At 75.3% G+C, this 56,680-nt stretch carries 51 protein-coding genes and 2 tRNA genes (1 of these 53 running past the window's edge); 26 read left to right on the top strand and 27 right to left on the bottom strand.

Annotation, left to right across the window (positions count from 1 at the left end; translation table 11 throughout):
• A protein-coding gene (locus ACRYRX_RS08120; protein ID WP_432511335.1) for a solute symporter family protein crosses the window boundary here: on the top strand, nucleotides 1-523 show its 3' portion. The gene continues 1,097 nt to the left of window position 1, outside the view; the window shows 523 of its 1,620 coding nt (coding positions 1,098-1,620); its start codon lies off the left edge, out of view; the stop codon is at nucleotides 521-523.
• Between the two features lie 19 nt (nucleotides 524-542).
• On the opposite strand, the gene rsmI is transcribed toward ACRYRX_RS08120, so the two are convergent.
• Nucleotides 543-1,403, bottom strand: a complete 861-nt coding sequence (gene rsmI, locus ACRYRX_RS08125; RefSeq protein WP_432511336.1) for a 16S rRNA (cytidine(1402)-2'-O)-methyltransferase — start codon at nucleotides 1,401-1,403, stop codon at nucleotides 543-545.
• 94 nt (nucleotides 1,404-1,497) lie between these two features.
• On the opposite strand from rsmI, the gene ACRYRX_RS08130 reads away from it, so the two are divergent.
• Genes ACRYRX_RS08130 through ACRYRX_RS08145 form a run of 4 tightly spaced genes read left to right on the top strand, consistent with a single transcriptional unit; the run spans nucleotide 1,498 to nucleotide 5,277 of the window.
• On the top strand, nucleotides 1,498-3,426 hold the full coding sequence (locus ACRYRX_RS08130) for an ABC transporter ATP-binding protein (RefSeq protein WP_432511337.1): 1,929 nt from the start codon (nucleotides 1,498-1,500) through the stop codon (nucleotides 3,424-3,426).
• Between the two features lie 2 nt (nucleotides 3,427-3,428).
• Nucleotides 3,429-3,692, top strand: a complete 264-nt coding sequence (locus tag ACRYRX_RS08135) for a PqqD family protein (RefSeq protein ID WP_432511338.1) — start codon at nucleotides 3,429-3,431, stop codon at nucleotides 3,690-3,692.
• On the top strand, nucleotides 3,689-4,114 hold the full coding sequence (locus ACRYRX_RS08140) for a lasso peptide biosynthesis protein (RefSeq protein ID WP_432511339.1): 426 nt from the start codon (nucleotides 3,689-3,691) through the stop codon (nucleotides 4,112-4,114). The genes ACRYRX_RS08135 and ACRYRX_RS08140 overlap by 4 nt, the downstream gene beginning before the upstream one ends.
• Complete coding sequence (locus tag ACRYRX_RS08145; RefSeq protein ID WP_432511340.1) at nucleotides 4,111-5,277, top strand: asparagine synthase-related protein; 1,167 nt, start codon at nucleotides 4,111-4,113, stop codon at nucleotides 5,275-5,277. Before ACRYRX_RS08140 ends, ACRYRX_RS08145 begins: the two co-directional genes overlap by 4 nt.
• Here ACRYRX_RS08145 and ACRYRX_RS08150 read toward each other — a convergent pair.
• On the bottom strand, nucleotides 5,260-6,114 hold the full coding sequence (locus ACRYRX_RS08150) for a hypothetical protein (protein ID WP_432511341.1): 855 nt from the start codon (nucleotides 6,112-6,114) through the stop codon (nucleotides 5,260-5,262). The genes ACRYRX_RS08145 and ACRYRX_RS08150 overlap by 18 nt on opposite strands.
• A gap of 111 nt (nucleotides 6,115-6,225) precedes the next feature.
• On the opposite strand from ACRYRX_RS08150, the gene ACRYRX_RS08155 reads away from it, so the two are divergent.
• From ACRYRX_RS08155 to ACRYRX_RS08165, 3 genes are all read left to right on the top strand, one after another.
• Entirely contained in the window at nucleotides 6,226-6,363 is a 138-nt protein-coding gene (locus ACRYRX_RS08155; RefSeq protein ID WP_432511342.1) for a lasso RiPP family leader peptide-containing protein, read from the top strand.
• Between the two features lie 80 nt (nucleotides 6,364-6,443).
• Complete coding sequence (locus tag ACRYRX_RS08160) at nucleotides 6,444-7,598, top strand: nucleotidyltransferase family protein (protein WP_432511343.1); 1,155 nt, start codon at nucleotides 6,444-6,446, stop codon at nucleotides 7,596-7,598.
• Between the two features lie 192 nt (nucleotides 7,599-7,790).
• Nucleotides 7,791-8,834: a DUF4124 domain-containing protein gene (locus ACRYRX_RS08165; RefSeq protein WP_432511344.1), complete on the top strand. Its 1,044-nt coding sequence runs from the start codon at nucleotides 7,791-7,793 to the stop codon at nucleotides 8,832-8,834.
• On the opposite strand, the gene ACRYRX_RS08170 is transcribed toward ACRYRX_RS08165, so the two are convergent.
• Nucleotides 8,819-9,964 carry an acyltransferase family protein gene (locus ACRYRX_RS08170; protein WP_432511345.1) on the bottom strand — a complete coding sequence of 382 codons (1,146 nt, stop codon included), beginning with the start codon at nucleotides 9,962-9,964 and terminating at the stop codon, nucleotides 8,819-8,821. The two genes, ACRYRX_RS08165 and ACRYRX_RS08170, sit on opposite strands and share 16 nt — an antisense overlap.
• 198 nt (nucleotides 9,965-10,162) lie before the next feature.
• On the opposite strand from ACRYRX_RS08170, the gene ACRYRX_RS08175 reads away from it, so the two are divergent.
• The gene (locus tag ACRYRX_RS08175; protein WP_432511346.1) at nucleotides 10,163-11,506 is read left to right on the top strand and encodes a glycosyltransferase; all 1,344 of its coding nucleotides are present in this window, start codon (nucleotides 10,163-10,165) and stop codon (nucleotides 11,504-11,506) included.
• 10 nt (nucleotides 11,507-11,516) lie between these two features.
• Here ACRYRX_RS08175 and ACRYRX_RS08180 read toward each other — a convergent pair whose 3' ends face one another.
• Nucleotides 11,517-12,536 (bottom strand): nucleotide-diphospho-sugar transferase, encoded by a 1,020-nt coding sequence (locus ACRYRX_RS08180; RefSeq protein ID WP_432511347.1) that lies wholly within the window; start codon nucleotides 12,534-12,536, stop codon nucleotides 11,517-11,519.
• A 235-nt stretch (nucleotides 12,537-12,771) separates the two neighbouring features.
• Here ACRYRX_RS08180 and ACRYRX_RS08185 point away from each other — a divergent pair, with 235 nt between their 5' ends.
• The 5 genes from ACRYRX_RS08185 (at nucleotide 12,772) to ACRYRX_RS08205 (ending at nucleotide 18,088) form a co-directional block, all read left to right on the top strand.
• On the top strand, nucleotides 12,772-14,397 hold the full coding sequence (locus ACRYRX_RS08185; RefSeq protein ID WP_432511348.1) for a dolichyl-phosphate-mannose--protein mannosyltransferase: 1,626 nt from the start codon (nucleotides 12,772-12,774) through the stop codon (nucleotides 14,395-14,397).
• Nucleotides 14,398-14,466: 69 nt separating this feature from the next.
• Nucleotides 14,467-15,048 (top strand): acyltransferase, encoded by a 582-nt coding sequence (locus ACRYRX_RS08190; protein ID WP_432511349.1) that lies wholly within the window; start codon nucleotides 14,467-14,469, stop codon nucleotides 15,046-15,048.
• Between the two features lie 175 nt (nucleotides 15,049-15,223).
• Nucleotides 15,224-16,162 carry a hypothetical protein gene (locus ACRYRX_RS08195; RefSeq protein WP_432511350.1) on the top strand — a complete coding sequence of 313 codons (939 nt, stop codon included), beginning with the start codon at nucleotides 15,224-15,226 and terminating at the stop codon, nucleotides 16,160-16,162.
• Nucleotides 16,159-17,490, top strand: coding sequence for an O-antigen ligase family protein (locus tag ACRYRX_RS08200; RefSeq protein ID WP_432511351.1), 1,332 nt, complete (start codon nucleotides 16,159-16,161; stop codon nucleotides 17,488-17,490). The genes ACRYRX_RS08195 and ACRYRX_RS08200 overlap by 4 nt, the downstream gene beginning before the upstream one ends.
• Nucleotides 17,456-18,088: an acyltransferase gene (locus tag ACRYRX_RS08205; RefSeq protein ID WP_432511352.1), complete on the top strand. Its 633-nt coding sequence runs from the start codon at nucleotides 17,456-17,458 to the stop codon at nucleotides 18,086-18,088. The genes ACRYRX_RS08200 and ACRYRX_RS08205 overlap by 35 nt, the downstream gene beginning before the upstream one ends.
• A 27-nt stretch (nucleotides 18,089-18,115) precedes the next feature.
• Here ACRYRX_RS08205 and ACRYRX_RS08210 read toward each other — a convergent pair whose 3' ends face one another.
• On the bottom strand, nucleotides 18,116-19,297 hold the full coding sequence (locus tag ACRYRX_RS08210) for a hypothetical protein (RefSeq protein WP_432511353.1): 1,182 nt from the start codon (nucleotides 19,295-19,297) through the stop codon (nucleotides 18,116-18,118).
• Nucleotides 19,298-19,741: 444 nt separating this feature from the next.
• Here ACRYRX_RS08210 and ACRYRX_RS08215 point away from each other — a divergent pair, with 444 nt between their 5' ends.
• Entirely contained in the window at nucleotides 19,742-20,824 is a 1,083-nt protein-coding gene (locus ACRYRX_RS08215; protein ID WP_432511354.1) for a DUF4124 domain-containing protein, read from the top strand.
• Nucleotides 20,825-21,071: 247 nt separating this feature from the next.
• A complete protein-coding gene (locus tag ACRYRX_RS08220; protein ID WP_432511355.1) occupies nucleotides 21,072-22,139 on the top strand; it encodes a DUF4124 domain-containing protein in 1,068 nt (355 codons plus the stop codon).
• Nucleotides 22,140-22,151: 12 nt separating this feature from the next.
• Here the strand turns inward: ACRYRX_RS08220 and ACRYRX_RS08225 are convergent, their stop codons facing one another.
• Nucleotides 22,152-23,057 (bottom strand): glycosyltransferase family 2 protein, encoded by a 906-nt coding sequence (locus ACRYRX_RS08225; protein ID WP_432511356.1) that lies wholly within the window; start codon nucleotides 23,055-23,057, stop codon nucleotides 22,152-22,154.
• Between the two features lie 152 nt (nucleotides 23,058-23,209).
• Here ACRYRX_RS08225 and ACRYRX_RS08230 point away from each other — a divergent pair, with 152 nt between their 5' ends.
• Nucleotides 23,210-23,776 carry a serine acetyltransferase gene (locus tag ACRYRX_RS08230; RefSeq protein WP_432511357.1) on the top strand — a complete coding sequence of 189 codons (567 nt, stop codon included), beginning with the start codon at nucleotides 23,210-23,212 and terminating at the stop codon, nucleotides 23,774-23,776.
• Between the two features lie 246 nt (nucleotides 23,777-24,022).
• Entirely contained in the window at nucleotides 24,023-25,345 is a 1,323-nt protein-coding gene (locus ACRYRX_RS08235; protein WP_432511358.1) for a glycosyltransferase family 4 protein, read from the top strand.
• 75 nt (nucleotides 25,346-25,420) lie between these two features.
• On the opposite strand, the gene ACRYRX_RS08240 is transcribed toward ACRYRX_RS08235, so the two are convergent.
• From ACRYRX_RS08240 to galU, 14 genes are all read right to left on the bottom strand, one after another.
• Nucleotides 25,421-26,515: a polysaccharide pyruvyl transferase family protein gene (locus tag ACRYRX_RS08240; protein ID WP_432511359.1), complete on the bottom strand. Its 1,095-nt coding sequence runs from the start codon at nucleotides 26,513-26,515 to the stop codon at nucleotides 25,421-25,423.
• Entirely contained in the window at nucleotides 26,512-27,555 is a 1,044-nt protein-coding gene (locus ACRYRX_RS08245) for a nitroreductase family protein (RefSeq protein WP_432511360.1), read from the bottom strand. Before ACRYRX_RS08245 ends, ACRYRX_RS08240 begins: the two co-directional genes overlap by 4 nt.
• Nucleotides 27,552-28,922, bottom strand: coding sequence for a flippase (locus tag ACRYRX_RS08250; protein ID WP_432511361.1), 1,371 nt, complete (start codon nucleotides 28,920-28,922; stop codon nucleotides 27,552-27,554). Before ACRYRX_RS08250 ends, ACRYRX_RS08245 begins: the two co-directional genes overlap by 4 nt.
• 64 nt (nucleotides 28,923-28,986) lie before the next feature.
• A complete protein-coding gene (locus ACRYRX_RS08255) occupies nucleotides 28,987-29,955 on the bottom strand; it encodes a glycosyltransferase family 2 protein (RefSeq protein WP_432511362.1) in 969 nt (322 codons plus the stop codon).
• Entirely contained in the window at nucleotides 29,952-30,824 is an 873-nt protein-coding gene (locus tag ACRYRX_RS08260; protein ID WP_432511363.1) for a WecB/TagA/CpsF family glycosyltransferase, read from the bottom strand. Before ACRYRX_RS08260 ends, ACRYRX_RS08255 begins: the two co-directional genes overlap by 4 nt.
• A 20-nt stretch (nucleotides 30,825-30,844) precedes the next feature.
• Complete coding sequence (locus ACRYRX_RS08265) at nucleotides 30,845-31,792, bottom strand: glycosyltransferase family 2 protein (RefSeq protein WP_432511364.1); 948 nt, start codon at nucleotides 31,790-31,792, stop codon at nucleotides 30,845-30,847.
• A 193-nt stretch (nucleotides 31,793-31,985) separates the two neighbouring features.
• On the bottom strand, nucleotides 31,986-33,536 hold the full coding sequence (locus tag ACRYRX_RS08270) for a sugar transferase (RefSeq protein WP_432511365.1): 1,551 nt from the start codon (nucleotides 33,534-33,536) through the stop codon (nucleotides 31,986-31,988).
• A 261-nt stretch (nucleotides 33,537-33,797) separates the two neighbouring features.
• Nucleotides 33,798-33,870: transfer RNA gene (locus ACRYRX_RS08275), tRNA-Ala, on the bottom strand.
• 80 nt (nucleotides 33,871-33,950) lie between these two features.
• A complete protein-coding gene (locus ACRYRX_RS08280; RefSeq protein ID WP_432511366.1) occupies nucleotides 33,951-34,715 on the bottom strand; it encodes a hypothetical protein in 765 nt (254 codons plus the stop codon).
• Between the two features lie 81 nt (nucleotides 34,716-34,796).
• Nucleotides 34,797-35,396 carry a GNAT family N-acetyltransferase gene (locus tag ACRYRX_RS08285; protein WP_432511367.1) on the bottom strand — a complete coding sequence of 200 codons (600 nt, stop codon included), beginning with the start codon at nucleotides 35,394-35,396 and terminating at the stop codon, nucleotides 34,797-34,799.
• Complete coding sequence (locus ACRYRX_RS08290) at nucleotides 35,393-35,908, bottom strand: MogA/MoaB family molybdenum cofactor biosynthesis protein (protein WP_432511368.1); 516 nt, start codon at nucleotides 35,906-35,908, stop codon at nucleotides 35,393-35,395. The genes ACRYRX_RS08285 and ACRYRX_RS08290 overlap by 4 nt, the downstream gene beginning before the upstream one ends.
• On the bottom strand, nucleotides 35,898-36,386 hold the full coding sequence (gene moaC / locus ACRYRX_RS08295; protein ID WP_432511369.1) for a cyclic pyranopterin monophosphate synthase MoaC: 489 nt from the start codon (nucleotides 36,384-36,386) through the stop codon (nucleotides 35,898-35,900). The genes ACRYRX_RS08290 and moaC overlap by 11 nt, the downstream gene beginning before the upstream one ends.
• The gene (gene glp, locus ACRYRX_RS08300) at nucleotides 36,374-37,642 is read right to left on the bottom strand and encodes a molybdotransferase-like divisome protein Glp (RefSeq protein ID WP_432511370.1); all 1,269 of its coding nucleotides are present in this window, start codon (nucleotides 37,640-37,642) and stop codon (nucleotides 36,374-36,376) included. The genes moaC and glp overlap by 13 nt, the downstream gene beginning before the upstream one ends.
• 39 nt (nucleotides 37,643-37,681) lie before the next feature.
• Nucleotides 37,682-38,614, bottom strand: coding sequence for a UTP--glucose-1-phosphate uridylyltransferase GalU (gene galU / locus ACRYRX_RS08305; protein WP_432511371.1), 933 nt, complete (start codon nucleotides 38,612-38,614; stop codon nucleotides 37,682-37,684).
• Nucleotides 38,615-38,785: 171 nt separating this feature from the next.
• Here galU and ACRYRX_RS08310 point away from each other — a divergent pair, with 171 nt between their 5' ends.
• A complete protein-coding gene (locus ACRYRX_RS08310) occupies nucleotides 38,786-39,397 on the top strand; it encodes a 5-formyltetrahydrofolate cyclo-ligase (RefSeq protein ID WP_432511372.1) in 612 nt (203 codons plus the stop codon).
• A 22-nt stretch (nucleotides 39,398-39,419) separates the two neighbouring features.
• On the opposite strand, the gene ACRYRX_RS08315 is transcribed toward ACRYRX_RS08310, so the two are convergent.
• Nucleotides 39,420-40,865: a phytoene desaturase family protein gene (locus ACRYRX_RS08315; RefSeq protein WP_432511373.1), complete on the bottom strand. Its 1,446-nt coding sequence runs from the start codon at nucleotides 40,863-40,865 to the stop codon at nucleotides 39,420-39,422.
• Nucleotides 40,866-40,898: 33 nt separating this feature from the next.
• Between ACRYRX_RS08315 and ACRYRX_RS08320 the strand changes: the two genes are divergently transcribed.
• The 4 genes from ACRYRX_RS08320 (at nucleotide 40,899) to ACRYRX_RS08335 (ending at nucleotide 45,758) form a co-directional block, all read left to right on the top strand.
• Entirely contained in the window at nucleotides 40,899-42,389 is a 1,491-nt protein-coding gene (locus tag ACRYRX_RS08320; protein WP_432511374.1) for a potassium/proton antiporter, read from the top strand.
• Nucleotides 42,390-42,418: 29 nt separating this feature from the next.
• Complete coding sequence (locus ACRYRX_RS08325) at nucleotides 42,419-44,575, top strand: phosphodiester glycosidase family protein (protein ID WP_432511375.1); 2,157 nt, start codon at nucleotides 42,419-42,421, stop codon at nucleotides 44,573-44,575.
• Nucleotides 44,576-44,662: 87 nt separating this feature from the next.
• Nucleotides 44,663-45,004, top strand: coding sequence for an FmdB family zinc ribbon protein (locus ACRYRX_RS08330; protein ID WP_432511376.1), 342 nt, complete (start codon nucleotides 44,663-44,665; stop codon nucleotides 45,002-45,004).
• A 106-nt stretch (nucleotides 45,005-45,110) separates the two neighbouring features.
• The gene (locus tag ACRYRX_RS08335; RefSeq protein WP_432511377.1) at nucleotides 45,111-45,758 is read left to right on the top strand and encodes an SAF domain-containing protein; all 648 of its coding nucleotides are present in this window, start codon (nucleotides 45,111-45,113) and stop codon (nucleotides 45,756-45,758) included.
• A gap of 17 nt (nucleotides 45,759-45,775) precedes the next feature.
• Here ACRYRX_RS08335 and ACRYRX_RS08340 read toward each other — a convergent pair whose 3' ends face one another.
• The 4 genes from ACRYRX_RS08340 to ACRYRX_RS08355 all read right to left on the bottom strand — a co-directional run bounded on the left by ACRYRX_RS08340 (nucleotide 45,776) and on the right by ACRYRX_RS08355 (nucleotide 53,712).
• Nucleotides 45,776-47,848: a putative bifunctional diguanylate cyclase/phosphodiesterase gene (locus ACRYRX_RS08340; RefSeq protein ID WP_432511378.1), complete on the bottom strand. Its 2,073-nt coding sequence runs from the start codon at nucleotides 47,846-47,848 to the stop codon at nucleotides 45,776-45,778.
• Nucleotides 47,849-48,113: 265 nt separating this feature from the next.
• Complete coding sequence (locus ACRYRX_RS08345; RefSeq protein ID WP_432511380.1) at nucleotides 48,114-48,263, bottom strand: hypothetical protein; 150 nt, start codon at nucleotides 48,261-48,263, stop codon at nucleotides 48,114-48,116.
• Nucleotides 48,260-52,051, bottom strand: coding sequence for a hypothetical protein (locus tag ACRYRX_RS08350; protein ID WP_432511381.1), 3,792 nt, complete (start codon nucleotides 52,049-52,051; stop codon nucleotides 48,260-48,262). The genes ACRYRX_RS08345 and ACRYRX_RS08350 overlap by 4 nt, the downstream gene beginning before the upstream one ends.
• 35 nt (nucleotides 52,052-52,086) lie before the next feature.
• Nucleotides 52,087-53,712 carry a PP2C family protein-serine/threonine phosphatase gene (locus ACRYRX_RS08355; RefSeq protein WP_432511382.1) on the bottom strand — a complete coding sequence of 542 codons (1,626 nt, stop codon included), beginning with the start codon at nucleotides 53,710-53,712 and terminating at the stop codon, nucleotides 52,087-52,089.
• A gap of 194 nt (nucleotides 53,713-53,906) precedes the next feature.
• Here ACRYRX_RS08355 and ACRYRX_RS08360 point away from each other — a divergent pair, with 194 nt between their 5' ends.
• Nucleotides 53,907-54,680: a histidine phosphatase family protein gene (locus tag ACRYRX_RS08360; protein ID WP_432511383.1), complete on the top strand. Its 774-nt coding sequence runs from the start codon at nucleotides 53,907-53,909 to the stop codon at nucleotides 54,678-54,680.
• Nucleotides 54,677-55,567 carry an NAD(P)H-hydrate dehydratase gene (locus tag ACRYRX_RS08365; RefSeq protein ID WP_432511384.1) on the top strand — a complete coding sequence of 297 codons (891 nt, stop codon included), beginning with the start codon at nucleotides 54,677-54,679 and terminating at the stop codon, nucleotides 55,565-55,567. Before ACRYRX_RS08360 ends, ACRYRX_RS08365 begins: the two co-directional genes overlap by 4 nt.
• Here the strand turns inward: ACRYRX_RS08365 and ACRYRX_RS08370 are convergent, their stop codons facing one another.
• Nucleotides 55,568-55,978, bottom strand: coding sequence for a hypothetical protein (locus ACRYRX_RS08370; protein WP_432511385.1), 411 nt, complete (start codon nucleotides 55,976-55,978; stop codon nucleotides 55,568-55,570).
• 262 nt (nucleotides 55,979-56,240) lie between these two features.
• Here ACRYRX_RS08370 and ACRYRX_RS08375 point away from each other — a divergent pair.
• A tRNA-Arg gene (locus tag ACRYRX_RS08375) sits at nucleotides 56,241-56,316 on the top strand.
• 63 nt (nucleotides 56,317-56,379) lie between these two features.
• Here the strand turns inward: ACRYRX_RS08375 and ACRYRX_RS08380 are convergent.
• Nucleotides 56,380-56,676, bottom strand: coding sequence for a hypothetical protein (locus ACRYRX_RS08380; RefSeq protein ID WP_432511386.1), 297 nt, complete (start codon nucleotides 56,674-56,676; stop codon nucleotides 56,380-56,382).
• Nucleotides 56,677-56,680: the final 4 nt, after the last annotated feature.

A 56,680-nucleotide genomic window follows, 5' to 3' on the forward strand; every position in this document is an offset into this window, starting at 1 on the left:
GTACGCCTCGGTCCTCAAGCGCGGGAACCCCGCGCCGGGGGCGGAGGTGCGGGTCGCGCGGTGGACGGTCGTGGTCATCGGCGCCGTCGCCATCGTCGGGGGCATCTTCGCCAACGGGCAGAACGTGGCGTTCCTGGTGGCGCTGGCGTTCGCCGTCGCGGCCAGCGCGAACCTGCCGACGATCCTGTACTCGCTGTTCTGGCCCCGGTTCACGACCCGCGGTGCGCTGTGGAGCATGTACGGCGGGCTGATCTCCTGCGTCGTCCTCATCGCCTCCTCCCCCGTGGTGTCGGGCAAGACGGACCCGGTGACGGGGGCGTCGCTGTCGATGATCCGCGACACCTCGGTCGACTTCTCGTGGTTCCCGCTGGAGAACCCGGGGCTGGTCACGATCCCGCTGGCCTTCTTCCTCGGCTGGCTGGGGTCGGTGACCGGGAAGGAGCGCGGGAACGAGAAGCGGGCCGCGCAGATGGAGGTGCGCAGCCTCACCGGTGCCGGGGCGGAGGGGGCCACCCAGCACTGAGCGGGGTTCGAGCGAGGGGTCAGTTCGCCCGGCGCTGGGCCAGGACGGCCTCGTAGAGCTCGCGGTTCGGGACGTCGTGCTTCCCCGCGACGACCCGGACCGCGTCCTTCAGGCGTTCCCCGCCGGCGGTCAGCTCCAGGACCCGCGCGACGAGGTCGGCGGTCGCGGGGGGTTCGGGCGGACGGGTGGACCCCTCGACGACGAGGCAGACCTCGCCGCGGACCTCGGCGGCGGCCGCCCACGCGGCGAGCTCGTCGAGGGTCCCCCGCACGACCTCCTCGTACGTCTTGGTGAGCTCGCGGCACACCGCGGCGCGGCGGTCGCCGCCGAAGGCCCCGGCCATCGCCGCGAGCGTCGCGGCCGTGCGGTGCGGGGACTCGAAGAACACCAGCGTCCGGGCGTCGCCGGCCAGGGCGGTGAAGGTGCGGGTCCGCTCCCCCGGCCGGCGCGGGGCGAACCCCTCGAACGCGAACCGGTCGCAGGGCAGGCCGGAGACGGCCAGGGCCGTGAGCACCGCGGAGGGGCCGGGGACGACCGTCACGGGCAGGCCGGCGTCGACGCAGCCGCGCACGAGCCGGTACCCGGGGTCGGACACCGACGGCATCCCGGCGTCGGTGACGAGCGCGACGGTCGCCCCGGCGCGCACGGCGTCGAGGAGCTCGGGGGTGCGGGCGACCTCGTTGTGCTCGTGGTAGCTGAGGACCTTCCCGGCCACGGTGACCTCCAGCGCCGAGGCGAGCCGGTGCAGGCGGCGGGTGTCCTCGGCGGCGACGACGTCGGCGGTCTCGAGCAGGCCCACGAGGCGGCGCGTGGCGTCCCCGACGTTGCCGATGGGGGTTCCGGCGAGCACCAGCCGCCCGGTCGTGTCTCGCTCGTCCACGGGGCCATCGTGCCGCACCCGCCCCGCACCCCCCGCCGGTGACGTACTGTCCACCGATCGGGACGCACCGGAGCGGACCGCGGGGTGGCCGGAGGTGGGTGTGGTCGCGCAGCAGCGGGTCGACCCGGTGGCGCTGCGGGTGGAGAGCCGGCGCGGCCGGCGGCGCCCGGCCGCGCTGCCGCGCTGGGTCCGCCAGGCGTGGGGCACCTGCTGGGCCGCCGGGCCCCGGGACCTGCTGGCGACGCTGGTCCCGCAGTTCGTGGCCGCCGTCGTGCTGGCCGCGCTGCTGCCCCTGGTGCGCGCCCTCCTGCACGTCCTGGTCAGCGGCGACGGGGGCGGTGCCGGGGGTGGGGGCGACCGGCTGACCCGGGCGGCCGTCCCGCTGGTCCTGCTGGCCGTCGTGGGCCTGCTCGTGGGGGTGGGGACCGCGGTGCAGGGCCAGCGGCAGAAGGTCCTCGGCGAGGTCGTGCAGCGGCACGTGTGGGGCCGCTTCCTCGACGTCAGTGCCCGCGTGGACCTGGCGCACTACGACTCCCCGGAGTTCTTCGAGCGGCTGGAACGGGTGCGGCTGCACGCCCTGACCCGCCCGCTGGCCGTGGTGCAGGGACTGGTCGGCGTCGCCGGCGGCGCGGTGGGCCTGGTCGCGGTCGTGGTCGCGGTGTGGGCGGTGGCACCGGTCGCCCTCGTCCTGCTCGCCCCCGTCCCGGTGCTGCTGCTGATCGCCCGCCGCGGCGGGCGGCAGGAGTTCGAGTTCGCGGTCCGGCACGCCCCGGCGCTGCGGCTGCGCGCCTACCTGCAGAGCACCCTCACCGACCGCGCGACGGCCTCGGAGGTGCGCTCCTACGGCCTGCAGGCGCACCTGCGCGGCCGCTGGGACGCGGCGTCGGAGGACTGGCTCGGCGCGGTCCGGCAGCACTCGCGGCGCCGGACCCGGACCATCCTGGCCGGGGAACTGCTGAGCACCCTCGTCGCGGTCGGCCTGCTCGTCGCCGTCGTGGCCGCCATCGACGCCGGCCGCCTGTCGGTGGCCCAGGCCGGCGCCGTCGCGGTCGCGGTGCCGCTGCTGGCCGCCCGGTCGCGGCAGTTCGTCCGCGGCGTCGGCGCCGTCCTGGAGTCGGGGTTGTTCCTCGACGACCTGGCCGACTTCCACACCACGCCGGTGGAACCGGACGGGCGGGACGGTCCCGCGGTGGGCCCCCTGGAGGTGCTGCGCGCCCGGGACCTGTCGTTCCGGTTCGCCTCCGGGACGCAGGCGCTGCGCGGGATCGACCTGGACCTGCGCGCCGGGGAGGTCGTCGCCCTCGTCGGGGAGAACGGCTCGGGCAAGTCGACGCTGGCGAAGGTGCTCGCCGGCCTGCACCGCCCCACCGGCGGGGTCGTCACCTGGAACGGCGTCGACGTCGCGGACCTGCCCGCCGCGGCGGTGCGCCGGCAGGTGGCCGTGATGTTCCAGGACTTCGCGCACTGGCAGCTGCCCGCGGTCGACAACATCGCCTTCGGCGACGTCGACCGCGCGTACGGCGACGGCCGCCGGCCCGACGTGGAGGCCGCCGCCCGCGAGGCCGGCGCGTGGGAGTTCCTGCGGGAACTGCCCGCCGGGCTCGACACCCCGCTGTCGGCCGAACGCCCCGGCGGGACGGAACTGTCCGGCGGCCAGTGGCAACGGGTCGCCCTGGCCCGCGCGCTGTTCCGCGGCAGCGGGCTGCTGATCCTCGACGAGCCCAGCGCGGCCCTCGACGCCCGCGCCGAGGCGGAACTGTTCGCCACCGTGCGCGCCGCGACGCGGGGCCGGGCGGTGCTGCTCATCACGCACCGGCTGGCGAACGTCCGCGACGCCGACCGCATCCACGTGCTGCGCGACGGCGTGGTCGACGACGTCGGCACGCACGACGAACTCCTGCGCCGCGGCGGGCACTACGCTGCCCTGTACGAACTGCAGGCGCGCGCGTTCCGGGACGACGACGCCCCCGTCACCGACGACGGTGGGCCCCGGGCGGACGCGCCCGGCACGAAGGGGTGGTGACGGTGACGTCCACGACGATCCGGACGCGCGCGGAACTCGTCTGGCAGGAGGTCGACGACCAGGTCGTCGTGCTCGACCCGGGGTCCTCCACGTACCACGGGGTGACCGGGGCCGGGACGACGTTGTGGCCGCTGCTCGTCCGCGGCACCACCCGCGACGAACTCGTCGCCGAACTCCGCGCGGTGTTCTCGATCGACGGGTCCCGCGCCGAGGAGGACGTCGAGGTGTTCCTGGCCGAACTGGCCCCGTTCCTGCAGGAGCCGTGAGGCGCCCGGCCCGGCCGCCGGTCCTGCGGGACGTGCGGGGCCGGCTGCGCCGCTGGCGGCGGGTGCTGCGGCACCGCGGCCCGCAGGGGGTCCGCGCGCGGCGCTGGACGCTGCGTTCCCTCGCCGCGGTGCGCGCCGACCTGGCCCGGGCGGGGATGTCGGCCCGCTGCGCGGCCCCGGTGCCGGCCCTGCCGGGCTGGTCGCGGGTCGTCGTGGAACGCACGCTGCGCGAGCAGGACGCCACCTGCCTGCAACGCTGCCTGGTGCTGCAGGCCTGGTTCGCCGCGCACGGGCGCACCGCCGAGATCGTCGTCGCCGTCCCGCACGCCGCGCAGCCGGAGTTCAGCGCCCACGCCTGGATCCGCGGGTACGACCGCGACGAGCACGACCGGTACCGCGAGCTGACGGTGCTGCGGCCGTGACCCACCGGTTCACCGACCTGGAACTGCTGTGGACCGTGCCCTACGGGCGCGCCGCCGGGGTCGGCGACCTCACCGCCCGCCCGCCCGGGACGCTGCGGTCGGCGGTCGAGGACGCCGTCCTGCCCGCCCTGCACCGGCCCCCGTGCGTCGTGAGCTTCTCCGGCGGGCGCGACTCCTCCACCGTCCTGGCCGTGGCCACCGCCCTCGCCCGGCGCGAGGGGCTGGCCCTGCCGGTCCCGGTGACGAACACGTTCCCCGCCGTCCCGGCCAGCCACGAGGGCCGCTGGCAGGAACTCGTCGTCCGGCACCTGGACCTTCCGGAGTGGACCCGGCTGGAGTTCACCGACGAACTCGACGTGGCCGGCCCGGTCGCCCGCGACACCCTGCGCCGCCTCGGCGTGCGCGCGCCGTTCAACCTGCACTTCCACGCCCCGATCGCGGCGCTGGCCGCGGGCGGTTCCCTGCTGACCGGGGTCGGCGGGGACGAGCTGTTCTCCCCCGTCGCCCGGCTCACCCCGTACCGGTTGCTGTCGCGCAGGTGGGACGTGAACCGGCGCACGGTGCGGGACGCCGCCCTCGACCTGGCCCCCCGGCCGCTGCGGGTGCGGCGCTCGTCGCGGCGGATCGACCTGCCGTACGGGTGGGTCCGCCCGGCGGCGCTGCGGCGGTTGCGCACCGACCTCGCGCGGCTGGACGCGACCGAGCCGCTGTCGTGGGAACGCGCCGTCCGCCGCCGGGTGTGGCCCGGGCGCCGGTTGCAGATGCACCGGGAGGGGCTGGACCGCCTCGGGGCCCTGCACGGCGTGGCCGTCGAGAACCCGTTCTGCGCGCCGGGGGTGCTGGCGACGACGGCGACGGCGTGGGGCCGTCCGGGCCCGCGCGGGCGCACCCGGGAACTGCGGGCGCAGTTCGGGGACCTGCTGCCCGCGGACCTGTTGGAGCGCAGCACGAAGTCGTCGTTCAACGCCGCGTTCTGGGCCGGGCCCGCGCGCGAGTGGGCCCGCGGGTGGTCCGGGGACGGGCTCGGCGGGGACCTCGCGGACCTCGTGGACGTCGAGGGGCTGCACCAGGAGTGGTCGGGGGCCGAACCCGACCCGCACTCGTTCAGCCTGCTGCACACCGCCCTGCTGGCCTCCCTGACCCGCTCAGCCCCGCAGCGCTGAGGCGAGTTCGGCGGCGCTCTCGTGCACCCGGTCCAGGTCGCGCGGCCGCGCCCACCGCACCGCGGGCACGGCCGCCAGCCGCAGGAGACCGGCGGGGTCGTGCTGCGGGACCCGCGCGGCCAGCGCCGCCGCGACGCCCTGCAACCGTTGCGGGAACGGGAGGTTCCCGATCGTGGACCGTTGCGCGCCGGTCCAGTCCAGGTGGACGAAACCCGCCAGGCGCAGGGTCGCCGGCAGTTCCCCGGGCACGGCCGCGCGCCAGCGCTCCCGGCGCCCGACGACCCCCAGGTCCTCGCCGACGCCGAGGCGCCGCGCCGCCGGGGCGCGCAGGTCGACGCAGCGCGGGCCGGGCAGGACCTCGTCCCCGGCGACGACCACGACGTCGTCGCTGACGTGGGAGAAACCCTGCTGCAGCAGCGACCAGACGGCCGTGCTCTTGCCCGCGCCCCGGTCCCCCAGGAGCGCGAACACGTTCTCCCCCAACGCGACCGCTCCGGCGTGCAGCGCGGGCAGACCGCGCCACAGGGCCGTGACGACGGCGGTGGAGGCCAGGTGGGGGTGGACGACCTCGCGGTCGGCCACCGGGTGCGGCGTGGTGAGGCGGGTCGTGCGGGTGGCCCGGTCGATGCGGGCCACCCCGCCGTCGCCGAGGGGGTGCACGGCGTGGCGGTCGGTCAGCTCGTCACCCGGCTCCCCGGCGGTGGGGAGGGCGGCCGGGCCGGTGACCTCCCGGGTGATCCGCCACGGCGTCTCGTCCCCGCGCGCGGGCCGCAGGAACTCCCGACCCCCGACGAGGTCGGGGAACGTCAGGCCGTAGGCCGCCGTGGACTCGCGCACGGGCACATCACACCACCCGCCTCATGATTCTTCGACGTTCAGTACGCACGAGGTGACTGAACGCGATTACAGTGGCCCCTTCTCGTCACCTTCCCGAATGGAGGCCCCACCATGGCGGTGCGGTACGAAGCACCTCACGTCCAGGAACTGGGTTCGTTCGCCGAACTCACCCTGCTGACCGCGAAGGACATCGGCACCCCGAGCGACGGCTTCAGCTACCAGGGGCAGTCGCTCGTCGTCGCGTCCTGATCCGACCGGCCGGTGTCCGCAGGCCCCACCCGCCCGGGCACCGGCCGGCGCCCCGCCCCTCCCACCCGACCCTGGAGATCGTGCGCGACGTCGCTCTCGATCGTCTGTCCCGCCCTCCCGCGGAGCGCCGCCGGACCGGGCTCGCCGTGCTGCACCTCGTGCGCTGCGCCCGGGAGAACCGGCAGGCCACCGACCTGGAGGCGCGGTGGGTCCTGGCGCAGGACCCCGCCCTGCTGGGGCGGCTCCTGGCCGCCCACCGCGTGGGCCCGCTCGTCCACGGCGTCCTGGCCGCCACGCCGTCCCTGGCCGCGCTCACCGGGCTGACCGGGCCGCTGCACGCGGCCCAGCTGCGCCGGACGCTGGCGGCCCGGCCCGACCTGGACCTGCTCGGCCGCCGCCTCGCGGGCCTGCGCTGGACCGTCGTCAAGGGCGTCGCCGCGGCCGCCTCCCTCTACGCCCACCCGACCGCCCGCGAGTGGCACGACGTCGACGTGCTCGTGCACGGCGACGACCTGCCCCGCGCGCTGGAGGCCCTGGAGGCCGGCGGCGCCACCGTGATCGCCCCGGACTGGCGCCGCACCGCGGACCTGGCGCTGGGGGAGATCGGCCTCGGCCTGCCGCACGGCACCGTCCTGGACCTGCACTGGCACCTGCTGAACCTCGCCGAGCGGCGGCACGCGTTCAGCTACGACGTCCGCACCGTCCTGGACCGCCGCCGCACCCGCCGGGTCCTCGGCCTCGACGTCCCCGTGCCGCACCCCGTCGACCAGGCCCACCACCTGGCCGTGCACGCCACGCTCAGCGGCGGGTGGCGCCTGGCGTGGACCTACGACGTGGCGCAGGCCGCCGACCGGCTGGAGGACTGGGACGAGCTGCTCGCGCTCACCCGCGCGTGCGGGACGGGCCTGGTCGTGGGGCTGGCCCTGCAACGGGCCCGGGACCTGCTCGGGGCGCGGGTGCCCGCCCGGGTGCTGCGCGACCTGCGCCGGCGCAGTCGCGGCTGGTCGGCGGTGGGCCGGGCCGTGACGGGGTGGGTCCCGCCGCAGTCGCTCGAGGGCCCCGACTGGCTGAGCGCGCGCTGCTGCGCGAGCGCCCGCGGGACGTCCCTGCGCAGCCTGCGCCGGTTCCTCGCCCGGGCCCGGGTGGCCGGGGCGACCACCCCGCCGGGGGTCCCGGACCTGAGGGCGCGGCGGGACTGGTTCGCGCTCGCGACGGCGGAGACGCAGGCGCCTTAAGCCGCTGAAACGACTCAGGGCAACATGGTAATCATCACGTATAGAAAATTGTGACTACGCAGCGTCAACAAGGCACGCTGACGCTCGCCCGTTCGGGTGAACGAGGCGTGCCAGGTCTCCAGATCCGCGCAGCTCGATCCCGATGGGCTCAGTACCGCACCGAACCTGTCGAAACCTGCGAGGACTCTCCTGATGCTGCGCCGACTCTCCGCCGTTCTCCTGCCCGCCGCCCTGGCCCTCACCCTGGGGACCGCCACACCTGCCATCGCGGCGGACAGCGCGAGCGTTACAGAGGCCGCGACGACGACCAGCTCGGTCACCATGCCCGCCGGCGGCCCGTTCAGCACCGCCTCCGAGTGGCGCCGCGACATCCGCACGGCCCCGCTGCACCCGAACTCCGCGGCCATGGTCAAGAACGTCGCCACCCAGACCGCGAACCTCTACGGCGGCACCGCCGCGTTCAACGTCACGAAGTACAACACCAGCTTCTACACCGTCCCCGCCGGCCAGAAGCGCGTCGACGTGAAGTGGACCGACTGCCAGGGCAAGGGCTGGACCCCCGCCGGGCTGCTCGGCCCCGGCGGGCAGTTCGTGCAGGTCCCGATCCCGGCCGACGCCGTGCCCGCGACCGGCACCGACGGCCAGCTGACGATCTTCTCCCCCAGCACCGACCAGCTCTGGGAGTTCTGGAAGGCCAAGAAGGTCGGCTCGACCTGGAGCGCCTGCTGGGGCGGGCGGATCGACGGGGTGTCCACCTCCCGCGGCGGGTTCAGCGGCACCTTCGGCGCCAGCGCCAGCGGCCTGGCCCTGTCCGGCGGCACCATCGGCATCAAGGACGTCCAGTCCGGCTCCATCCAGCACGCCGTCGCCCTGCACCTGCCCAAGCCCGGCAAGGGCTACACCTACCCCGCCACCCGCGGCGACGGCTGGGACACCTCCTCCGCCGCCGTCCCCGAGGGCACGCGGCTGCGCCTGAACCCGTCGGTGGACGTCGACGCGCTGAACCTGCACCCCATCGCGAAGATGGTCGCCAAGGCCGCGCAGAAGTACGGGTTCATCGTCACCGACACCTCCGGCTGCACCTCGGTCGTCGCCGAGAGCCCGGCCGCCTCGATCGCCCGCACCGGGACGAACCCGTGGACCTCCATGATGGCCGGCACCCCGCAGTTCTCGATCATGGCGAACTTCCCGTGGGGGAAGCTGCAGGCGCTGCCGAAGGACTACGGCAAGCGCTGACGCCGCTGCTCGGGGACCCCGGCCGCCGGGGTCCCCGGGCGAGCCGCCGGTGCGATCCGGCGCACCAGCCACCGCGGCGGGGCGAACAACCCCGGCACCCGGTCCAGCGGGACCCGGACGACGGCGACGGCGCCGATCGTGGCGACCACCAGCAGCACGGGGACGACGAGCTGCCCCAGGGCCGAGGACGCCGCCGCCCCGGGCAGCACCGCCAGGGCGGCGAGCAGGAGGAGACGGGCGACCAGCGTGTGCGTCACGTAGAACGACAGCGTGAGCCGCCCGACGGCCGTCAGCGGGACCCCCACCGCGACGCCGACCACCCACACCGAGAACAGGTAGCCCGCGGCCAGCGCGGCGAAGCTCAGGACGAGTTTCACCCCCGGGACCGACAGCGCCTGCGACCCCAGGACCAGGTACGCCGCCCCGGCGATCGCGGCGAAACCCACCGCGCCCGCGGCGGCGCCCCACCACCGGACCCCCGACCGCGGCAGCGCCAGCACCCGCCCGCGGAACCGGGTCCCGGCGAAGAAGAACAGGGCGTACATCGCCATGCTGTGCAGCGCGTAGCTGTCGGGGACGACCAGGTCGCTGCCGAAGACTACGGCCGAGGCCGTCAGCACGCCGAGGACCACCCACGTCGGCACCCGGGCGGTGAGTTTCGCCACGACCGCGAAGACGACCAGCGCGTAGAGGTACCACGCGTCGCTGTCCCCCAGCAGGACCCGCGAGGCGATCTGCACGACGCCGGGGACCGGCCCCCCACCGGGCGGCAACGCCGGTTCGAGGAGTTCCACGGCGACGGTCCACACGACGTACACCCACACCAGGGGGACGACCCGGCGACCGAGCACCGCGCGCCAGGGGCGGGTGAGCACCGCCGCGGTCAGCACCCCGGACACCGCGAAGAACATCGGCATGCGGAACGCGTTGAACACGGCGTCGACCAGCATCCAGCGCGGGTCGGCCAGGTCCGTGAGGTAGGCGAACCACACGGTGTGGTGGAAGATCACCAGGAGGATCGCCAGTCCCCGGGCCGCGTTCAGCCACTCGACCTGCTCACCGCGGCCCGCGACGGCGGGGGCCGCCGCTCCGGCCGGTCGGGAACCCAGCGCGTTCTTCCAGACAGGCATGATCGCTCGATCCTCGTCGGCGGGGTGGCGCGGCGAGGACCAGCTCACCGGCGCGCGAAAGCTATCAGCTCTCACCCTGCGTCATCAACGGAACCGCACAGCCCGCTCCCGGCCCTTCTGCGCCCGGACACCGTCGGGCATGATCGGGGCGACGCCGCACTCACCGAACCCGCCCGACGCCGACCCCGGAGGTGCCGCATGCCGGACCACGACCCGTCGACCCCCCGCGTGATCCTGGCCGCCGTCAACGCCAACACCCGCTTCGGCGGTGAGGCCATGCTGCCGGTGCACTACTTCCGCATCCTGCGCGAACGGGGTTTCGACGCCCACCTCGTCTGCCACGAACGCAACCGCGAGGACCTGTCCCGGACGTTCCCCGAGGACGGCGACCGCCTCCACTTCACGGTGGACCGCGCCGCGAGCCGGCGCATCGAACGCGCCGGCCGCCGCCTGCCCACGAGCGTGAAGTCCATGTCCACCTGGCTGCTCATGAGCGCCATCGCCGCCGGCGACCTGCGCCGCACCGTGCGCGCGCTCGTCGACTCCGCCCCCGCCGAGGTCGTCGTCCACGAACCGGTGCCCGTCTCGCCCCGGCAGCCCTCGTTCCTGCGGGACGTCGACGCCCCCCTGCTGGTGGGCCCGCTCAACGGCGGCATGACCTACCCGGAGGGTTTCTCGCACGAGGTGCGCCGTTCCGAGCGCGCCGTGCGCTGGGTGGTCCGGACCTGCTCGGACGTCGCGAACCGGCTGATCGACGGCAAGGGCCAGGCCGCCGTGCTGTTCGTCGCCAACCCCCGCACGCGCGCCGCCCTGCCGCGCGCCGCCCGCGGCCGGCGCGTCGTCGAACTCGTCGAGAACGGCGTCGACCTGTCGAGGTTCGCCCCCCGGACGCGGACGCCCGCGGGGAACCCGCGGTTCGCGTTCGTCGGGCGGCTGGTCGACTGGAAACGGGTGGACCTGCTGCTGGACGCCCTGGCCCGGACCCCGCAGGACCACACCCTCGACGTCGTCGGCGACGGCCCCCTGCGCGAGGAGCTGCGGGCCCAGGCCCAGCGGCTCGGCCTGGGTGGGCGGGTCACGTTCCACGGGCTCGTGTCCCAGGACCGGACCGCGCAGCTGCTGCGGGAGTGCGACGCGCTCGTGCTCCCCTCCGTCTACGAGTGCGGGGGCGCCGTCGTGCTGGAGGCGATGGCCGTGGGGCTGCCCGTCGTCGCCACCGACTGGGGCGGCCCGGCCGACTACGTCGTGCCGGAGGTCACCGGCGTCCTGGTCCCCCCGACGAACGCGCAGGAGCTGACGGCCGCGCTGGCCGCGGCGATGGCCCGCCTCGGCTCCGACCGCGCCCTCGGCGAGCGGATGGGACGCGCCGGCCGGGAACGGGTTCTGGCGGAGTTCGACTGGGAGCGGAAGGTCGACGCGGTGACGGCGGTCTACCGCGAGGTGCTGCGCGAACGCCGCGGCGGCGCCGGCGTCCCGGCACCCGCGCCGCCGGCGGACGTGGACCTGGACGCGCACGACGACGCCGTGGCGCGGCGCGCGTGAAGGGTTCCGGTCAGCGCGGCTGATCGGCCCCCTCGACGTGGTACCGGCCCACGCCCAGCCGCCGGCGTCCACGGCGGACCACGTCGTCGACGACCGCCAGGGGCAGGCCGGTGAGGCTGGCGCGGCGGGCGCCGGACCTCCTCGGCAGCCAGCCCGCGCCCGTCATGAGGTCCTCGCGGTGCCGGGCGGCCAGGACCGTGTAGGGGGAACTGGCGGCGTGCGCGCGGTCGTACCCCGCCCGCAGGGCACCGACGACCCCCGGCGCGCGGTGCGGCCGCTGCCACGGTTTCGGTCCCATCGCGTGCACCAGGGGCGGGACCCCGGCGGGTGAGAGCGCGGCCCGGACCCGGTCCCCGGGGGTGAACCCCGCCGGACCGAAGCACTGGGCGATGTCGGTCCCCTGTTCCAGCAGGTGGACCGGCACCGCGGCGTGGGCGGTGCTGCCGAGCAGGGCCGTCAGCACCTCCTGGTCCCCCAGCAGGTGCAGCGGCCGCGACTGCCACGGCTGGCGCTGCGCCTGGAGGTAGCGGGGGTCGGACAGCAGCTGCGCCCACGACGTGAGCAGCCCGACGTGGGCCCGCGTCACCCGGACCAGCCCGGTGTTCACCGTCCACGGCATCGACCGGCCGACCTCCAGGCCCCACGCCCGCGTCCGGTGCGTGCCGCCCTGCGCCTGCCCCCAGAACGTCTCCTCCGTGGCGACGAGGACGTCCGGCCCGTGGCCGGCCAGCAGCGGCCGCCAGTCCCGCTGGGTGAGGACGTCGGCGTCCACCCACACGACCTCCTCCCGCCCCGCGGCCAGGTGCTCGAGCAGGAGGTGCGGTTTGACGTTCCACCCGGAGGCGCGGTCCGCGCGCGAGGTGTGGACCTCGGCCACCCCCAGCCGCGCGGCCCAGGCGGTGAAGCGGTCGTCGGCCCACGGGCAGTGCAGGTGCACCTCCGCGTCCGGGCAGTGCCTCAGCAGGCTCACCACCGCGATCTCCACGCCCACCCGGTGGCTGGGCCGGTCCTCGGCGAGCACGATCACCACGACGTCCCCCTTCGTCAACGATCATCGACGAGCTGCCGCGGGGCCACGCTGATCCGCGCGGCGAAACTAACAGCCCGCGCCGCCGCGGCACACCCTCCGGGGGACTCCGGTGCCCCCGGCGGCGTGTCCGCCCCGACGCGCCGAGGATGTCCGCGTGCGGTGGCGGCGCCTACGATGCCGACGTGATCGCGAACGCACTGGTCGAGCCCCCCGTCCCGGCGCCGGGCGACCAGGCGTGAAGGCGGACGCCCCCGCCCCGTTCGACGCCGGCGTCGCCACCGACGCCCGGCGACGGTTGCTGGGAGGCAGTTCCGAGATCGACGGCGAGTCCTGGCGCCGCAGCTGGCTGCCGCTGCTGCTGGTCGTCGCCGTGGGCGGTTTCCTGCGGTTCTTCCAGCTCGGGCGGCCGCACCAGCTCGTGTTCGACGAGACGTACTACGTCAAGCAGGGGTACTCGCTGCTGCGGTACGGGGTCGAGCTGCGCAACGACCCGGACATCGCGAAACCGGACGAGCTGTTCACCGCCGGGACCCCGGACGTCTTCGGGACGGCGGGCGACTTCGTCGTCCACCCACCGGTGGGCAAGTGGATGATCGCCCTGGGCGAGTGGGTGTTCGGGATCGACTCCTCCTTCGGCTGGCGGTTCTCCGCGGCCCTGGTCGGGACGTTGTCGATCCTGCTGATCGGCCGCGTGGCCCGGCGGATGTTCCGGTCCACGCTGCTGGGCGTCACCGCGGCGGTCCTGCTGGCCGTCGAGGGCACCCACTTCGTGGAGAGCCGCACGAGCCTGCTGGACGTCTTCCTCATGTGGTGGGTGCTGGTCGCGTTCGCCCTGCTGCTGATCGACCGCGACCACGCCCGCGAGCGCCTGGCGCGCGCCGTCGCCGTGCACGGGGCCGACGGCTCCGGGCCGCGGATCGGGTTCCGCGGGTGGCGGCTGGCGGCGGGGGTCAGCCTGGGGCTGGCCTGCGGGGTGAAGTGGTCGGGCCTGTACGTGCTGGCGGTGTTCGGGCTGCTGACCGTGCTGTGGGACGCGGGGGCGCGCCGGGCCGTGGGGGTGCGCCCGTGGCTGGCGGCCGCGGTGTGGCGCGACGGGATCGGGGCCTTCGCCGCGCTCGTCCCGGTCGCGGTCGTGACGTACGTCGCGACGTGGGCCGGGTGGTTCCGCAGCGACCTCGGCTGGGACCGGGACTGGGGCGCGACGCACCCCTCGCGCGGGGCCGGGGCCGTCGTGCCGGACGCCCTGCGCAGCCTGTGGCACTACCACCAGCAGGCGTACTCCTTCCACGTGGGGCTGGACAGCCCGCACCCGTACGCGGCGAACCCGTGGTCGTGGCTGGTGCAGGGCCGGCCCACGTCGTTCTTCTACGAGTCCAAGGCGAACGGCGTCGAGGGCTGCACCGTGGAGAACTGCTCGAAGGCGATCACCTCGCTGGGGACGCCGGTCCTGTGGTGGGTGGGTCTGGTCGCGCTGGCGGTGCTGCTGTTCCGGTGGGCGTTCGCGCGGGACTGGCGGGCCGGGGCGATCCTCGCCGGGTACGCCGGGGCGTACCTGCCATGGTTCCAGTACCAGCACCGGACGATCTTCACGTTCTACGCCGTCGTGTTCGTGCCGTTCGTCGTGCTGGCGGTCGTCTACCTGCTGGGGCTGGTGCTGGGGCCGGACCCGAGCGCGTCGGTGCTCAGGAGCGGGGTGAGCGTCGAGACGGCCCTGTGGCGGCGGCGGATCGGGGCGGCCGTGGCGGGCGCGGTCGTGGTCCTGACCGTGGCGTGCTTCGCGTTCTTCTGGCCGGTCTACACCGGGCAGGTGATCCCGTACGAGTCGTGGAGCCGCCGGATGTGGTTGCCGAGCTGGATCTGAGCGGCGCCCACCCCTCCTTGCCGACCACGGGGCGCGTGCGATGGGATGCGCCGTGTGACGAGCCACCTGATGAACGCACCGACCACCGCGCCCGGCCCGGGCGGTCCACGGCAGCGGGCCCGTCACCAGGTCGAGCGCGCCCTGCGCCGGGGGCGGTTCCTGGTGCGGTCGGCGGTCGAGCCGGCGCTGCGCGGGGAACCGCTGGCCGTGGGACCGCGCACGCGGCTGACCATCGGCCCGGCGGGGTCGTTCCGGCGCGGGCCGCGCTGCACGATCGCGGGTGACTTCACCGGGGACTTCCAGGGCGAGGTCGTGTGGGGCGAGGACGTGTTCGTCAACGTGGGCGCCTACGTCTCGATCCGGGAGTCGCTGGTCGTCGGGGACCGCTGCCGGTTCGGTGAGCGGGTCTCCATCCACGACGAGGACCACGTCTTCGAGCCCCTGGGCGCCGACCGCTCGCAGTACGTGACGAGCCCGGTGGTCATCGAGGACGACGTGTGGATCGGCGCGGGGGCGATCGTGCTGCGGGGTGCGCACGTGGGGGCGGGGTCGGTGATCGCCGCGGGGGCGGTGGTGCGGGGCGAGGTCCCGCCGGGGTCGCTGGTCGCCGGGGTGCCCGGCCGGGTCGTGCGGCCGTTGCGGAGCGCGTGACCCCCCGGGTGACGCAGTGTTGCTGCCGTCGGCGAGGAATCTCCTCGATGTGACTGTCCGTGCTTGAACGTGCTCCTCGTGTGGAGGAATGCACGCCTCCGGACCGGCATTGAGTACTGTCTGCCTCGATCCGACTACTGGATGCTTCACCCGCCCTCCAGATGGAGCAAATCTCGTGCCTGATGACCCCCGCCTCCCGAAGAGCCCGCTGAAGGCCCTCGCCGACCGCTGGTGGATCGCCGCGGCGCTCGTGGTCCTCGGCGGCGCCGGGGGCGCCGGACTGGCCACGCTGACTCCGACCACGTACACGGGTGAGGCCCGGGTGGCCGTCGGCAGCGAGAGCCTGGACGCGCGCCTCGTGGCCGGCTACTCCCAGGCGTCGACGCAGCTGGCCGCCGACGTGGCCCGCTACGTCAACGACGCCCAGGCGCGGGCCGCGCTCGAACCGGTGATGGGTGCGGCGGCCGACGACGTGTCCCAGATCGCCGCCTCCCCGATCCCCACCTCCAGCGTCGTGCGCATCGAGGTGCGGGCCGGCACGCCGCAGGCCGCCGCCGACGCCGCGCAGGCCGTCGCGCAGCAGCTCAGCGACCAGGTCAACGCCGTCTCGGGGGAGACCTCGGAGTCCCTGCTGACCCAGTACACCGACCTGTCCAACCGGGTCGCCGCGGCGCAGGAGGCCGAGGAGGTCGCCCGCGGCAACCTCGCCTCCCTCATCGGGGCCGAGGCGGACCAGGCCGAGATCGACGCCGCCCGCGGTGCCGTCGAGCAGGCCACCGCGAACGTCGCCGTCCTGGAGGTCCAGCAGCAGGCCCTGGGCACGCGCTACCGGAACTCGGTGACGAACACCCCGGCCGCGGCGGGCCTGCGCGTCGTGCGCGAGGGCGAGCTCGTCGGGTCCGACGCCAGCAGCACGATGCAGAAGTTCGGGCTCGCCGGTGCCGTCCTCGGTCTGCTCCTCGCCCTCGTCCTGGCCGTCGGCCTGGACCGGCGCCGCGCCGCCCGCGCCCGCCGGGACGAGCCGGTCCCGCTGCCCGGCGGCGGCGAGCGCACCGGGGGCCTGGACGACGTCGGCGCGCCCCGCGCGCAGGAGTCGCAGGCCAGCCGCTCATGACGGCCGGCCTCGAGGCGACCAGGGCGCCGGAGGTGCGCGGCTCCGGGCCCGCCCGGCCGGCGTACCTGTGGTGCTTCCTGGGCGTGGTCGTCCTCAACGTGTTCTCCGGGCACTGGGACGCGTTCCGGCTGCCGATCGGCCCCGACCGCCTGCTGTTCGGGATGGCGGTGATCCTGCTCGTCCTGGACCCGTGGGCCTGGCGGCGCTCGGTCCTGCGGGTCCGCCCCGTCCACGTCGCCATGGTCGTGCTGCTCCTGATCGCGGTCGTCTCGGCCGCCGGGCACGGGACGCTGCTGTCGTCCACCGGCGTCTTCGCGCTGCTGGACCGGCTGCTGGTGCCCTTCCTGCTGTTCGCGACGGCCCCGGTGGTGTTCTGCACCCCGGCCCGGCGCGACCTGCTCCTCAAGGCGCTCGTGCTGCTGGGCCTCTACCTCGGGTACACCGCGCTCGTGGAGACGCTGCGCCTGTGGCAGTTCGTCTTCCCCTCCTACATCGCCGACCCGTCGGTCGGCCAGCAGTTCGGCCGGGCGCGCGGGCCGTTCGCCTACTCCGAGGGCATGGGGATGGCCTGCGCCGCGTGCACCTTCGTAGGAGCCGCGGCGTTCTCCCGGTTCCGGGGGTGGTGGCGCGTCGCCGCCGGGGTCTCGACCCTGCTGGCCGCCGCGGGCGCGCTGGAGGCGCTGACCCGCTCGGTGTGGGTGGGCACGGTGCTCGGCATCATCGCCGCGATGGTCGTCACCAAGCGCACCCGCCGCCTGCTGCCGGCCGTCCTGGCGCTGGCCGCGGTCGCCGTCGTGGCGCTGCTGGTCCTGGTGCCCGGGCTGCGGGCCTCCGCGGACGAGCGCGCCGGGACGACCCGGTCGGTGCTGGACCGGCAGAACACCAACGCCGCGGCGCTGCGGATCGTCGACGCCGAACCGCTGACCGGGGTGGGGTGGCTGAAGTTCTACGACGTGTCCACCGACTGGGTGCGGCAGGCCGACGACTACCCCGTGACCACCGTGCGGATCGAGGTCCACAACGTCGTCCTGGGGCGGGCCGCCGAACTGGGCCTGCCCGGGGCCGCGGCCTTCGTCCTGTGCATCCTGTTCGGTCCGGTGCGGGCCGTCTTCGCGCGCTACGGCCCCGACGACGACCCCGACCTGGTCACCTGGCGCTCGGTGTCGATCGCGATGACGGCGGTGTGGAGCGTCGTCATCATGCTGAGCCCCACCCCCTACCCGCTGCCGAACTACCTGGTCTGGATGTTCGCCGGCATCGCCCTGACGCCCTACCTGACGAGAGGACCGAGCCGTGCCGCCCACGGGAAACGCGCCGTCGCACCCTGAACTGACCGTCGTCACCTCGACCCCGGAGCAGGACGCACCGCGGGGACGGGCCTCGCGCGCGAGCCGGCTGGCGCGCGGGGCGGGTGCCGTCGCCTACCTCGGTCTCGCCCGCCACCTGCCGTGGTCGCCCCGGCCCGGCGGGAAGGTCGCCAAGCGGCTGCGGGCGCTGACCGCGAAGGCCATGCTCGACCGCTGCGGGCAGGACGTGAACGTCGAGCACGGCGCGTGGTTCGGTTCGGGCAAGGGCATCGAGCTCGGGGACCGGTCGGCGATCGGGATGGACGCCCTGGTGATCGGCCCCGTGCGCATCGGGAACGACGTGATGATGGGTCCGCGCTGCGTGCTGCTGGCCTCCGCGCACGAGACCGCATCGGTCGACGAGCCGATGACCGCGCAGGGTTTCCGCGACGACCGGCCCATCGTCATCGAGGACGACGTGTGGATCGGGGCGGGCTGCACGATCCTGCCGGGCCGGCGCATCGGGACCGGCAGCATCGTCGGCGCCGGGTCCATCGTCACCGCCGACGTCCCCCCGTGGACCGTCGTGGCCGGGAACCCCGCGCGCGTGGTCAAGCACCGGCGTCCCGAGACCTCCTGAACCCCGCCCCGGACCGCCCGGCGGGGTTCAGGGACCGCTGGGCGCCGGGGTCGCCGGGGAGGTCCCCGGGGAGGTCCCCTTCGTGGGGGACTTCGTGGGGGACTTCGTGGGGGACTTCTTCGCGGGTTTTCCGTAGTCCACCGGCAGCGCCTCCAGCTCCCCCCAGGGGAACCCGGCCATCACCGACCAGGCGCGGTCCCCGCCCAGGAGCCCGGGCCACGGGTTCTCCTCCCCCACGGTCTCCGCGCCGCTCTCGGCGCTGATCGCCACCGTCCCGGACCGGTCGGTGACGATGAACCCGTACTCCTGGGCCGCGCGCGCGATCATCTTCGCGATCGGGGAGATGTCCAGCGCGTCCACGTCCAGGGCCGGGTCCAGCCGCAGCCGCGTCCCCTCGGCGACCGCGTCCTCGTCGCGGTCGAACCCGTCGCTGCGCTGCGCGGGCCAGCTGACCGACTTCCAGTGCTTGGCCTCGACGAGCTGCAGGGACAGCGCGTGGTCGATCACGCCGTTGCGGACGTCGTCGACCCACACCATGCCGCCGGCGACGGCCAGGCCGCTGGCGCTGGAACCGTAGCCGTCGTGGAAGTAGCCGTGCTCGGTGGACACGTCGTCGAGCCGGCCACCCCAGCACGCCTGCCAGCGACCGTCGACGCGCTCGGCCTTCCACAGCTCCCACAGCTGGTCGGTCGCCGGTGACCAGATCGTCAGCTGGCCGTCGGTCCCCTTCGCGGGCACCGCGTCCTCGGGGATCGGGACCCCGGTGAACTGCCCGCCCTCCCCCAGCAGGCCCTTCGGCGTGTACCCCTTGTCCTGGCAGTTCGTCCAGGCGACGTCCACCCGCGGCTGGTCGGCGGGCACCGTGTAGTACGCCACCTGGAACTGGTGCACGTTGAACGCCGCGATCCCCCCGGACCGGGAGGCCACCTGCCGCACGACCTCCTGGACCTGCGCCGCCGAGTTCGGCGCCACCGGGGCCTCGCTGACGTCCTGGCGCCAGACGCTGGCGGCGGAGAACGGGTACCCCGCGGGCAGCGTGGCGGTCGGGGTGGGAGCGGGCGGGTCCGCCGGGCGCTGGACGGCTTCGCGCGTCCACGGCCGCAGCAGCAGGGCGGCCAGGACGACCGCGACGGCCAGGGCCGTCAGCACGAGGAGCAGGAGCCGCCTGCGGCGGGTGTCGTCGGGGGTGCTGCGGTGTGCCTGCGGCACGTCGTCTCCCTGGGCGCATCGCGGACGGGGGTCAACTGGCCGGGCGGGCCAGGGGCGATCCTGTCACGCCGGGTGGGGTGCCACTAGCCCGGTGGGGGTGCCGGGCACCCCCGGACGGCCGCCGGCGGGCACGCCGGGTCACCGGCGACCGGGTGGCCCCACGCTGCGTCAGCGGGCCTCCCCCGCGCGGGCTCACCCGATCTGGTGCAGGCGGTCCCGTCGCGCCACGGGGAGTGAGCCGTCACGCGCTGCGCCGTTCGGGGGTACGGACCGGACGCAGCGGCCACCGGGTCGGCGCATCCCGCGGCGACTCTCCGTCGCCGTCCGCCCTCGGCTACCCCCCACCCGGGTGGAGTCGGTGCCCGGTGCCGCGCAGATCCGCCAGCCGTCGCTCCACCGGGCCGAAGGACTAGGTGTCACCACCTACTCGATGGAGCTGTCACGATGCGCACCCGACTCGCCGGTCTCGCCGCCGTCGCCCTGACGACCGCCCTGACCGTCTCGCTGGCCCCCACCGCCACCGCGGGCACCCCGACGCTGGGCGCGGGGCAGCGCGGGCTCGCCGCACCGCCGAAGGTCGTCGCCCAGACCACCTCGGCGGCCACCACGCTGAACGGGCTCTACGGGGCCAGGAGCGTGTGGAAGACCGACGTCTCGCAGGCGCCGCTGGCCGCCAACTCCGGTGCGCTCGTCGCCAACCTCGCCGGTCAGGTGGACCGCTACTACGGGGCGGCCGCGTTCAACGTGAACAAGTTCGGGACGAGCATCTACACCGTCGACGCCGGCCAGCGCCGCATCGACGTCAAGTGGGACAACTGCCAGCGCAAGACGTACACCCCGCGCGGTCTGCTGGGGGCCGGCGGCCAGTTCACCCAGGTCCCGATCCCGGACGACGCGGTCCCCGCCGCGGGCACCGACGGCCAGCTCACGATCTACTCCCCCTCCAGCGACCAGCTGTGGGAGTTCTGGAAGGCCAAGCGCGTCGACGGCCAGTGGCAGGCCTGCTGGGGCGGGCGCATCGACCGCGTCTCCACCAGCCACGGCCACTTCAGCGAGCACTGGGGCGCCAGCGCCAGCGGTCTGGCCGTCGCCGGGGGTTCCATCCTGGTCTCCGACGCGCAGGCCGGGGTCATCGACCACGCGCTGTCCCTGCAGCTGGTCAACGCCGGGATCTACTCGAACTGGAGCTGGCCCGCCCAGCGCAGCGACGGCCAGGACCGCAGCGCCGACGCCATCCCCGAGGGCACCCGTTTCCGCCTCGACCCCAGCGTGGACGTCGACGCGCTGAAGATCACCCCGCTGGCGAAGATGGTCGCCAAGGCCGCCCAGAAGTACGGTTTCATCATCACCGACAAGGGCGGCGCCGTCGCCATCACCGCCGAGAGCCCCAGCGCGGTGCAGGCCGCGACCGGCGTGAACCCGTGGACCTCCGTCATGGCCGGGAAGAAGAGCTACGAGATCTTCAAGGGTTTCCCCTGGGACAAGATGCAGGCCCTGCCCAAGGACTACGGCAAGCCGACGTCCTGAACCCCTCCGCGTGCACCGTCGCACGCCCCGACGTGCCCCCGCCACCCCTGGTGCCGGGGGCACGTCGCGTTCCCGGGGTCTCGTCCCCGACCGGCCCACCGGTCGGCGGATCGACCGGGACGTTCCCCTCACCCTGGGTGATTGCGTGATGAACTACTCCGAACGGGGCCACGCTGACAGGCGATGAGGACGCACCCCGGGGTGGACCGATGAGTTGAGCAACCCCCTCACTGATCGGAGTTCCCCCGTGCGCAAGCGTTCCGCCCTCCTCGCCACCGTGTCCGCCCTCGCCGCGGTCGCGCTGAGCACCCCCACCGCCTTCGGCGCCGGCACGTCCGTCATCGCCGACCAGGCCCCGCGCGGCGGCGTCTTCGGCGCGACCAGCGAGTGGAAGCGGAACGTGTCCGCCGCACCGCTGGCCGCGAACTCGGCCGAACTCGTCGCGAACGTCCAGCAGCAGGTCGCCGCCTACTACGGTGCCGCCGCCTTCAACGTGAACAAGTACGGCACCAGCATCTACACCGTCGACGCCACCCAGCCCCGCATCGACCTCGCGTGGGACAACTGCCAGCGCAAGCCGAAGATGCCGGCCGGGATCCTCGGCGAGGGCGGGCAGTTCACCCAGGTCCCGATCCCCGCCGACGCCGTGCCCGCCGCCGGCACCGACGGCCAGCTGACCATCTACTCCCCGCAGACCGACCAGCTCTGGGAGTTCTGGAAGGCCAAGAAGGTCGACGGCAAGTGGCAGGCCTGCTGGGGCGGGCGCATCGACTCCCTGTCCACCAACCCGGGTTACTTCAGCGGTTACTGGGGCGCCAGCGCCAGCGGCCTGGCCGTCACCGGCGGTTCGCTGCTCATCGCCGACGCGCAGGCCGGGGTCATCGACCACGCGCTGTCCCTGCAGCTCGTGAACGTCCGCGACCGTTCCGTCGTGAGCTACCCGGCCCAGCGCAGCGACGGCCTCGACGCCTCCCCGAACGTCCTGGCCGAGGGGCAGCGGCTGCGGCTGGACCCGAGCGTGAACGTGGACGCGCTCAAGATCACCCCGCTGGCGAAGATGGTCGCCAAGGCCGCCCAGAAGTACGGCTTCATCGTCACCGACAAGGCCGGCGCGGTCGCCATCACCGCCGAGAGCCCCAGCGCGGTCATCGCCGACACCGGGGTCAACCCGTGGACGGCGATCATGGCCGGGAAGAAGAGCTACGACATCTTCCGCGGTTTCCCCTGGGACAAGGTGCAGGCGCTGCCGCTGGACTACGGCAAGCCCGCCCCCGTCACCACCACCGTCACGACCACCACCGTCGCCACCCGGTGAGGCCGCGGCGTCTCAGCCCAGCGACCGGCTGAGGCGCCGCCCCTGGAGCACCTTGGCCAGGGAACGCCAGACGTGGGGCCGCGCGGCGAACCACCGCGCGTTCCGCACCACCTCACCGCGGTCCCCGGTCCGCTGCGCCGCCCGCAGGTCGTCCCAGTGCCACTTGACCATCGCGCGGTCGGCGTCGTGGCGGGAGAACCACGGCTGCTCGGTGCAGTCGGCCACGATCTGCTCGTAGCACCGGCGCATCAGGTCGGTGTCGTTGATGGCCTGCTGGTCGTGCAGGAAGTAGCGGAACGTGGGTTCGGCCAGGGCCAGGCCGCGGCCGTGCTGCAGCACCCGGACCCACATGTCGAGGTCCTGGGCCCGGCGCAACGGGCGGAACAGGCCACCGGCCAGCAGCGCCTCCTTCGTCACGATGGTGCCGCTCGTGCAGACGAGGTCGCCGGGGGCGAACAGGTCGACGGCGTTCAGTTCCAGGTCGCGCCGCCAGACGTTCCCCAGTTGCCGGCCACCGGAGGAACTCCCCGGGCCCGCCACCAGGACGTACCCCTCGGCGCGGGCCAGGGTCCGCTCCAGGTGGTCGGGCAGCCAGGCGTCGTCGGAGTCCAGGAACGCGATCCACCGCGTCCGCGCCGCCTCGATGCCGCGGTTGCGGGCCGGACCGCTGCCGCCGTTGACGGGCAGCTCGATGACGGTCGCGCCGTGGGCGCGGGCCACGGCCACCGTGTCGTCGGTGGAGGCGTCGTCGACGACGATCACCTCGCGGGGCGTCAGGGTCTGCGCCGCGACGCTGTCCAGGGCACGGCCGATCATGTGGGCGCGGTTCATCGCCGGCATGACGACGGTCACGTCGCAGGAGCGCCTCACCGCCGCCGGGGAACCCTCGCCGACCCCGGCGTGCGGTTCTTCGTCCACGGAACTCACAGTGGCCCCCTCAGGTCGGCTCCGAGCCGCGTGTCCAGCGCTCGGCAGGTGTGGATGGTGGCAGACGGCGACGGGCACGCAGTAGGGTTCCGGTTCGGCCCTGGTCGCCCTCCGGCGACCGTCGACGAACGAGAGGACCGCCCGTGCCGCGTCTGCGCGATGCCGTCGAACGGTGGAAGTCCGGGATCACCGCGGACTTCCCGCAGAACCCCTACTGGGAATCGCGGGTCACGCTCTCCATCTGGCGGTTCGGCCAGCTGGCGCACCTGGACCGCTCCCCCGCCGGGTTCGTCGCACGCCGCGTCCACACGCTCGCCGACACGGTCTGGACCCGCGCACTCATCGGCGCCGAACTGCCCCGGTCGGTCCAGGCCGGCCCCGGTCTGCGGCTGCCGCACGCCGGGCGCGGCGTCATCCTGCACCCGGCGACCCGCATGGGCCGCGGCGTGACGCTCTACCACCGCGTGACGGTGGGGGTGTCCGGCGACGCCGGGCCGCCGACGATCGGGGACGACGTGTACCTCGGGACCGGCGCCGCGGTGATCGGTGCGGTGAACGTCGGGCGCGGCGCGCGGGTCGGGGCGAACGCCGTGGTGGTGCGCGACGTGCCGGACGGTTTCACCAGCGTCGGGGTTCCCGGCCGGCTCCTGCCGCCGCGCGCCGAGCGCACGGGGACCACCACCGGGGAGTCCGCGGCCGCCGGCACGTAGCCCGCACCCGGTGGCACGCGCGGACGGGGCGCGGCGGACCAGCGGGCGGGCCAGCTCCCCTGGCGCAGCCGGTGTGGGCAATGCCGCTCCCCGATCGACGGAACGACAACGGGACCCGGTGTCGCTGTGTGCAACCAGCACAATACTCGCAGCCAGCACAACGCCGGAAGTGAACATCACGACCGCCCCTTCGGGTGCGCAGCGGGGTCGTCGCCGAACCGTCGGTGACTGGCTATGGTTCGGCCCATGAGCGCGCCACACCTCAGCACGGGACCGCGGCACGTCGAGGAGGACACCGACGCGCCGGAGGCCGGCCGAGTTCGCGTCGCGTACCTCGTGAGCCGGTACCCGTCGCTGTCCCACGCCTTCATCGAGAACGAGGTCGACGCGCTGCGGGCCCTCGGGGTGGACGTGCACACGTTCACCGTGCGCAGTTCCCCGGCGTCCTCCCACGTCTCCGAGCGCAGCCGTCGCGAAGCGGGCACCACGACGTCCCTCATCGGTTCCCCCGCGTCGCGGTGGGTGGGCGCCGGGCTGCGCACCGGGCGCCGCAGCGCCACCGCGCTGCTGCGCACCGCCGGGGTGGCCGCCGGTTCGGGCCCGCGGACCGCGCGGGCCCGCGTCTGGCAGGGTTTCTACCTGGCCGAGGCGGTCCTGCTCTTCGACGAACTGCGGGCCCGGGGCATCCGCCACCTGCACGTCCACTTCGCCAACAACGGCGCCGACATCGCCCGGCTCGTCGTGGCCCTGGGCACGGCCGCCGAGGGGCCGGCGGCCGGCTGGCGCTGGACGATGACGATGCACGGCCCCACCGAGTTCGAGGCCGTGGACGCCTTCGACCTGCGCGCGAAGATCGCCTCCGCGCACGCCATCGCCTGCATCAGCGACTTCTGCCGCTCCCAGCTCATGCGGCACTCCTCGCCCGAGGAGTGGGGCAAGCTCGACGTCGTCCGGATGGCCGTCGACGGGACCCGCTTCCCCGACGCCTCCCCCGACCGCGCGACCAGGGGCGACGACGAGTTCCGGGTCCTCTTCGTCGGCCGGCTGGTCCCCGAGAAGGGGCCGTCGGTCCTGCTGTCCGCCGCCGCCGCGCTGCGGGGGCGGACCGGCGGCCGCCTGCGCGTCCGGTTCGTCGGCTCCGGCCCCCTGCTCGATGAACTCCAGGCCCAGGTCGTCCGCGACGGCCTGCAGGACGTGGTGGAGTTCACCGGGCCGCTGGGCAACGAGTCGCTGCCCGGGCAGTACGCCTGGGCGGACGTGTTCTGCCTCCCCAGTTTCGCCGAGGGGGTCCCCGTGGTGCTCATGGAGGCGCTGGCGACCTCGCTGCCGGTGGTGACCACCGCCATCGCCGGCATCCCCGAACTGGTCAAGGGTTCCGGCGACCCCGAGGAGAACGGCCGCCTCGTGCCGCCCGGGCGCCCGGAGGCGCTGGCCGCGGCCCTGCAGGAGCTGCGGGAACTGCCCGGCGCCGAGCGCAGCCGGCTCGGTGCCGCCGGCCGGCGGCGCGTGCTCACCGAGTTCGCCCCCGAGCTCAACGCCCGGCGGCTCCTGGGGCTGTTCAACCGCTGACCGGCCGCCCGACGCACGACGGGACCGCCCCCGCCGCGAGGGCGGGGGCGGTCCCGGGGGTGCGGGGTCGGGGACCTACCGTCCGCCCTTCAGGACGTCGATCGTCCGCAGCCACATCCGCTCCACGCTCTCCTTCAGGACGGGGATCGTGTCGAGCAGCCGCTTGGCGTCGCCGTCCTCCGTCACCGCCGTCAGCCGCTCCGCGGGGTCCTGCTCGGCGGTGACGTTCCACCCCGCGACGCCGAACTCGCGCATGAGCTCGGCGTACTTGTGCGACCAGCCCAGCGCCAGCGTGGGGACGCCCTGGGACAGCGCACCGACGACGGCGTGGAAGCGGCTGGCGACGACGACGGCCGCCTGGCCCAGGACGGCCTTGAGCACCAGCGCGTCCTCGTGCGTGAACACGTCCGACCCCGCGGCGGCCGCGATCGCCCGCCCGAGGTCGAGGTCGTTGGCCTCGTGGACGACCACGAGCGGGGTCAGGCCCCGCGCGGCGCCGGCCGCGGCGTAGCGGGTGAAGACGTCGACGTACGCCTCGCGCGTGATGACCCCGCTGGAGATCAGCTTGCCGTTGGGCACCAGCGCCAGCACGTCACCGGTCGCCACGGGCTCGAACGGCGGCGGCGTCAGGCCGATCGTGAAGTCGACGGCCCGCTCGACCGGGGTGCTGATCCCCAGCGACCGGACGTAGCCGAGGCTGACGTCGTCGCGGACGAACACCAGCGCCGACTGGGTCAGGATCTGCCGGGTGAGCCCGGCCTTCTCCTGGTCGGTGAACGGCCCGAACGCCTGCGGCAGCATCACCCGGGGAACCCCGTGCTTGTGCCAGTTCGCCCCGAAGTCCGCCTCCCGCTGGTGGCGGGCCACGGCGAAGGAGTCGCTGTAGGCGAAACCCGACGCGTCCAGGACCCCGGTGATGTCCCGGTCCCGAACCAGGCCGTACCGGCCGGCCAGACCGGCGGGCAGGCGGTTGCCCACGGCGATGGACAGCCGCGGCCGGCGGAAGTCGTGCAGGGTCTGCCCCAGGCCCAGCCGGGCCCGGAACTCGTAGCTGCCCTGGGTCGGGTTCGAGGACAGGGCGAACGTCCCCCCCAACCGCTGGGTGATGGCCTGCAGCATGAGCTGGGCGCCGAGGTTGGCGCTGTGCACGCCCCGGATGTCGATCGTCATAGGGACCTGAACTTCCTCACGCTGTCGATCTCACGCTTGGCGGAGAAGGGGACCAGCCCCTGGGGGTCGGCGTAACCGTAGGCCAGCAGCATCACCACGCGCTCGTGCGGCTGCAGACCCAGCAGGGAGGCCATCGCGCGGTCGCGGTGGACGATGTCGGGCCAGTTGATGCAGCACGTCGAGATCCCCTGCGCCTCCAGGCCGAGGATGAGGCTCATCGCCGCGAGCGAACCGTCGACGTAGATCAGGTGGCGGTCGCGCTCGTCGAAGAACGCGCCGAGGTCACCGACGATGACGATGATGCCCGGCAGCTGGTGGCCGTAGCCGCGGGTCCCCATGGGGATGTCGGCGACCTTGCGCACGCTCTCGGGGTCGTCGAAGATCTCGAAGCGGTACGGCTGCCGGTTGCACGCGGTGGGCGACTCCGCCGCGATCTCCACGGCCTTGTCGACGTACTTGCGCTCCACGGGCTCGTCGAGGAACCAGCGGACCGAGCGGCGGCCGCGGGCCAGGTCCCCCAGGACCTCCACCGTGTTCACGTCCTGGTGGGCCTGCGGGGCGTGCGGGCCGCTGCCGCCGCGTTCCTCGATGACCCGGACCTCGATGCGCGCGTACGCCTCGCGGGCGGCGGTGATGGTCGGGTCCCCGCTGTCCTGCGTCGCCGTGAAGTACTCGTCGAGGACCGAGACCATCCAGACGTACTCCGGCGCGCCCAGGCCCGAACGGGTCCCGGCGTCGACGGCCTCGGCGAAGGCGCGGATCGTCGCCTCGATGTAGTCCACCCCGAACCGGTTGCGCCGGGGCTGCATCGTGAGCCCCTTCTCGAGCATGTGCACGTTGCGGCGCAGCAGGTACAGCTGGGAGCCGCTGCCGGCGGCGCCCTGGTAGTGCGCCAGGCCCGCGGCGACGGCGCGCGTCTCCCGCGAGAAGGGCTCGCTGATCGTCTTGAAGTACAGCTGGGCGCGCTTGCCGCCGTTCTTCTGCGCCCAGTTCGTCCCGCGCTGGTAGTAGTAGGCGAGCGTCTGCCTGGGGTTCTTCACTTCGATCTCCTCGTTGTCCAGCGCCTACTCAACCACGAACCGCCGTACCGGATGGGAGCCACGATCGCGAGCGTCATCTGCAACGCGGCCGGCCGGGAGGCGCGGTCGATGAAGCAGGCCACGTAGGACGCCAGGACGTACGACCCGACGGTCGCGTACGCGGCGCCGAGGACGCCGTACCGCGGCAGGAGGACGAGGTTCAGGGCGATGTTCACGACCGCCCCGCCGGCGTGCCGGATGACCGACAGCCAGAGCCGGTTCTCCGCGATGATCCACTTGGAGTAGACCGCCGCCATGAACACGAACGGGCACGCGAGCACGTGCACGACGAGGACCGACTTCGACACCGCGTACTCGGGCCCGAAGACCAGGTCGATGATCGGTCCGCCGACGAGGATGATCCCCGTCGCGGCGAGGACGCCGAACCAGAAGGACTGGTCGTACGACCTCTGCAGCATCCTGCGGTACTGCGGGCTCCCGGGCCCGTGGTCCTTGCGGGTCCGCAGCAGCACCGGGAGCGTCGCGTTCATGAACACCGTGGGCAGGAAGTACGCGATCTCGCTGAACCGCGCGGCCGCCGCGTAGGTCGCCACCGACGTCACGCCCAGGACGGTCTGGATCACGACGATGTCGGACCGCAGGTTCAGCTGGTTCGCCAGCCCGGAGATCATCAACGGGTACGACTGCCCCAGCAGGGACTTCATCCGCGCCCACGAGGGCCGCCCCAGCCCCGGGCTCTCCCGGTCGGCGAGGTAGCGCCAGGTCACGACGACGCCGGAGACCAGCGCCTCCAGCACGTACACGGCGAGGAAGAACGCGATGTTCCAGTGCGAGACCAGGCCCAGGACGCGGACGCCGGCGCTGCCGAGGTTCACCGCGATGCTGTACCGGGAGATGGCCGGGGTCCGCATGTGCGCGGAGAACCACATGGTCGGCGCCTCGAAGGCGCGGCAGAACATCGCGCTGCAGGCGACCAGCGTGGCCAGGATCGACAGCGAGTTCCCGCTCGTGAGGCTGATCGCACCCAGGAGCAGGTAGGCCCCGACCGCGAACACCTCGCGGATCAGGATCAGCGACGCGACGATCTGCCGCGTCGCCGGCTCGTCCATCACGAGCGCCTTGACGGCCAGACCGCTCAGGCCCGCGGACATCACGGACATGCCGATGGAGGCCAGGGCCACGCCGTAGGCGTAGGCGCCGTACTCGGCGATCGGCAGCGTCGCGATCAGGGCGACGCCGATGGCGGCGTTCAGGCCGGTGTTGACGGCCTGCTGGCCGGCCGCCCACATCCCGTTCCCGAAGATGCCGTGCTTGCGCGGCCGGGTCACGGGGAGTTCGTCGTCCTTCGGGGTTTCGACGTGTGTCATCGCGGGGCCGACTGTACCCGCGGGACGGCGCGTCGCTGAGCCGTCGTGCTGATCGGTCCCGAGGTCACTCGTCACGTGCTCGACGGGTGACGATCGCCGCGTGGAGGCCGGCGCCGATGAAGTAGTACTGCAGCCACTGCGCGACCGCCACGTACCGCACACGGTCCGGCGACCACCGCGGGCCGACCTGCCGGGAGGTGCGCAGGATGGACCGGACGTTGGGCCGCAACGACCGGAGGAGTTCGGCGACGTCGACCGGGGGCGCCCCGGCGGCACGCCGCTTGTCGACCTCCCCACGGGTGACGCGCCGGACCTTCTTGTGCAGTTCGGCCATGGTCCGGCGCGCCGGGTGGTCGACCACCGCCGCCGCGCCGAAGACGGGCCGGACGCCGCGGGCGACCGCGCGCTGGCCCCACTCCCGGTCGCCACCGCTGCGCAGGGTCTGCGAGAAGCGGCCCACGTCGTCGAACGTGGAACGCAGGGTCATCATGTTCGCGGTGGCGGCCCAGCCCTGCACCCGCACGTAGACGTCCTGGCGCAGCCCGTTGGCGCAGTCCCACAACTCGGCGGCCGTCGGGTGCGCGGGGTCGCGGGGGAACAGCTCGATGGCCCCGCCGACGAACGCCGGACCCGGGGCGGCCAGCAGTTCGGCGACGCCGGCGGTCAGCCAGTCCGGCCTGGGCAGGCAGTCGCCGTCGGTGAAGGCCAGGACCTCGCCCACCGCCAGGGGCAGGGCGGCGTTGCGCGCCGCGTACGAACCCGGCTGCGGCTCGGAGACCAGCTGCAGGTTCTCCAGCACGGCGGTGCTGCCGTCGAGATCGACGTTGTCGCCGTTGTCGACGACGACGACGTGGACGTCGCCGGGGTAGTCCTGGGCGGCCAGGGCCCGCGCCGTGCCGGCGATCTGCCCGCGGTCCCCGTGGACCGGGACCACGACGGTGACGACCGGCCAGGACCGGTCGGTCGCGCGGGGCTCGCTGGTGGGCCGGGGGGTGGGCCCGGTGGTGGGCGGGGCCTCCCGGGTGGCGCTCACGCGGCCCGCCGGGTCCTGGTGCGCCGCGCGGCGGCCCGCGCGAACAACCCCGCCGCGTACGGCAGGTCGTGCACCAGGTACCGCTTCGCCATCCGGCGCGGTTCCATGGCCAGCCGGTGCACCCACTCCAGGCCGCTGCGCTGGATCCACAGCGGGGCCCGGGAGATCTCCCCCGCGACCATGGTCAGGGTGCCCCCGCACCCGACGAACCAGGTGTTCGGGAGGTGCTCGCGCAGGAGCTGCATGAGGCGTTCCTGCTTGGGGAAACCCAGGGCGACGAACACGATGTCGGGTTCGGCCTCGACGACCGCGCTGACGGTCTCCTCGAGCGTGTCGGGGCGCTTCTCGAAACCGAAGGGCGGGCAGTGCCAGCCCGCGACGTCCAGGCCGTCGTACTCCTCGGTCAACCGGTCCGCTGCACGCTCGGCGATCCCCTCCGCGCCGCCGAGCAGGTACAGGGACCGGTCGGACCGGGCGGCCGCCTCGGACAGCGACCAGATGAGCGACGAACCCGTGACCCGTTCGGGCAGTTCCTCGCCCTGGAGCTTGCTGGCCCACACGATGGGCATGCCGTCGGGGACGACGAGCTCGGCCTGCTCGGCCAGTTCGCGCAGCTGCGGGCGGCGCAGCTGCCGCAGGATGTCCACGTTGGGGGTGATGAGGTTCCCCCCGCGCCCTTCCTCGAGGGCGACCATGACGTGCTCGACGACCTCGGTCTCGCGCAGCGCGTCGAACGTGACGTCGTCGACGGTCACCTGCTGGTGCTGGTCGGGTCGCTCGACCCCGACCTCCTCGACGGCGGTCAGGTCGAGGGCGGTGACGGAGCGCAGCGACGCCAGGGTTCGCGAAGGGCCAGAGAAGAGAACCATGTGATCTCCCAGGGAACCGGTCAGCGAGTGGACGTGTCCCGCTGCCAGGCGGTGTTCTGCCTGCGACGAGCGGAGATCCGGGACGCGGTGGTGACGGCGGCGTAGACGGCGGCGGACGGGAGCAGTCGTGGGCGGGTGACTGCGAGTTTCGCGAGGGCGCTCGTCGTCCCCGACGTCGACCTCTCGAAGGACGTCCCCCCCGTGGCGTTCCCGCCGGCCCCCTCGTCGAGGGTGGCCGGGCGCCCCCCGGCGCCGTGACCGGTCCTGCTGAGTTCCGCGTTGCCCGAGGCGGTCCTCGTGCGCACCTTGAGCAGGTTGCGCAGGTCCCTGGGTGCGGCCACGACGAACTCGCCGTCGCTGGTGCCGCGCTCGTGCTCGGCGAACAGCCGCTGCACGAAGAGGTCGTCGCTGGTGAGGTCGGGGAACCGCTCGAACCGGGAGCGGCCGGCGGCGGACAGGCCGTAGACGCCGAGGCCGACCAGGCCGGAGCGGACGTAGGGCAGTTCGGCGTAGGCCCGGTAGAAGGACCGCACGGGCCAGGTCGAGCCGCGCAGGTCGAAGCGGATCCGCGGTGAGGCGGCGTGCACGTCGCCCCGGCGCAGCCGTTCGGCCAGGTGCCCGAGCGTGCCGGGGGTCAGGACGATGTCGGCGTCGAGGTAGACGCGGGGGAAGACCGTGGCGGCCTCGTCCCCGGCGCGCAGGGCGGCGGCCTTGGAGGCCTGCCCGAGCTCGACGACGCGGGCGCCGGCGGCGCGGGCCACGTCGGCGGTGCCGTCGGTGCACCCGTTGGCGACGACGACGACCTCGAGGGTCTCGGGTCCGGCGGCGGCGGCCAGGGCGGCCAGGGTGCGGCGCAGGACGCGGGCCTCGTCGTGGGCGGGGACCACCACCGAGAGGGTGGGGGTGCCGACGGCCGGCGCGGGGCCGTCCTCGACGGCGTGCGCCGTCGGCTCGGTGCTGGTCGTCACGCGCCCTCCTCCCGGATCGACTGCTGTGGTGGATTGCTCGGATCTACGACTCGAACAGCCCAGAACCGTCACTTCTGGTTACTCAGCCGTGCGCATAGTAGCCAGGCTTCACTGGATGAGCGCAAGGCGCGATCACCGGCCACCCCTGCGACGGATGTCACAACCGTCACAGGCGTCACACGACGCCTCACGGTCAGTAAGCTCCCCGGCCGCCGAAGACGGCCTGCGCCGTCTTGGCCAGGATCATCACGTCGAACGCCGGCGACCAGTTCTCCACGTACTGCAGGTCCAGCCGGGTCGACTCCTCCAGGTCCAGGTCCGAGCGGCCCGACACCTGCCACAACCCCGTCAGCCCCGGCTTCACCAGCAGCCGCCGGCGCAGGTCCTCGCCGTACTCGGCCACCTCCCGCGGCAGCGGGGGCCGGGGACCGACCAGCGACATGCTGCCGCCCACGACGTTGAACAGCTGCGGCAGCTCGTCCAGGGAGTACCGGCGCAGGAACGAGCCGACGCGGGTCACCCGGGGGTCGCGGCGCATCTTGAACAGCAGGCCGTTGCCCTCCGACTGCGAGCGCAGGTCGATGAGCAGCTGCTCGGCGTCCACCACCATCGAGCGGAACTTGACCATGGAGAACTCGCGGCCGTCGCGGCCCACGCGGGTCTGCCGGAAGAACACCGGCCCCCGGGAGTCGAGCTTGATGAGCAGGGCCAGCACCAGGAACACCGGGGACAGCAGCAGCAGCCCCAGCGCCGCGCTGCCCCGGTCGAACACGGCCTTCCCGGCGTGCCGGATCCCGCGCAGCTCGGGGCGGTCGACGTGCAGCAGGGGCAGCCCGGAGACGGGGCGGATCACCACGCGGGGGCCGACGACGTCGGTCAGGGCGGGGGCCACGACCAGGTCGGCGCGGGTGCCCTCCAGCTCCCAGCCGAGCCGGCGCAGCACCGGGCCGTCGAGCTCGGGGCAGGTCAGGGTCGCGACCACGTCGACGTCGACGTCGAGGGCGACGTCGGCGATCTCCTCCAGGGTGCCCAGCACGGGCACCCCGAGCGCCTCCAGCTCGGCGGTGCCGGTCCCGTCGGGGGTGCAGGCGCCGTCGACGCGCAGCCCGTGGTCGGTGTTGCGCTGCACCTGGCGGACCAGGGAGGCGACCGCGGCGGGGTGCCCGGCGACGAGGGTGGACTGCATGCACTCCCCCGCGGCCCGGCGGGCGTGCAGGTAGCGGCGCACGCCCAGGCGGGCGGCGACGGTCAGCACGCCGGCGACCGGCAGGGCGACGACGACGAACCCGCGGGCCACGTCGAGCGCGAAGGCCCACGACGCCGTCCCCACCAGGGCCACGACGGTCGTGCCGGCCAGCAGCACCCGCTGGAACTCCTCCGAGCCGACCCCGAGGAACCTCGCCTCGTAGGCCCGGAACAGCAGCATCGAGACGACCCAGACCGGCGGGAGCAGGACCACCGCCCACGCCACCGACGGGCCCGCGGCCTGCGGGGACTCCCCGAAGCGCAGGACCCAGCCCAGCACGGCGCCGATGAGGGCGGCCAGGGCGTCGGAGACCGCGATGGTCCGGCTGTACTCGCGCTGCCACACGGGCCGGCGGTGCTCGCGGACGGCCCCGGAGGCGGTGCGGCGGGCCGTGCCGCGGCGGCCGATCGGCAGGAACGGCCGCTGGGTCTCGGGAACCGGTGCGTCGATCACCCGGCGCCGCTGACTCGGCAGCAGACGCAGATCCTCGGCAGCCATGAACCCTCCCCCGTCGTGGCCTGATGGACACCCACGACGGTGTGGGCTGCCAGTGATCCGTCCGGATGACCCCGATCGGGCCGAACGCCGCTACGGAAGGTGGTCTGGCACGACGCATCGTAGCTGGGGGTCACCCGTTCGCCGCAAGTCCCTCACAGGATGTGCATGCGGCGCAACGACATGCGCAGATCCCCGCTCCGCGCCGGGCACGCGAAAAGGCCCCCACCGGAACCCGGTGGGGGCCTTCGACGATCTCCTGGGTGGAGCTGAGGGGATTCGAACCCCTGACCCCCTCGTTGCGAACGAGGTGCGCTACCAGCTGCGCCACAGCCCCTTGCCCATCACCCCGATCACTCGCGGCGACGAGAAGAGGTTACCAGCCCCGGAGCGGACCGGTGACCAGGGGGGCGAGGACTACTCCCCCACGGCCCGCACGTGCTCGCGCAGGTCGATCACCAGCGTCTCGCGCTCCCCGGCGGGAGCCTGCCCGGCGGACTGCGCCGCCAGCGCCGGGGACACCGGGTCCCACGTCCGGGCCCGGTCCTTGAGCAGGTAGGTCGGCAGCGGCACCGGCACCGGCTCCCAGCCGTCGTCCCCGGCCAGCGGCGACGGGCGCTCGTCGCGCTGCACCGGGACCCGCACCCGGGCCGCCGGACGCGCCGCCGGCAGGACCACCGGCCCCGTGCGCACCTGCGCCCGGCGCTGCGGGGCGCTCGCGCCGTGCCGGCTCAGGGCCGCCAGGACGAGCATCAGCGCCACCGTCGGCACCGCCCCGGCCCACCAGGCCGACAGCCCGGTCAGGACGACCCCCCAGCCCAGACCGGTCGCGATCCCGGCCGCGGCCAGCACCCGGCGACGGCGGGTGACCACCCGGGACACCCCGGCCCGCGACCGCTCGCGCACCGCGACCGGCGAGGACGACACCGCCGCCACCGGCTCGGCACCCGGGCCGAGCACCGGCCGGGACGAGGCGCCCACCGCGACGGCGTTCGCCGCGGCCGCGGCCAGGGCCTGGCCGACCGGCGCGGCCCCGCGCCGCACGACGACCCGCATGGCCTGCGAGTCGCGGTCGGCCTGCCGCGCCTCGGCCGTCCGCCGGTGCCTGCGGATCGCGTTCGGCACGAGGTAGGCGGCCCACAAGGCGATGATGACGAGGAAGATCAGGCTGCTGGCGGGCACGGAACGCAACGCTAGGGCGCACACCCGGCGAGGACGTGCAACCCCGGGGCGTGTCGCGCCGCGCAGATCGTCACACCCGTCTCAGCGGGCGCGCTGGGAGGCCCGGTACCGCGCCAGCAGCCCCTCGGGCACCTCACCGGCGGTCACCGCGAACGTGCGGTGGTCGCGCCAGGCGCCGTCGATGTGCAGGTACGCCCGGCGCAACCCCTCGTCGCGCATCCCGAGCTTCTCCGCGACCCGCAGCGACGCCGCGTTCTCCGGCCGGATGTTGATCTCGACCCGGTGCAGCCGAAGGGTTCCGAAGCAGTGGTCGGTCACCAGGGCCAGCGCCGTCGGGATGGTCCCGCGCCCGGCGACCCGCTGGTCGATCCAGTACCCCACGTGCGCCGAGCGCAGCGAACCCCAGGTGATCCCGGACACGGTGATCTGACCGACGAGGTTCCCGTCGAGCTCCACGACGAACGGCAGCATCCGTCCCGCCCGCGCCTCGCGCGCGAAACCCCGGACCATCTGCGGGAAGCTCGGCGCCGGGCCGCTGCCCTCGGGCGAGGTCGCCTCCCACGGCCGCAGCCACGAGGCGTTCGCCGCGCGCACCGCACGCCACGCCGTGGCGTCGCGACGGCGCAGCGGACGCAACCGCACCGGGCCGTCGCGCAGCTCGACCGGCCAGCCGGCGCTCACGGGCGGCCCGCCCCGGACGCGTCGGCGCGCACGTGGTCCCCGCCGCGGATCTGGTCGACCGCGTGCCCCAGGAACCCCGCGAGCACACCCACGCCGTCGCGCGCGCCGCCGGAGGACCCCGGCAGGTTCACCACGAACGTGCGGCCCGCCACCCCCGCCACCCCCCGCGACAGCACGGCCGTGGGGACACCGGCGGCCACACCGGCGGCGCGCACCGCCTCCGCCACCCCGGGGACCTCGTGGTCGAGCACCGCCCGGGTGCGCTCGGGCGTCAGGTCCAGCGGGCTCAGCCCCGTGCCGCCGTTGGTCACCACGACGTCGTACCCGGCGGCGACGGCGTCGCGCAACGCCTCCTCGACCGGGTCCCCGTCCGGGACGACGACGGGGCCGTCGACGCGGAAACCCATGTCCCGCAACCCCTGCACCACGATCGGGCCGGAGGTGTCGGCGTAGACGCCCGCCGAGGCGCGGTTGGAGACCGTCACCACGAGCGCGCTGCGGTCAGGACTCATCGACGGTCCAGTCCCCCGAGCGCCCACCGCTCTTGGCCGTCACGCGCACCCCGTCCAGGACGGTGCGCCGGTCGACGGCCTTGACCATGTCGACGAACGTCAGCCCCGCGACGACGACGCAGGTCAGCGCCTCCATCTCGATGCCCGTCCGGTCGGCCGTGCGGACGGCGGCGGTGATGTGGACCCCGGTGAGCTCGGGCGTGGAGACGGGCGTGATGTCGACCTCGACGGCGTGCACCGCCACAGGATGCGCCAGCGGGACCAGGTCCGGGGTGCGTTTGGCCGCCTGCAGCCCGGCGATCCGCGCGACGGCGAGCGCGTCGCCCTTGGGCAGGTCCCCGTCGGCGATCAGGTCGAGCACCGCGGCGGAGCAGCGGACGTACCCCTCGGCGCGCGCCTCGCGGGCGGTGACGGGTTTGGCCGAGACGTCCACCACCCGCGCCTTGCCGGCCTGGTCCAGGTGCGTCAGGCGGTCCACTGGTCCCCCACGGGCAGCGGCCCCAGCAGCAGGCACTCGACCTCGTCGCCGGGTTCGACGACGGACACCCCGACGGGCACGACCACCAGGCAGGTGGCGCGCGCGAGCGCCGTCACCAGGTGCGAGCCGTGGCCGGAGACGGGCTCGACGACGAGGCGGCCCTCCCCGTCGCGGGTCCAGGCGGCGCGGACGTACTGCTCCTTGCCCGGCGGGGACGTCCAGCGCGCCCCCGCGAGGGCGCGCACGCGGGGCCGGTCGGGGTCGGGTCCCTCGTCGCCGAGCATGCGCCGCAGCGCGGGGCGGACGAAGACCTCGAAGGAGACGAAGGTGCTGACCGGGTTCCCGGGCAGGGTGAACACGGGGACGCCCTGCTCGCCGAGGGTCCCGCAGCCCTGCGGCATCCCCGGCTGCATGGCGACCCGGTCGAAGGTGACGCTGTGCTGCCCGGGGGCGGACAGGACCTCCTTGACGGTGTCGTAGGCGCCTTCGCTGACCCCGCCGGAGGTGATGACGACGTCGGCCCGCACGAGCTGGTCGTCCAGGACGGCGGCGAGCTCGCGGGCGTCGTCGGCGACGACCCCGACGCGGTAGCCGAGGGCGCCGACGTCCTCGACGGCCGCGGTGAGCAGGTAGCCGTTGGCGTCGTGCAGCTGACCGCGGGCGAGGGCGGCACCGGGTTCGACGACCTCGGTGCCGGTGGAGACGACGACGACGCGCGGGCGGGGGCGGACCCGGACGCGGGCGCGGCCGATCGCGGCGAGCACGCCGACGTGGCGGGGTTCGAGGCGGGTGCCGGCCTCCAGGACGACGGTGCCGCCCTCGACGTCCTCGCCGGCGCGGCGGACGTGCTGGCCCTCGGAGGGGGCCTTGCGGACGGTGACGTGGGTGACGCCGCGGTCGGTCCACTCGACGGGGACGACGGCCTCGGTCCCGGGGGGGATCGGGGCGCCGGTCATGATGCGGACGGTCGTGCCGCCGACCAGGCGGAGGGTGTCGGCCCGGCCGGCGGCGACGTCCCCGACGACGGGCAGCCCGACGGGGTGGTCCTCGCTGGCGCCCTCGACGTCGCGCAGCCGCACCGCGTACCCGTCCATCGCCGAGTTGTCGAAGGCGGGCAGCGGTCGCGGGCTGACGACGTCCTCGGCCAGCACGCAGCCGAGGGCGTCGCGCAGCGCGAGGTCCAGCGGCGGCAGCGGCCGCACCAGGTCCAGGCAGGACTGCCGGTGGGCCGCCACCGTGGTCAGGGTCTCGCTCACATCTGGCTCACACCGACGGGGCTCACGGTCCCCAGGTTGTCACGCCCGGTCGGGGGCACCCGCACCCGACGCCACGTACTCGCCCAGCCACTCGCGCAGCTCGGCCCCGATGTCCTCGCGCTCGCTGGCGAGGCGGACGACGGCCTTGATGTAGTCGAGCTTGTCGCCGGTGTCGTAGCGGCGGCCGCGGAAGACGACGCCGTGGACGCCGTAGCCGGGGCCCTCGCCCTGGGCGAGGACCTGCAGGGCGTCGGTGAGCTGGATCTCCCCGCCCTTGCCGGGAGGGGTGTCGCGCAGCACCGCGAAGACCGCCGGGTCGAGCAGGTACCGGCCGATGATGGCCAGGTTGCTGGGGGCCTCCTCGGTCTTGGGCTTCTCCACGAGCCCGGAGACCTTCACGACGTCGGCCTGGCCGGTGGGCTCGGCCACGGCGCAGCCGTACAGGTGGATCTGGTCGCGGGGGACCTCCATGAAGGCCACGACGCTGCCGCCGTGCTCCTCGCGGACCTTGATCATGGTGTCCAGCAGCGGGTCTCGGGAGTCGACGATGTCGTCCCCGAGCAGCACCACGAACGGCTCGTCGCCGACGTGCTGCTCGGCCACGGCCACGGCGTGCCCCAGGCCCTTGGGGTCGCCCTGGCGGACGTAGTGGACCTGGGCCAGGTCGGTGGACTCCTGGACGCGGGCCAGCTTGGCCTGGTCGCCCTTCTTCTCCAGCCCCACCTCCAGCTCGACGTTGCGGTCGAAGTGGTCCTCCAGGGAGCGCTTGTTGCGCCCGGTGATCATCAGGACGTCGGTGAGCCCGGCGCGGACGGCCTCCTCGACGATGTACTGGATGGCCGGGGTGTCGACCACCGGCAGCATCTCCTTGGGCATCGCCTTGGTGGCCGGCAGGAAGCGGGTCCCCTGCCCGGCGGCGGGGATCACGGCCTTGCGCACCGTGCGGCCGGGACGCTCGTCGCGTTCAGTCATGGGGCGGAGGCTACCGCCCGTCCCGGGGCGGACACTGGGTGCAGTCGCTGTGGGCCGTCGGTGAGGACTCGCGCCCCCTTCCCGAACCCGGCGGGAAGGGGCAGACTCGGAGGACCACCGTTCCGCGCCCGAAAACCTCGCCAGCGCGGTCGGCGAGAACCAGGAGCCGCCGTGCCCACCCGAGACAGCGCCGTCGACACCCTCACCGTCCACGCGGACGTCCTCGCCGTCGAGGCGCACAAGCGGGCCCTGCGCCGCGGGATCCGCGAACGGCGCCGGGCCCGCGGCGCCGAGACGGCCGCCGACGTGGACGCGGGGATCGCGCGCGTCCTGCTGGGCTGCCCGCTGCTGGCCGGGGCGCACCGGGTCGCGGCGTACACCTCCCGGCCCGACGAGCCCGGCACCCGGGGCCTGCTGGCCGAGCTGCGCCGGCACGACGTCGAGGTGCTGCTGCCGGTGCTGCTGGAGGACTCCGACCTGGACTGGGAGGTCCGGCCGGCCCGTCCCGCCGCGCCGGGGCACCTGGGCGTGCACGCCATCGCCTCGGCCGACCTGGTCCTCATCCCGGCCCTGGCCGTCGACACCGCCGGCCGCCGGCTCGGGCAGGGCGGCGGCAGCTACGACCGCGCGCTGCGGCGGGTGCCGGCCCGGGTCCCGGTGCTGGCCGTCGTCCACGACGAGGAACTGCTGGACGCGGCGGTCAGCCCGCTGCCGACGCTGCCGCACGACCGGCTCGTGCAGGCCGTGGTGACCCCCACGCGCTGGCTCTGGCTGGCCGCCTGACCCCGGCGCTCCCCCGCGCGGCTCAGCGGGGCCGGGTGCGGCGGGTGCGGGCGAGGTCGCGCAGGGCCAGCGTCGCGGCGTGGAACCCGCACATGCCGTGCACGCCGCCGCCGGGCGGGGTCGCGGCCGAGCACAGGTACGTGCCGGGCCGCGGCACGCGGTACGGCGACAGGCCCGCCACCGGCCGGAAGAGCTGCTGGCGCAGGGTGAGCGCTCCCCCGCCGACGTCCCCGCCGACGAGGTTGGCGTTCTGCTGCTCCAGCCGGCGCGGGGAGGTCTCCACCCGCGCCAGGACGCGGTCGCGGAAACCGGGGGCGAACCGCTCCAGCTGCGCGTCCACCCGGGCCCCGGTGCCGGGGTCGTCCGAGCCCTGCGGGGTGTGCGCGTACGCCCACACGACCCGCTGCCCGTCCGGGGCGCGCCCGGGGTCGGCGGCGTCCTGCTGGGCCACCAGCACGAACGGCCGCTCGGGGTGGCGGCCGGCGACGACGTCGGCCTCGGCCGCCGCGACCTCCCGGGCGGTGCCCCCGACGTGGACCGTGACGGCCTGCGCCAGCCGCGCGTCCCGCCACGGGACGGGGCCGTCGAGCAGGTAGTCGACCTTGTGCGCGCCCGGGCCGTACCTCCAGCGGCGCAGCGCCCGCGCGTACGGCGCGGGCAGCTCGTCACCGGCCAGCCGCAGCAGCTGCCGGGGCGTGAGGTCCAGCAGCGTCACGTCGGCCGGGGGCAGGTCGGCCAGCGCGGCGACCCGGTGGCCGGTCTCCACCCGTCCGCCGTGCTCGCGCAGGACCGCGTGCAGCGCGCCGGTGATCGCTCCCGAGCCGCCCTGCGGGACGGGCCAGCCCGTCGCGTGCGCCGCCGCCCCGAACAGCACCCCGAACGCGGCCGTCAGCAGCTGCCCGTGCGGTTGTAGGGCGTGCGCGGCCATCCCCGCGAACAGCGCCCGCGCCGGTTCGTCCCGGAACACCGCGCGCGCGAAGGGCGCCGCCGGCCAGGCCGCCCGCGCCCCGAACGCCGCCAGGGTCAGCGGTGAGGACGGCACCCGCAGCAGCGGGCCGAGGACGTCGGGCACCAGCTGCTCCCACCGGTCCACCGGGCCGGCGAACAGGGCGTGCCAGGCCCGCCCGTCGCGGCCCAGGGCGTCGGCCGCCTCGTCCAGGTCGTGCGGCAGGACCGCGGAGGGGCCGTCGTCGAGGGCGTGCCCCAGCGGGAACCGGCCGTGCCGCCACCGCAGCCCGTGCCGCTCCAGCGGCAGGTCGCGCAGGAAGGGGCTGGCGACGGCGAACGGGTGGACGGCCGAGCCGACGTCGCTGACCACCCCGGGGCCGAGGAGCTCGACGTCGACGCAGGCGCCCCCGACGCGCTCGCTCGCCTCCAGGACGGTGACGTCGAGCCCGGCGCGGGCCAGGACCACCGCCGCGGACAGGCCGTTGGGTCCGGAACCGACGACGATCGCGTTGCCTCGCACGTGGGCACCGTAGTCGCCGCGCTACGGTGCGGCATGACCCTGGAGGAGTTCAGCCGCGTCCTGCTGCTCTGCTCCGGGGTGCTGCTGCTGGCCGTCCTCGCGGTCCGCCTCTCGGCCCGCACAGGGCTGCCCTCGCTGCTGCTGTACCTCGCCCTGGGTCTGGTGCTGGGCGAGGGGGGCCTGGGGATCCCGTTCGACGACGCCGGGATCGCGCAGGTCCTGGGGTACGGGGCCCTGGTCCTCATCCTCGCCGAGGGCGGGCTGACGACCCGGTGGGACGCCGTCCGCGGCGTCCTGACCCCGGCGGCGGTGCTGGCGACCGTGGGCACCGCCGTCTCGATCGGGGTGGTCGGCGCCGGCGCGCACCTGCTGCTGCACACGTCGTGGCCGGTGTCCTTCCTCATCGGCGCCGTCGTCTCCTCCACCGACGCCGCCGCCGTGTTCTCGGTGCTGCGCTCGGTGCCGCTGCCGGGCCGGCTGTCGGGGCTGCTGGAAGCGGAGTCCGGGCTCAACGACGCCCCCGTCGTCATCGCCGTCCTGGCCCTGACCGACGTGGCCGCCGGGCACTCCGACCACGCCTGGTGGTTCTACGCCGGCGAGGCCGCCCTGGAGCTCGCGCTCGGCACCGTCGTCGGGGTGGGCATCGGGGCCGCCGGGGCGTTCCTGTTGCGGCGCAGTGCGTTGCCCAGCTCCGGGTTGTACCCGGTGGCCGTGCTCGCGCTGGCCGTGGGGGCCTTCGCCGTGGCCGACGTCCTGCACGCCTCGGGGTTCCTGGCGACGTACCTGTGCGCCCTGGTGCTGGGCAACGCGCGGCTGCCGCACCGGCACGCGACCCGGGGTTTCGCCGAGGCGTCCGGGTGGCTGGCTCAGATCGGGTTGTTCGTCATGCTCGGGCTGCTGGCGAGCCCGGCGCGGCTGCCGTCGGCGCTGCTGGACGCGCTGCTGGTCGGGCTGGTCCTGACGCTGTTCGCCCGGCCGGCCTCGGTGCTCGTGTCGCTGGCCGGTTTCCGGCTGCCGCGCGCCGACCTGGCGTTCCTGTCCTGGGCGGGGTTGCGCGGCGCGGTGCCCGTGGTGCTGGCGACGGTGCCGGTCGTCGCGGGGATCAGCGGGTCGCAACGGCTGTTCGACCTGGTGCTCGTGCTCGTCGTGGTGTTCACGCTCGTGCAGGCGCCCGCGCTGGCGCCGCTGGCCCGGCGGCTGGGGCTCATCAGCTCCGCCCCCACGCAGGACCTCGACGTGGAGGTCTCACCGCTGGGGACGCTGTCGGCCGACGTGCTGCGGGTGCGGGTGAGCGCGGGGTCGCGGCTGCACGGGGTGGAGGTGTTCGAGCTGCGGCTGCCCCGCGGCGCCAACGTGAGCCTCGTGGCGCGGGACGGGTCGACGTTCGTGCCGCAGCCGCGGACGGTGCTGCGCCGCGGGGACGACCTGCTGGTGGTGACGTCCACCGCCGAGCGCCGGGCCGTGGAGGAACGTCTGCAGGCGATCAGCCGGGACGGCAAGCTCGCCGGGTGGCGCGACGCCTGACGCCCCACCCCGGCGGTTACGTTGAGTAGATGGTTCGTCGTCGCACCGTGCTCGCCGTGGCTGCCGCCTCGGCCGCCGGGCTCACCGTCCGCCCCGCCGCCGCCCAGACCGGACCCACCACCGCCGGCGCCGAGGTCGTCGCCCCCGGCGTCACCCTCGAGCGCAGCACCGGACCCGGCCCCGTCCGGCAGGCCCTCCTGCGGCTGGCGGCCGGGTCCACCACCCGGCCCGTCCTGCTCCAGCACGACCTGAGTTCCCCGCGGACCCCGGCCGACCTCGCCGCCGCCGGCGGCGCCGTCGCCGCCGTCAACGGCGACTTCTACGACATCGACCGCACCGGCACCCCCGACGGGCCCGTCGTCCTGGCCGGCCGGCCGCTCAAGGCCGCCGCCGACCCGCAGGGCGCCGTCGGCATCAGCCCCGGCCCCACCGGCACCACCGGCCGGGTCGGCCCCGTGCAGCTCGACGGCACCGTCACCCTCGGCGGGCGCACCCACCGGCTCGCCGCGCTCGCCACCCGCACCGTCGCCCCCGACACCCTCGCCCTGTTCCCGCCGGCCTGGGGCGCCGGGGACCGGTCGCTGACCACGGCCGCCGGCGTCGAGGTCGAGGTCCGGGCCGGCGCCGTCACCGCCGTCCGCGCCCCCGGCCCCACCCCCGTGCCCGCCGACGGGTTCGTCCTGGTCGGCACCGGGACCCTCGTCCCGGAGCTGACCGCGCTCGCGGTCGGGACGGCCGTCACCAGCGACGTGCGGGTGCGGGTGGACGCCCTGCCCCCCGGGTCCACCGGGTTCGCCGTCGGCGCCCGGCTCGAGCTCGTCCGCGACGGCGCGCCCGCCCCCTTCGACACCACCGACCCCACCTGGGCCGCGCTGCGGGCCCGCACCGCGATCGGCTGGACCGCCGGTGGGGACCTGCTGCTGCTGACCGTCGAGGGCGGCACGGCCACCTCGATCGGGGTCACCGCCGCCGACACCGCCCGGCGGATGCTCGACGCCGGGGCCGTGGGCGCGGTGATGCTCGACGGCGGCGGGTCCGCGCAGCTCGTCGCCCGCCGCCCCGGCGACGCGGGCGTCAGCGAGGTCGTCGTCCCCTCCGACGGCGCCGCCCGGCCCGTGGCGCACGCGGTCGGGCTGGTGCCCGCGGGCGCCGGACCGGAGGCGACGGCCGTGGTGCTGCGACCCGAACTCGGTGCGGCGCAGGTGTTCCCGGGGCTACCCCAGGCGGTGCGGGTGGTGCCGGTGACCGCGTCGGGAGCCCCGACGGCGGGCACGCCGGTGCTCACCTCGACGGACCCGGGGGTGCTGGCCGTCCAGACCTCGGGGCGGGTGCTGGTCCGCGGGGTGACCCCGGGCCGGGCTGCGGTCCAGGCCCAGCTGGGGCCGGCCGCCGGCCGCCTCGACGTCGAGGTCCTCGGCCCGCCGGTGCGGTTCGGCCTCGACGCGCCGCCCGTGCTGGCGGGGGCGGGCGCGTCGCTGGACGTGACGGTCACCGGCCACGACGCCGCGGGCCGCTCGGCGCCCGTGGACGCCGCCGACGTGCGGGTCGACGTGGACGCCGCGCTGCTGCGGGCCGGGCCGCTGCCGGACGGGCGGCTGCGGCTGACGGCGGTGGCCGCCGGGCCGGTGCCGGTGGCGGTGGGGCTGACGGCGGCGGGCGTCACGTCCTCGGTGGAGGCCGCGATCGGGGCGCAGCCGGTGCTGCTGGACCGGCTGGGCGACCCCGCGGGGTGGACGGTGGCCGCGACGCGGGCGACCGCGTCGCTGACCCTCGCGCCGGGGCCGGCGCTGCGGCTGGTCTACGACTTCACCGGTCAGCCCGCCGGGACGTCCACCGCGGCGCTCGTGGCGCGCACGCCGGTGCTGCTGCCCAGCGGCAGCACGGCGGTGGCGCTGCGGGTGCGCGGGGACGGCGCGGGCGGCTGGCTGCGCGGCGTGCTGCGGGTGGACGGGGCGGCCCGTCCGGTGACGTTCGCCGCCCGGGTGGACTTCACCGACGTGCGGCGGCTGGAGGTGCCCGTCCCGGCCGACGCGCGGGAGGTCGCGCTGGAGCGGGTGCACCTGGCGCAGACGCAGGTCGCGGCGCGGCGGGCGGGGGCGATCGAGGTGGCGCAGCTGGAGGCGTCCGTCCCGCCGCTGCGGTCGCGGGCCGTCCGGGTGGACCGGTACCTGCGCGGGGTGCGCTGAGCCGGTACCGGATCGGCGCACTCCGAGTACCATTGGCACTCGACCGACCCGAGTGCCAGTGGGGTCCCAGGAGCCAACGGAGAACGCGTGCCCACCTACGCCTACAGCTGCCAGTCGTGCGGACACTCCTTCGAGGTCCGCCAGTCCTTCAGCGACGACGCCCTGACGGTCTGCCCGGAGTGCTCGGGCCAGCTGCGGAAGCTGTTCAACAACGTCGGCATCGTCTTCAAGGGGTCCGGCTTCTACCGCAACGACTCCCGCGGGTCGTCGGGCTCGTCGGACGGCTCCGGCGGGTCCGGCACCTCGGCGCCGGCCAAGGAGTCCGCCTCGTCGACCTCGGCCTCCTCGTCGGCGTCGTCGTCCTCGTCGGCGTCCTCCTCGTCGACCTCCTCGTCGTCCTCGACCAGCGGGACCAGCTCCGCCGCCTGACCGGCGGGGTCACCGCCGTCTCCACAGGCCGCCTCGGGACGCCCGTCGTCCCCAGGCGGCCTGTCGCGTCCACGGCCCGCGGCCCGGGCGCACCTAGCGTCCGGGCATGCCCGTCCTGTCGAGCCCCGTCCCCCTCGGCCCCGGCGACCGCCGCCGGCGCCGGCTGATCCGCCGCTGGCTGTGCGCCGGGCTGGTCGCCGCCGCCGGCGGCGTCACGGTGGCCACGCTCGCGCCGCCGGCCCCGCAGCTGCGGGCGGTCCCGGTGGCCGCCCGGGACCTGCCCACCGGTGCCGTCCTGACGAGCACGGACGTCACGACGGCGCAGCTGCAGGACCGGACCGTCCCCGACGGGGTGCTCACGCAGGTCCAGGGCGCCGTGCTGGCCTCACCGGTCCGCCGCGGTGAGGTGCTGACCGACGCGCGCACCACGACCGGGCCCCTGCTGGCCGGGCAGCCACCGGGGACGGTCGCCGCGGGCGTCGACGTGGGCGACCCCGCGCTGCTGCAGACGCTCGCGCCCGGGGTCCGGGTCGACGTGCTGGCCCGGACGCAGGACCCGGTGACGGGGGCCGCGACCGGCGCCGAGCGCATCGCCGCCGACGTCGTGGTGCTGCGGCTGCCCGCGGTGACCGACCCGGTGCTGCCGGGCGGCGACGCGCGGTCGACGACGTCGGTGCTGGTGGCCGTCGACGCCGCCACCGCCGCGCGGCTGGCCGCCGCGGCCGGGCGGACCGTCCTGACGGTGCGCTCGTGAGCGCGGGCGCGCGGCCCTCACTCCCCGACCGCGAGCGCCACCCCGGGGGCGCGGACCTGGCGGCGCAGCAGGTCCCGGACCGCGGTGGCCGACACGGGGTCGCCGACGTGCTCGCCCTGCACGACGTCGCACCCGAGGTCGGCCAGGGCCCGCTGGGTGGCGGCGTCGGCCACGCCCTCGGCGACGACCCGCAGCCCGAGGTCGCGGGCCATGTGCACGGTCGAACGGACGATGACGGCGCGGGCGCGGTCCCCGGTCATCCCCGTCACGAAGCTGCGGTCGACCTTCAGCTCGTCGACCTCGAGGTCGGTGAGGTACGTCAGCGAGCACTGCCCGGTGCCGTAGTCGTCGACGGCGACCCCGCACCCCAGGGCCCGCAGGCGGCGGACGACGACCCCGGCGCGCTCGGGGTCGGAGACGATGCCCGTCTCGGTGACCTCCAGGACCAGGACCGAGGCGTCCAGGCCGTGCCGGTGCAGGGCCTCGGCGACCAGGACCGGCAGGTCGTGGTCGGTCAGCAGCCGCGCGGAGAGGTTGACCGAGACGGTGCCGGTGAACCCCTCCGCCCGCCAGCGCGCGGCCGCGGCGAGGGCCTGGTCGAGGACCAGCGCGGTCACCCCCGCGATGAGGCCGGACTGCTCGGCGAGCGGGATGAACCGGTCGGGGGCGACGGAGCCGAGCTCGGGGTGCTGCCAGCGGGCCAGGGCCTCGGCGCCCACGACGAGCCCGGTGCGCGGGTCGACCTGCGGCTGGTACCGGACGTACAGCTCACCGCGCTCGACGGCGTGGCCGAGGTCGCCGAGCAGCTGCAGCCGCTCGATGCTGTTGACGTCGCGGCGGCCGGCGTAGGTGCAGGCCCGGCCCCGGACCTCCTTGGCCTGGTACAGGGCGACGTCGGCGCTCTTGAGCAGCGACGGGGCGCTCGTGCCGTGCTCGGGGGCCAGCGCCACCCCGACGCTGGCGGGCAGCAGGACCTGCAGCTCCCCGACCCGCAGGGGCCGGGACATCTCCTCCACGACGGCCAGCGCGAGCCCCTCGGCCTCCAGGCCGTCGGCCACGAGGAGGCCGAACTCGTCGCCGCCGAGGCGGGCGACGACGGCGTGCGCGGGGGCCTGGGCCACGAGCCGTTCGGCGACCTCGCGCAGCAGCGCGTCGCCGACGGGGTGCCCGAGGGTGTCGTTGACGTCCTTGAAGTGGTCGAGGTCGACGACCAGCAGCCCCGGGCCGGAGCCCGGGCCGGCCGCGCGCAGCGCGCGGGCGGTGGCTCCCAGCAGCGCGTCCCGGTTGGGCAGGCCCGTGAGGTCGTCGACCATGGCGCGCCGCTCGTGGCGCCGGGCGATCGCCGCGCTGACGAGCATCACCCCGAGCGGGACGCACACCAGGAGCAGCAGCCACGCCCCGCCCTCGGCGCTGACGACGACCACGGGGGCCGAGGCGACGACGGCCAGCGTCAGCAGCACCCCGGACGCCGACCCGGTCCGGACCAGCCGGCGGGGGGTGCGGTCGACGACCGGCCGGGCGGCCAGGTCGGCGCACCACTGGGCCAGCAGTCCGGCCGCGCCGGCGGCCAGGACGGCGGGCCACTGGCCCGGGTCGCGCAGGACGGGCCCGGCCGCGTGCGGACCCCCGAGCAGGGCGTCGAGGACGGTGCTGCAGACGAGGACGCCGACGACGGACACCCCGGCCCCCACGACCGCCGTCCGGGGCCCGGCGCCGCGGCGGGTCTGGCGCACCAGGGCGGGCAGGGCCCGCACGAGCAGCGCCAGGGACACCGGACCGAGCGCGACGAGCGCGACGAGGAACCCCCAGGAGACGGGCAGGGCCTCCCCCCGGCCGCCGGTGCGGGAGGTCACCGGCCGGGACTCGGCGACGAGCACGACCAGCGCGAGCACGGAGACGAAGGCGGAGACGTCCCAGGGGACGGAGCCGGCGAGGGCGACGACCACGGCCGCCGCCAGGACGGCGGTGGCCACCGCGACGGCGGCCACGTCGAGCAGGACGGGGACGGTGCTGCGACGCCGCCGGGTGCGGGCGGCGACCGGCGGGACGAGGAACGCGGTCGCCGAGCGCGGGGCCGTCGAGCTGCGCATCCTCCACCTTCCGCCGCCGTGCCGGGGGACCGTCCACGGGACCTCCCGCGCGTCCCCCCACCGGGGGACACCGGTCGAGGTTCCGGGCCCATCATGGGGGTGATCGGGGCGGGGCAGAAGCTCTGCGCCTCATCGATTTACGGTGCGACGGCCAAGTATCGACCGAGAGTGAGAGGGCTCTCACGGCCAGTCAGGAACCTATGTCTCAGTGCAACGCAACCGTCACTGAAGGTGCTGATGGTGGTGGACGACGAGGCCCCCGGCGTCAGTCCCAGTGCGGCGGACGCTGCGACAGGTACCACTCGTCGTCGTGACCGGCCCCCGGCCGCTCGCCCCAGCCCTCGTCCCGGTCGTCGGCCGACCGCTCGTCCTCCAGCGGCACCTCGCGCTCGCCGTCCGGCACCCGCGGGCTCACGACGCGTCCGCCCGCGTCACGTCGAGCCGCTCGGCCCGGTCCACCACGCCGTCCACGTCCACCCCGTCCGCCCCGTTCGACCCGTCCGACCCGTCCGACCCGGCCACCGCGTCCTCCCCCGGTCCCTCCCCCGCCCGGCCCGCGCCCGCCGCCGACCCCAGGTCCACGACCCACGGCAGGTCGTGACCGGCGTCGGCGAGCGCGTCGCGCCACAACCCCGCGATCCGGTCCGCCTCGGCGTCGGCGTCGGCGAACACGTCCGCCGTGAGCACCCGCACGTACCGCCACCCCCGCCGCTCCAGCTCCAGGGGACCGTCGACCTCGCGGTCCACCACGTCCGCGCGCGCCCACGACGGCCCGTCGAGCTCGACGACCAGCGCCGGGCCGACCCCCGCCCGCGCGCGCTGGTCGCGCACGACCAGCGCCAGCGCCCGCGACGACCCGACCTCGCACTCGACCGGCAACCCGACCCGCCGGCACGCCGCGGCCAGCGTCCGCACCACCGCGTCGGCGCCCCGGTGGAACGTCACCGCACCGCCCGGCTCCGCGCGCCGCAGGTCGTCCTCCTCCCAGGCCGCGGCCGTGCGCGCCAGCAGGTCCCGGCCGTCGGCCAGCTCCTCCAGCCCGCTGCGGTCGCTCCACCCGGAGTCGTCCAGGACCAGCGTCGTGCGCAGCCGGCTGCGGGTCAGCGCCATCCACGCCTCCGCCCGGCCGGTCGGGACGCCGTCACCGCTGTCCCCCGCCGCCCCCAGCGCCGGGCCGTTCAGCACCGCGTCGGTGACGACCAGGACGTGGTCGCGGCGCTCGCCGGTCCAGCGGACCGGGGTGCCGACCAGCAGGGGTTCGCGGCCCACCGCCAGCGGCAGCCGCTGGTCCAGGACCAGCCGGCGCACCGTGTCGGACAGCAGCTCCGCCCCCGCCGCGTCGGGCACCACGATGCCCAGCGACTCCTCGGGGTGGGCGACCAGCGCCGCGAGCGCCGTGTCCACCACGAGGTCGACGAGCGCGTCGGGGCCCCGCCGGGCCCCCGGCGGGCGGTCGGAGGTGCGGGCCGTCGCCCGGCCGTCGTGCCCCGGGCCGGGCAGCGACGTCTCGGCCACCGGCACCGGGACGGCCGACAGCAGCGTGTCGTCCAGCAGGGCGTGCTGACGGTCCAGCCGCAGCGTCGGCAGCACCGGGTCGAGGTCGGCGTACAGGCTGGCCGAGACCGGGCCCGACACCGCCTGCTCGTCGCGGGCGGTGGCCACGTCCGCCGGGCCGGGCAGGTGCGGGTCGCCGATGACCAGGACCCGGGCGCCCCGGGACAGCGCGGGCAGCGCCGAGGAGGTCGTGGTGGCCTGCGCGCCCAGGACGACCAGCAGGTCGGCCTCCTCGACCTGGTCGGCGAGCCGGGCGACCCCGGCGGTGGACAGCGCCGTCACCGGCAGCAGGTCCGCCTCGCGCCCCGACGTCAGCGACCGGGCGTCGAGCTCGTCGCGCACGGCGGCCGCCCGCACGCGCCGGCGGGCCGCGACGGCCAGCTGCAGCTCGTGCCGGGCCGTGCGCAGCGCGGGCGCCTCACCGGTGCCCACGAGCGGGTCGACCATCGAGATGGCGTCCAGCACCCCGCTCCACCAGGCCGCCTCGACCTCCGAGGGCAGGTGCAGGCTGGACGGGCCCATCCACCGGGCCCGCAGGTCCTCCAGCAGGCCGCTCCACCCGGCCCCCTCGAGGTCGTCGAGCAGCACCGTGCGCCGCGGCAGCGTCTCCAGCGCGGCGGCGTCGGCGGCGAGCGCGCGCAGCAGGGCGCTCAGCTCCGGCAGCTGCACCTCCAGCAGCGACACCGCGCCCAGGTCGGTCCAGGACCGCTCGGGCAGGACCTGCGCCAGCTCGGTCAGCTCGTGCCGCACGGCGCTGACCGCCGCGATGAGGGCGTCGAGGTCGTCGGGCACCACGGGGGCGTTGTCCCGCACCGAGACCCGCTGCCAGCGCAGCCGCTGCGACCGGGCCGACTGCAGCCAGTCGTGCAGCGTGGCCCAGTCCCCGGCGCTGACCTCCGGGCGCAGCAGGGCCCGCGCCTCCCGGCGCAGCCGCCAGCGCCGCAGCCAGCCCTGGCGGACCTCGTGGTCGCGCCGCCACTGCGGGGTGGCGGTCGCGGCGGCCACATCCCCCAGGGACTGGGCGAACACGTCGGTGCCGAAGCGGCCGATGGTGGTGCGGACCCCGTCGAGCAGGTCGGTGCGGTCGACGGCCTCGGCGACCGAGGCCGCGCCCCGCAGCCCGGCGGCGTCGCAGACGGTGGCCAGCAGGGCCCGCACGGCGGGCAGGCGCTCGCCGATGAGCTCCTCGACGCGGGTCAGCGCCCGCCGGGCGTCCTCGTCGGTGCGCAGCGAGGCCCCGGCCCAGGGGGTCGTGCCGGGGGCGACGTCGAAGGCGCCGAGGTCGACGGCCTCGACGAGCACCTGCGACCAGCGGTCGACGTCGGCGCGCGAGCACGCCGACAGCTGCTCGCCCCGCAGCCGGCGGCTCGTCGTCGGCGGCAGCGGGCGCTCGGCCAGCGCGAGCAGCGCCTCCATCGCCTCGGCCGCGCTGACGCCCCACGGCTCGCGGGGCCGGTGCAGGGCGCGGGCGTGCTCGTCCAGGGCGGTGGCGGGGCCGGTCACGTCGGGGTCGGCGGGCGGGGTGTGGTGGGCGTCGCGGCGCGCGGCCACCTCCCGGCGCGCGGCCTCCCGCTGCTGCCCCGCGTCGTCGGCGGAGGTGTCCAGGTCGGCCACCAGGTGCAGCATGAGGCGACCGAAACCGTTGTCCCGCAGACGTTCGTCGACGGCGCGACGTTCGGCGGCGGAGTCGGCGACGAGCAGGACGCGCCGTCCCGCGGCGACCTCGGAGGCGATGACGGCCGCCGCGACCTGCGTGGCCCCGGTGCCGGTGGGGGCGTGCAGGCGCACGTCCCGGCCGGCCAGCACGGTCTCCACGGCCCGCCGCTGGGCGGGGTCCAGGGAGAACCCCTCGGTGACGGCCACGCCCGGGGCCGTCCCCGGCGCCGCCGGCCGGCCCGCGGCCAGCGCCGCCACGACCCGGTGGTCGCGCACGAGGCCCCCGCGGCGGCGCAGGTCGGCGAGCAGGTCCGCGGCCGGGTCGGCGAACGTCGCCAGCAGCAGCCGCCGCTCGACGCGCAGGCCGCGCGTGCCGGCGAGCTGGCGGCGCAGCTCGTCCATGGCCGGGTTCGGGTCGAAGCCCCAGTGCGCGCCGACGGCCGCCCCGATGCGGTGGGTGTCCAGGTCCACCCCCAGCTCGGTGCGCGCCACCCGCACCAGCACGGGGTTGACGATCACCTGCGGGGCGAGCTGCACGACGAAGTCGTCGAGCGCCTCGGTGGCCGGCGTGAGGGTGCAGCGGCGCAGCAGCACGGGGGTGCGCCGGGGGCTGCGCAGCGGCGGCGGGGCCGCGCCCTCGGCCAGCGTCGCCGCGTCGACCTCCTCGGCCAGCGACCACCCGGCGATGCCGACGGCCACGGCCAGCGACCGGGTGCCGCGCTGGGCCAGCAGCGCACCGGCGAGCCGGTGGGTCGTGCGCGCGCGGCGGCGCGCCTCGGCGAAGGCACCCGCCTCCCGCACGAGGCTGGACAGCGGTGCGGGGCCACCGGCGAGGAGCTGGGCGAGGCCGGAGGGGTGAGCGGTGGTCAGGTCGAGCACGGCGTCGGTGCCCACCGGGCAGTCCAGCAGCGCGGACGTGCCGCCCAGGGCCTCCGCCTCCGCCCACCAGCGCCGACGCGTCGAGTCGGGACCGGGTGCGGGGGAAGACGTCACGGGACAAGGTTAGGCGTCACCGGGCGTCGATCCGGTCAGGCGGGCGGCTCCTGCGTGCCGTCCCGCATCGCCGGGACCAGCGGCACGCTCGCGGTGCCCCGCGCCAGGGCCACCAGGGTGACGTCGTCGCGGGCGCGGCCACCGCTGAAGCGGCGGGCGACGTCGAGCGCCTCGTCGACCAGCGCCTGCGGGGTCAGTTCCGGCAGCGCCCCCAGGGCCGCCAGGACCCCCTCGACGCCGAGCTCGTCGGTGCTGCCGGTGGGGCGGGCCTCGGTGAGCCCGTCGGTGTAGACGACCAGCACGGACCCGGGGGCCAGCGACGTGGTGCGGGTGCTCCAGCTGCCGGGCACGTCCAGGTGCAGCCACGACAGCAGCGGCCCGGTCGCCTCCAGCTCGGAGACCACCCGCACGCCCGACTCCCCGTCGTGGCGCAGGACGACCGGTGCGGGGTGCCCGGCGTTGGCGTAGGAGACGGTGCCGGAGTCGGGGTCCACCACCACGACGACGCAGCTGGCGAAGCGCTCGGCCTCGTCGGAGAAGACCCGCGCCGCCATCGCCAGCGCCAGGTCCGGTTCGGGGGCCAGGTGCAGGGCCGCCTCGAGGAGCCGCTTCAGCTGGATGGCGACGATCCCGGCGCGGGCCCCGTGGCCGGACACGTCGGCGACGACGACTGCGAAGCGTCCGTCCGCCAGCGGCAGCACGTCGTACCAGTCCCCGGCGAGCAGGCCCTCCGCGGGCCGCAGCGCCGCCGCCGAGGACCACCCCGGCACGACCGGCAGGTCGTGGGCGGTGAGCTGGTCGCGGACCTCGGCGACCAGCGGCTGCCCCTGCTGTAGCGCTTCGCGCGCTGAGACCGCGTCGGCGAGCTCGTCGAGGATGCGCCGGCGCATCGTCTCGGCCGAGGCGGCCACGGCGGCCAGCTCCGGTGGGCCCGGCAGCGCGACGGGCGTCTGCAGGTCCCCGCCGCCGACCCGCAGGAGCTGCTCGGACAGCGACCCCAGGGGGTGGATCACCCAGCGCCGCACCAGGTACAGGGCGGTGGGGACCAGCAGGAGGGCGATCGCGGCGACGACGAACTGGACGTAGCGGCTCTGGTCGCGCTGGTCGCGCAGCGCTTCGCGCTCGGCGTCCTGGAGCTCGACGATGCGCTCGTCGACCGGGTCGAGGTCCTGGTAGATCTTCAGGAAGGCCGTGGCGGCGGGGGCGTCGAGGATGGACCGGCTGAGCTGGACCGAGTCGCCCTGGCGCTTGAAGGACGCCTGCCGCTCGGTGGTGGCCCGCCAGGCGGCGGCGTCGTCGAGCACCTTGGTCAGCTGGGCCCGCAGCTGCTCGTCGGTCTCGTCGGAGCTGGCGGCGACGACGAGCGGCTCGCGCGCCCGCTCGTAGCGGAGCATGGTCTTCACCCGCCGGTCCTCGGTCTCCCGCAGCCTGCCCGTGTCGGAGGCGGTGACGTAGAGCTGGTGCACCGACTGGGCCTCGACGATGCTCTGCTGGAAGTCGGCGACCTGCTTGGAGACGGTCGCGGTCCCGCCCAGCGGCTCGTCCACCTCGTCCGGGGTGCGTGCCGTGCTGATGAGCAGCACCACGGTCAGCACCAGCACGATGAGCAGGAACGACACGCCCATGATGGAGACGCGCCGCTGCAGCGAGGTGCGCGTCATGAGCCGGTGCCACGACCTCGCCCCGCCGCTCAGCTCGCCACCCCCTCGACCACGCACGCCGGTGCCGGCCACCGACGGGACGGCCCCACCCTGTCACCCCCGCGCCCCCCGCGGGCCGCACCCGGTTCCACGTGCGCGCCGCGGGGATGGTTCCCAGCGGGCGCAAGAGCCCGGGAGGCGGTAGGGGTGGTCGGGTGAACGCCGCCGCCCGACATCCTGCCGGAATCGTCCTCGTGCGCCACGGGCAGTCGACGGGCAACCTCGCCGACGCCCGGGCCCGCTCCTCGCACGCCGAGGTGGTCGAGGTCGCCGAACGGGACGCCGACGTGCCGTTGTCGTCGCTGGGCCGGGCGCAGGCCCGGGCCGTGGCCCGGTGGCTGGCCGAGGACCCGCAGGCCCCGCCGGTCCCGGAGGTGATCGTCAGCTCCCCGTACCAGCGCGCCCACGACACCGCCCTGGCCGTCGCGCAGGAGCTGGCCGGCCGGGGCGCGGACCTGGCCGTGCGCACCGACGAGCGGCTGCGCGAGCGCGACCTGGGCTGGTGGGACGGCCTCACGGGGCTGGGGGTGCGGGCTCGCTTCCCCGAGGAGGCCGAGCGCCGGCAGCGGATCGGCAAGTTCTACTACCGGCCGCCGGGCGGGGAGAGCTGGTGCGACGTGGCCCTGCGCGTGCGGAGCCTGCTGGCCACGCTGCGCGAGGAGCACGCGGGCCGGCAGGTCCTGCTCGTGTCCCACCAGGCGGTGATCATGAACTTCCGGCTGGTGCTGGAGGACCTGGACGAGCGGACGCTGCTGGAGCTGGACGCGCGCGAACCCCTCGCGAACTGCTCGGTCACCGCGTACGCGGGCGACGGGACGGGCCTGCGGCTGGACCGCGCGGGCGACACCACCGCCGTGCGGGACGTGCGGGTCACCGACGACCCGGTGGACGACGAACCCCGCGAGGTCGACGAGGGGGTGTCGGCGTGAGCGCGGACGAGGCGGTCACCGTCACCTCCGCGGTGCTGCGGCGGTGGCCGTTGCCGCCGCCGGGGGTCGGCAAGGAGTCCCGCGGCCGCACGGTGGTCGTGGGCGGGAGCACGAAGACGCCGGGTGCGGTGCTGCTGTCGGCCGAGTCGGCGCTGCGCAGCGGCGCGGGCAAGCTGCAGGTCGCCACGACGCGGGACACGGCCACGGCGGTGGCGGTGGCGCTGCCGGAGGCGCTGGTGCTGGGGCTGCCGCAGACCGGCGAGGGCGGCATCGACCCCGCCTGCGCCGAGGACGAGGAGCTGGTGGAGCTGGTGCGGGGCGCCCACGCGGCCCTGCTCGGGGTGGGGGCGGTCGGCGAACCGGACGTGCGGGCCCTGCTGGAGACGCTGGTGCCGGGCCTGGGGAACACGGTCGTCCTGGACGCCCTGGGGCTGGCGCCGGTCACGGCCGACGCGACGTTCCTGCACCACCTGGAGGGTCAGGCGGTGCTGACGCCGAACCTGGCCGAGCTCGCGATCGTGCTGGACGCCGACCCCGAGGAGGTCGAGGGGGACGTCGGGGCCGCGGCCCTGGAACTCGCGCGCCGCAGCCGCTGCACGGTCGCCGCCGGGGGCGGCGAGTCGTGGGTCGCGGCGCCCGACGGGCGGCTGTGGCGGGACGCCTCCGGCGGGGCGGGCCTGGGCGTGTCCGGGTCCGGCGACGTGCTGTCGGGCATCGTCACGGGGCTGTGCGCCCGCGGCGCCGACCCCACGCAGGCCGCCGTGTGGGGCGTCCACCTGCACGGGCGGGCCGGGGACCGCCTGGCCGCCTCGGTCGGGCGGCTGGGGTTCCTCGCCCGCGAGCTGCCGCCGCAGGTGCCGGCCGTGCTCGCCGAGATCGAGGTCTGATCAGGCGAGCAGAGCGGCGGCGCTGGCGACGACGTCGCCGGCGGGGATGTCGAGCCGCCAGCTCGTCGCGGACCGGTTGGCGCAGGCGTCGGGGTCGCCCCCGGCGCCGGACCACGTCTGCGGCTGCGCGGTGACCTTCCACGCGCCGCCGCCCTGCTGGCGGGCGCGGGAGGCGAGCGCGTCGTCACCGGCGCGCAGCGCGGCGGAGGCGATGACGTCGACGGCGCGACCCAGCGAGCGGGCGTCGTAGAAGGCGATGGTGCAGCCGCCGTCGGCGACGGAGGTGGAGACGAGGATGCAGCCGGACTCGGCCAGCGCGGCGTCGAGCGCGGCGACGGCGGCCTGCTCGCGGGGCGCGCGACGGGCCGCGGGGATGCGAGCGCCGGCGGTGCGGGTGGTGGTGACGGACATGCGGGCCTGCTCCTCCGAGTGACGACGTCTGCCGGGCGCCGGAGTCCTCGTCGACGGGGTTCCGGCACCCGCAGAGGCCATCGGTCGTTGTTCCTGGCGCCTTGAGTGTAGGCACGCGACGGACCCGGTCTCGACCACACCCCGCACCGGTTCGCTTGCAGCGCAGAGGATCCCAACGACAGGCCGTCGTAGTACGGCGATGTCGAACGGACGGGGGTGCCTCGCGCACGGGCCGGCCGGCCTCCCGGTAAGCTGCCCGCGGGCCCCCATAGCTCAGGGGATAGAGCATCGGTTTCCTAAACCGTGTGTCGCAGGTTCGAATCCTGCTGGGGGCACCAGCGAACCCGTGGGTCACCGGGGCCGGGACCGGGGAACCGTGGTCGACGGATCGGCCACCGGTCTCAGTAGCCCGCGACCTCGCTGGCGGACTCGTAGCCGCAGCCGTAGCTGTCGGCCTGTTCGTTGAGGTCGTCCACCGCGTCCGAGAACCCGTCCCAGTCGTCGCTGATCTGCAGCGCGGCCCGGGCGACGGCCCGGTCCCCGGCGATCCGCTCGCAGACGGCCGGGTCGTACTCGGCGCCGGAACTGCTGCTGCCACCGCCGCCGCAGGCGCCCACCAGCGCGAGGAAGACGAGCGCGATGACGATGATGCCCAGGCACCCACCACCGGCACTACCGGCATCTCCGGATCCAGTCACGTCG

The sequence above is a fragment of the Kineococcus lubricus genome (genome assembly GCF_050871965.1).
Classification (GTDB): Bacteria; Actinomycetota; Actinomycetes; order Actinomycetales; family Kineococcaceae; genus Kineococcus.

Bases quoted from the DNA above. Each gene is read 5' to 3' on its own strand.
- ACRYRX_RS08155 (WP_432511342.1), top strand. From the start codon at position 6,226: ATGGCGGTGCGGTACGAAGCACCTCACGTCCAGGAACTGGGTTCGTTC.
- ACRYRX_RS08165 (WP_432511344.1), top strand. From the start codon at position 7,791: ATGCTGCGCCGACTCTCCGCCGTTCTCCTGCCCGCCGCCCTGGCCCTC.
- ACRYRX_RS08170 (WP_432511345.1), bottom strand. From the start codon at position 9,964: ATGCCTGTCTGGAAGAACGCGCTGGGTTCCCGACCGGCCGGAGCGGCG.
- ACRYRX_RS08175 (WP_432511346.1), top strand. From the start codon at position 10,163: ATGCCGGACCACGACCCGTCGACCCCCCGCGTGATCCTGGCCGCCGTC.
- ACRYRX_RS08190 (WP_432511349.1), top strand. From the start codon at position 14,467: ATGAACGCACCGACCACCGCGCCCGGCCCGGGCGGTCCACGGCAGCGG.
- ACRYRX_RS08200 (WP_432511351.1), top strand. From the start codon at position 16,159: ATGACGGCCGGCCTCGAGGCGACCAGGGCGCCGGAGGTGCGCGGCTCC.
- ACRYRX_RS08215 (WP_432511354.1), top strand. From the start codon at position 19,742: ATGCGCACCCGACTCGCCGGTCTCGCCGCCGTCGCCCTGACGACCGCC.
- ACRYRX_RS08235 (WP_432511358.1), top strand. From the start codon at position 24,023: ATGAGCGCGCCACACCTCAGCACGGGACCGCGGCACGTCGAGGAGGAC.
- ACRYRX_RS08240 (WP_432511359.1), bottom strand. From the start codon at position 26,515: ATGACGATCGACATCCGGGGCGTGCACAGCGCCAACCTCGGCGCCCAG.
- ACRYRX_RS08250 (WP_432511361.1), bottom strand. From the start codon at position 28,922: ATGACACACGTCGAAACCCCGAAGGACGACGAACTCCCCGTGACCCGG.
- ACRYRX_RS08260 (WP_432511363.1), bottom strand. From the start codon at position 30,824: ATGGTTCTCTTCTCTGGCCCTTCGCGAACCCTGGCGTCGCTGCGCTCC.
- ACRYRX_RS08270 (WP_432511365.1), bottom strand. From the start codon at position 33,536: ATGGCTGCCGAGGATCTGCGTCTGCTGCCGAGTCAGCGGCGCCGGGTG.
- ACRYRX_RS08290 (WP_432511368.1), bottom strand. From the start codon at position 35,908: ATGAGTCCTGACCGCAGCGCGCTCGTGGTGACGGTCTCCAACCGCGCC.
- galU (WP_432511371.1), bottom strand. From the start codon at position 38,614: ATGACTGAACGCGACGAGCGTCCCGGCCGCACGGTGCGCAAGGCCGTG.
- ACRYRX_RS08320 (WP_432511374.1), top strand. From the start codon at position 40,899: ATGACCCTGGAGGAGTTCAGCCGCGTCCTGCTGCTCTGCTCCGGGGTG.
- ACRYRX_RS08325 (WP_432511375.1), top strand. From the start codon at position 42,419: ATGGTTCGTCGTCGCACCGTGCTCGCCGTGGCTGCCGCCTCGGCCGCC.
- ACRYRX_RS08335 (WP_432511377.1), top strand. From the start codon at position 45,111: ATGCCCGTCCTGTCGAGCCCCGTCCCCCTCGGCCCCGGCGACCGCCGC.
- ACRYRX_RS08340 (WP_432511378.1), bottom strand. From the start codon at position 47,848: ATGCGCAGCTCGACGGCCCCGCGCTCGGCGACCGCGTTCCTCGTCCCG.
- ACRYRX_RS08355 (WP_432511382.1), bottom strand. From the start codon at position 53,712: ATGACGCGCACCTCGCTGCAGCGGCGCGTCTCCATCATGGGCGTGTCG.
- ACRYRX_RS08370 (WP_432511385.1), bottom strand. From the start codon at position 55,978: ATGTCCGTCACCACCACCCGCACCGCCGGCGCTCGCATCCCCGCGGCC.